We start from the raw sequence: 56,272 nt of genomic DNA, 5'->3' as shown, positions 1-56,272 counted from the left end.
AAATGCATGGGCTGGTAGACGAAGTGTTGCCTGATTCGCGCTTTCGCGTCACGCTCGACAACGGCCATAAGCTCGTGGCTTACACCTCGGGCAAGATGCGCAAGAACCACATCCGCATTCTTGCGGGTGACCAGGTGTCGCTGGAGCTCTCGCCTTACGACCTGAGCAAGGGCCGCATCACCTTCCGCCACATTGCAGGCCGCGGGCCAGGCCCGGCACCGCGCCAGGCCCGCTAAACCGGCGGCTCGCCGACCCTCAAAAGCACAAAGCCCTGCAGGCGGAGAATCCTCCGCCTGCAGGGCTTTGTCGTTTTTCCTCGAACCGTGAACAGGCTCTAGCGCCGGTCGGTCGCCATGTGCTCGGTCTTCTTGTTGATCAGCACTTCGGGTTCCTGGGCCTCGACCCAGGTTTCATTGTTGAGCCCGGCCTGGAGCCGCTCGGTGTCCAGCTCATTCGTCCATTTGGCGACCACTATCGTGGCCACGCCATTGCCAATCAGGTTGGTCAGCGCCCGCGCTTCCGACATGAAGCGATCTATGCCCAGGATCAGCGCCAGGCCGGCCACGGGCACGGTGCCTACGGCCGAGAGCGTGGCGGCCAGCACTATGAATCCGCTGCCGGTGATGCCTGCCGCGCCTTTCGAAGTCAGCAACAGCACCGCCAGCAGCGTGAGTTCCTGCGTGAGGGTCATTGGCGTGTTGGTGGCCTGCGCGATGAACACCGCCGCCATCGTGAGGTAGATCGAGGTGCCGTCCAGGTTGAAGGAGTAACCGGTCGGAATCACCAGGCCCACGGTGGTTTTCTTCGCGCCCAGGTTTTCCATCTTTTCCATCATGCGCGGCAGCACGGACTCGGACGACGAGGTGCCGAGTACGATCAGCAGCTCTTCCTTGATGTACTTGATGAACTTCCAGATGCTGAACCCGTGCAGGCGCGCGATGGTGCCCAACACCACGAAGATGAAGATCAGGCAGGTTGCATAGAAAGCGGCCATCAGCTTGCCGAGCGACACCAGGCTGTCCACGCCATAAGCGCCTATGGTGAAGGCCATTGCGCCGAAAGCGCCTATGGGCGCCACCTTCATGATGAAGCCGACAATGGTGAACAGCACATGCGAGGCTTTCTCGACGAAGTCGAACACCAGCGTGCCGCGCCCACCGAAACGGTGCAACGCGAAGCCGAACATCACCGCGATCAGCAGCACCTGCAGAATTTCACCCTTGGCGAAGGCATCCACCACGGTGGACGGGATGATGTTCATGATGAAGTCGGTCGTGCCGACCATCTTGCCGGGGCCGGTATAGGCCGCGATGGCCTTGGTGTCCAGCGTGGACACGTCGACATTCATGCCTTCGCCCGGCTTGAATACGTTGACCAGGACCAGCCCGATGATCAGCGCGAAGGTGCTGACGACTTCAAAGTACAGCAGCGCCAGGCCGCCGGTCTTCCCGACCTTCTTCATGTCCTCCATGCCGGCGATGCCGATCACGACGGTGCAGAAGATGATGGGTGCGATCATCATCTTGATGAGCTTGATGAAGCCGTCGCCCAGCGGCTTCATGAGCTTTCCGGCCTCAGGATAAAAATGCCCCAGCAGCACACCGGCGATCACGGCGCAGATCACCTGGAAGTAGAGCGATTTGTAAAGGGGTGGCTTGCGGCTTGTCTTCGTTGTCGTTGTGCTTGTCATGGCCGGGTCGCATCAGCGAATGCGCGGGTTGTGGGGGACGGGTTCAATATAGCCCCGCCACGTGATTTGTCCATGTGGGAAACCACAGATAACAAATCTTTACGCCGCTCCGGCGCAAGCTCAGCCGGCCGGGCTGCCGCTGCCAGTACCTGCGGCCGGCGGGCGGGCCATCCACGCAATCAGTGACGAGCGCATGGCTTCCTCCACCGACATGTCGATGGGCTGTACCCACTCCGTCGGCACAAACACCGTGTAGCCGCCGATCATGTAGCCCATGGGCAAATAAACTGCAACACGCTCTCCCGGAAGGAACCCGGAAGGCAGGTCGGCAAAGCTGCGGCGTGTGATCAGGCCCACGATTTCCATCGCGTGCCCAGGCATGCGCAATATCACCACGCTTTGCTCGCCCTGCTTGCCCGACGGTGAAAAGTAGTCGGCAAAACTCTTGAGAGACGAGTAGATGCTTTTGACCACCGGCAAATTGGTAAAAGGCAATTCCGCAAAAGACAGCACTTTGCGCACACTTTGCTGCGACACCAGAAAGCCAATCGCCAGGATAGTCAGGATGCCGAACGCCAGACCCATGCCAGGCAGGTAAAAGCTGCCGATAAGAGGGCGCAGGATCCAAAGGGCGGCAGTTTCCATCCACGCCAGGAAGATATAAAGAAGGTATACCGTCAGTGCCACAGGCAGGATGGTGATGAGGCCACGAAAGAAATATTTATAGAGGCTTTTCATGGGCTTTTCGTTGGCTTTTTCGTTAAGGCGCGTTGCGCATGGTGCATTTTTCTGGCTAGCCTGCAATATAACCATTTCGCATGACACCCCTTGCCAGGGAGGGTGTCGGTCTTCTCCTACATTTTCACGGTACTAATCACTGCCGGGTGTCACAGTCTCTTGCTTAAACTGTCGCAGTGCAGCCATTCCCAACGTTAGCCAAATTACCCATTGCTGCTTCGACGCAATAACAAATCAATCAACTCACAGCCCCCAAGCCCAGCGCTGACATGAACCCGGACCCAGGTCTTCTTCCCGCTCACATCGTGCTTGCACCTGAGCAGGCGCCGATGCTGAAAGTTACCTTTCATTCTCTTGATCTTTTTCAGCTGCGCTATCAACTGCGCAACAACGTCATGCCCGGCCATCACGGCCTTTTTAGAGGATATTTATGAGCCAATCCACGCTGGTCAATGCGCAACTCAATGCCCCCTTGCGTTCCCTTGCCCTGACAGTCGAAGAACCCGCGCCAGGCGAATTTTGCTGGCGCATCCTGGAGAGCCACGCGGATCCTCTGGTGTTTGAATCGGTGTCCTGCTCCGAGATCAGTTTTGCCGCATATGACACTGCGTTGGCAACCGGTTACGGCGAGTTGCAGCGCCTGATCGGCCCCGACCTGCAATACGGCCCGCGCAGCGACGAGCCGCAGCAGGTCGATCTTTTCGGTGCTGCCAGTTCTGCGAAGAAAAATATCGCGGCCGGCAGCCCGGAAATGCGCCCTGCAAGGGACGCCGGCATCAAGCCCGGTGCAGTGCCTGCGTGAAACCCGATCTGCAAGCTGAGTACGTGCGGCTCCGCACACAGCTCGAGGCCCTGGAAGCAGCGCCGGTAAAAGATTTTTCACGCATAGATCAGCTCATCGATGAGCTTGAAAAAATTCAGCTGGCCATCAAGGCCGAACACGGCCTCAAGGGCAACAACCCCAACGAATAGTCCGCCGGATAAATATGCAGAAACAGGGGGGCCGCGGCATGTGGCAAGTGCGGCCCCACTCAGCGCAGAACGCGCAGGAAACCTGGGCGACCTCGAGTCATTGAATCAGGGCCAGGCGTGTTTTATATTGGTTCGGTGCGTAGCATTTTGTGACCTCGCTTGTCCTACATGACAGGCCGTACCGGACCGACGCCGTGTCCCAGTCTCCCCTCGTAAATTGGAATTAGCTGGCAATACGGCCAGCCATTTACCAACCCTGATTGCCTGTGATGGGCATGACTTAAGGAGCAAGACATGAAGTTTTCCAAATCCCTGGCCTCTGCCGTAGCCGCCGCCGCTGTTGTGAGCACCATTGGCCTGGCATACGCCCAGACCGAAACCCCAACGGCACCAGCTGCGCCTGCAGAGTCGTCCGGCCAGACCATGCAAAACCAGGACACCACCACCCCTAGCAGTGCGGCGCCTGCCACCACGACTGAAAGCAACACGGCTGGCTTCCAGACTGAGCGCCCAGCACAAGCTGACCGCAACTAAACCCAGACTGTCATGCACCTTGGTGTGAGACCGCTCCGGCTTGCCGTGTCTCTTAAGGCGCGGCTTCCGGAGCGTTTTCACATGGGTGCCGGATCGTCCTTGTTGTTTTAGCGCAGCCCATGCGTCGTATTTTCATGAACATGTTTGCGTCGCCTGCGTCCCCGGCCGGCGATGGGCCCGGTACCAGCCGCACAGACGTTCTCGACGGCATCAAGCAAGGCATCTTGCTGGGCTCGGCATTGCTTGTCCTGACATTGCCGCTTTTTCATGCCCGTCCGGTTTCCCCTCCGGCCCTAACCCCTGTTCCTTCCAGCGCGTTGCAACTGGCACCGGCTTTGCGCTTTGCCGATTTTGGTGAAGAACCCGCGTCGGATGAGGCGCGGCAGGTCGCCAATTGGGTGGTTGCCTCCGGGGATAACCGCAGGCTTTTCTTTGTCATCCTCGACAAGATAAATACCAAGGTTTTTGTTTTCGGACCCTCCGGCAAGTTGCGTAGCGCCACGCCGGTGCTGATCGGCGCAGCGGTTGGCGATGATTCCGTGACCGGTATCGGCGGGCGGCCGATTGCGCAGGTGCGGCCCCACGAACGCACCACACCGGCGGGCCGGTTTATGGGAGAGCCCGGCCGCAACACCTTGGGCGAAGATGTTGTCTGGGTGGATTACGAGGCGGCTGTTTCCATGCACCGCGTGCGAACACTGGAACCCAAAGAGCGCCGGCTGGAAAGGCTTGCGTCTCCCGGTACCGAGGACAACCGTATTTCCTATGGGTGCATCAACATGCCGGTGGCATTTTTCGAGGATGTACTCAAGCCCGCGTTCAATGCGAGCTATGGCGTGATTTACGTTTTGCCGGAAATCAAACCACTGGCTGAGGTTTTTCCTGCCGCCCATGCGCTTGCCGCAAAACAGGGGCTTCGCCCCGCCGCCTGACACGCCTGTTCGCTCCTTCGATCACCTTCTGCGAAGAGTGAGTTGTAACAACCCTGACGTACTGTTGCACGGTCGCATCTTCAATGCGAAAAATGTCCGCATGTGGCCGCTGTTACTAAATTCCTGAATAGCCAGATCCGGCTGAAAAAATGCACATCTGACAATGCTGTAAACGATTTACTGCTATTAGAAACATAGCAATATTCCGGGGAGTTTCAGGGTTTTTCCGTTGTGAACATTTGCTTGCATCGCTAACATGGTGCAACCACAGCCGGGCTCCTACCCCAAAAGGTTCGAGACCGGCTTTTTCATGTGCTCCGCGCATGGCAATGGAATTCAACCCACGGGATCAGGATGTTATTCAAAGGAAAGGCACAGCGCACAAAAACCGTCTGTATGGCGGCCCTTGCCTTTCTCGCTGCGATTCCCGCATGGGTGTCCGCCACTCCCACAGACCTGCAACCGGTGCGCAGCCCCGATGCCGTGATGCCGGTGCCGGGTGCCGGCAATTCCGCTGACATGACACTGGTGGCGGTATCGACCGATGCACGTTACGCCCTGCGCTGGATCATGAACGCACGCGATAACCAGGGTCTGCCGTTTGTGGTGGTCGATAAAAAGGGCGGGCGTATTTTTGTGTTCGACGCCACAGGGCAATTGCGCGGCGCATCGCCGGCATTGACCGGCCTGACACCCGGCGACCACACGGTGCCGGGCATGGAGCAGCGCAACGTCGCCAGCCTGCGCGCAGACGAACGCACCACGCCGGCAGGCCGGTTTGTTTCCGAACCCGGCCACAACCTTCACGGCGAGGCTATTGTGTGGATCGACTACACGGCCAAGCTGGCAATCCACCGTCTTCGCCCTGCGGCTGCGGCAGAACGCCGCGCCGAGCGGCTGGCTTCTGAGACACCTGACGACAACCGCATTTCGCTGGGGTGTGTCGTAGTGCCCGTCAATTTCTACGAAACCGTCGTGAATCCCGTGCTGGGAAAAAGCCATGGCGTGGTGTATGTCCTGCCTGAAACCCAGCCCGTGCAGCGCATGCTGGGCGCGCTGCAGTTCAGCCAGCGCTAAATCCTCATAGGCAGCTTCGCTAACGCCTCTGCGCGCCTTGATGCTGCAGTCCCCCGACCTGCGGTATGTGGCACGGCCAGAACGGTGAACAGTATTTCGTGCCGGTTGAGGTGATGAATTAGCTATCATTTCAGGAGCTGCTCGCGTCCGTCCTGATTGGCCTGTAGGAAAAATTTCCTTGAATTCCGGGTGTTTCCCTGCTGGACTGCAAGCGGCCAGGGTCCACAACTACACGCGCGTCAGCAATTCCTTACTTGCAGCAAGCCTTCAGGCTGGCATGGCCGCCCCCGGCCGCGATCTACATTGAAGTTGTCTTCAATTTGACAACTTTCAGGAGAATCAAATGCCTCTCATTGCCTGGTTACTGGGTGTTCCCCTTAGTGTGGTTCTTATCCTCATGCTGCTGGGCGTGTTCTAGGCCCCGCATGGTGAGCGGCCTTCATGGCCGTGCAGGTAAAAGCCCGCGTCCGCGGGCTTTTGCTTTAGTGATTCAGTGCGCAGCCCTTACAGCGCCGCGGCCGGCTCCCGCCGCCTGGCGCGTAGCCGCGCCACCTTCCACCAGCCCGGCAGCAGGTTTTGTACTTCGGGCCGGGTGAAGCGGTCGTCCATGAGATAGACCACGCCGCGGTCCGAGGTGGTGCGTATCACCCGTCCGGCGGCCTGCACGACTTTCTGCAGGCCGGGATAGAGATAGGTGTAGTCGTAGCTCTGGGCCGCGCCGAAGTTGATGCCCATGCGTTCGCGGATCTGCTCGTTCACTGCATTGACCTGCGGCAAACCCAGTGTGGCGATGAACGCGCCTATCAGCCGGTCGCCCGGCAGGTCTATGCCTTCGGCGAACGAGCCGCCCAACACTGCAAAGCCGATGCCTTGCGAGGCTGGCGTGAAGCGCGCCAGGAAGGCGTCGCGCGCGGCTTCTTCCATGCCGCGCGTCTGTTCCCACACGGGAATCTGCGGGTAGCGCCGCCGGAACAGCGTGACCAGTTTTTGCAGGTAGTCGTAGCTGCTCAGGAACGCCAGGTAATTGCCTGGCCGGCCCTCATACTGCCGCGCCATCAGGTCGACGATGGGCGAAAGCGAGTCGTCACGGTGCTGAAAGCGCGTTGAGACATCGCTCACCACCGAAACCTGCAATTGCTCGGCCAGGAACGGCGACTCCACCTCTGTCCACACCGTGCCGGCCGGCAGGCCCAGCGTGTCGGCGTAGTAGTTTTGCGGGCTCAGCGTGGCGGAGAAGAGTGCCGTCGACTGCGCGGCGGCAAAACGCGGCGCCAGGAAGGGCGCAGGCACCACATTGCGGATGTTGAGCACCGCGAGCTGCTGCCCGAGTACCTGGCCCAGCGCGTCGCGGCCGGCTTCCTGCTGCAGCGTCACGTCAAACAGCGAGTGTTCGCCAAAGTCTTCAGCCATGCGCGAAAAGTGCAGTGCCTCGAAATAAAAATCCTGCAGTTCGCCGTCCATGCGGGTCGGGTTGGCCAGCAGGAAGTCGGTGATCTGGGTCAGCGCCTGCGCCAGGGTTTTCAGGAAAGGTACGGGCAGCTCGGGATGGACCTGGTAGGCCTCGCCCCGCGCCTGCTGCGCCTCCTGCAATTCCAGCAGGCTGCGGTTGAGCCGCTCCAGTGCGCCGCGAACGGCGCGGGGCGCGGTGGCGTGCACCTGTTGCAGCTGCGCCTGGCTCAGCGTGGCTGAGTACATCTTGCGCGCGCGCTCCACCAGGTTGTGCGCTTCGTCCACCAGCACGCCTACGCGCCACTGGTTGCCCACGGCATGGCCGTGCAGCAGCGCGCTGGTGTCGAAGTAATAGTTGTAGTCGCCCACCACCACGTCTGCCCAGGTGACCAGTTCCTGGCTCAGGTAGTAAGGGCACACATGATGGGCCAGCGCCAGTTCACGTAACGCCGCCTTATCGAGCGGGCCTTGCGCGGCGGCATGCTGCACCGCAGCGCTGCGCGCCTCGGGCAGCCGGTCATAAAAGCCTTTGGCCAGCGGGCAGGCGTCGCCGTGGCAGGCCTTGCCCGGGTGTTCACACGCCTTGTCACGCGCCACCAGCTCCAGCACGCGCAGCGGCAGGGCCGTCGTGCTGCCTTTGATGCGGTCCAGTGCGTCGAGCGCCAGCCTGCGGCCCGGTGTCTTGGCTGCCAGGAAAAACAGCTTGTCGAGTTGCTTCTTCGGTACAGCCTTGAGCAGCGGGAACACCGTGCCAATGGTTTTGCCGATGCCCGTGGGCGCCTGTGCCATCAGGCAGGCGCCGGCTTGGGCTGTCTTGTAAACCGCTTCGGCCAGTTCGCGCTGACCCGGCCTGAATGCGGGGTGCGGAAATGCCAGCGTGGCCAGCGCAGCATCACGCGCCTGGCGGTGCGCCAGCTCCTGGTTGGCCCAGGCCAAAAAGCGCTCGCACTGCGTTTCAAAGTACTCCTTGAGCGACGCGGCGGAAAAATGTTCGGTCAGCGGTGTTTCCTGCGTGCTGGCCACGTCAAAGTACACCAGTGTCAGGTTGATGTCCTGCAGCTTTTTGGCTTCGCAAAGCAGCCAGCCGTAAATCTTCAGCTGTGCCCAGTGCAGGTGGCGGCGGTTGTCGGCCATGGCGTGCAGGTCGCCCCGGAAAGTCTTGACCTCTTCAAGCTGGTTGCGTTCAGGGTCGTAGCCGTCGGCACGGCCGCGCACCTTCAGGGTCTTGTACTCGCCCTCCAGGCTGACTTCGGCCTGATAGGACTCTGAGGAGTCTGCACGGCGCGATGCCACCATGGCGTGCCCGGCCATGCCTTCCAGTGCGGAAGGTGACGGCGTAAAGCGCAGGTCCAGGTCGCCATGCTTGGCGGTGAACTCGCACAGGGCCCGGACAGCCACAAGGTATTTCAATCGGTAGTCGCTCTCTGAGTCACGTGAACAGGGGAAGGGTTCATGGTAGCGCAGGCGCCGCCCTGAAAATCAGCCCAAACAACCCGAATTGCCCGAATTGTTCTCCCCATGGAAAAAGAACATTCGCCGGGCCACCATTTACTGCTGCGCCGCGGCCGTCTACATTGCATGAACGGGCAACAAAAGCGGGGCCAAACGGCTTTGCAGCCGGCAACGACCCCCGCAGAAAGTAACGCGACTCCATGGAACAGATCATTGTGTGGCTCGAGCACTACGGGCTCGCCGCCGTTTTCCTGAATGTCGGGCTGGAACAGCTCGGCTTGCCGATCCCGGCCTATCCGGTGCTGATCCTCACCGGCGCGTTGAGCTTTAACGGCCAATACTCCGCGGCAGGCCTTATCTTCACCGCCGTACTGGCTTGCCTGGCCGCGGACAGCGTCTGGTACTGGGCCGGCCACCGCTACGGCAGCCGTGTGCTGAAAACGCTGTGCCGCATTTCGCTGTCACCCGACTCCTGCGTGCGGCAAACCGAATCCATCTTCACGCGTTGGGGCGTCAAGTCGCTCATCCTGGCAAAGTTCATTCCCGGGTTTGCTTCGCTCGCCACGGCGCTGGCCGGACGCACCGGCATTCCCTTCGGCCGCTTTCTGGTTTTTGATGCGCTGGGCGCAACGCTTTACGCCGGTGCAGGTGTGGGAATCGGCATGGTTTTTCACGACGCCGTGGCTGATGTACTGGCGATTTTCGAGCAGATGGGGCGCATCGGGCTGACGGTGCTGCTGGCTGCGTTTGCGCTCTTTCTGGCGCACAAATGGTGGCAGCGGCAGCGCTTTTACCGGCAGCTGCGCATGGCCCGCATTTCACCGCAGGAGCTGCTGCAGCTCACACAGCAGAACAAGCCCGCCGTTATCCTGGACGTGCGCACGGAGCTGGCACGTGCCGGCGGCGGCATCATCCCCGGCGCGCTGGTCTGGTCGGATCTGGACCGAACCCGGGCATCGCTTGATATCCCGCACGATGTCGCTGTGGTCGTTTATTGCGCCTGCCCCAACGATGCTTCTGCCGCCCTGGTGGCCAGGCGCCTGATGGCGGCCGGGTTCAGCAATGTCAGGCCGTTGCACGGCGGTATCGACGCCTGGCAGGCGGCCGGGCTGGCGCTGGAATACCCCCAGACTGCCTGAGTGGAGTGGTGGTAATAATTGCCAAATACCGAAACGGCAATTCGTGTAATTCCGAGGACTTATTAACTGCCGTCATGGGAGGTCTTAAGTATGCAAAAACCAAGCCAATCTAATGGAAGGCACGGTCAAAAGAAATCAGGGTGTTGTCCTATAGCGCAATTAAATGCAGCATTACACACTTGCAGTGCGGCTGCTACTTAAAGCGGGCCCCGATAGAGCCGCGCACCTTTGCAAAGAAAGTCACTACCGGCGGATGATCCCCAGTTTGCCAAGCGCATTCACCGCAGTCCACCGTGAGCCTGGCCTGATGGGGGCGCCCGTGCCCCTGCCGCGCCGGCCCGGCACGGTTACCGCCGAGGTGCCGCGATGAAACGCGACGAGACTGCCGAGCAGTCCCAGCAGCGCATGCAGGCCGAAGCGCTTGCGCTGGCGGCCGCCAATGATGCGCTGAAGCTTGAGATCGTTGAGCAGCAGCGACTGGTCGAATCGCTCAGGGACGACATCAGCAGCTTGCGCAGCCTTGCCACCGTCTCGGCGGACTGGTACTGGGAGCAGGACGCGCAATATCGTTTTACCGACTTCACGGCCGAGTACAGCAGCAAGTCACAAGATAAGGATCTCGACAGTTCCGTCGGCAAATGCCGCTGGGAACTGCCTGGCGCCCTGCCGGTCACCATGTCATGGGAAGACCACCGCGCCGTGCTGGCTGAACGAAAGCCCTTTCGCGATTTCGAATATATACGCGTGCTGGAGGATGGCGTCGCGCATTATTTCTCCATCAGCGGCGTGCCGGTGTTCAACAAACATCAGGAGTTCATGGGTTATCGGGGTATCACGCGCGACGTCACGGCCAGCAGGCGCGCGGAGGAAAAAGAACGCAAAGTCGCCCGCCTGCTCGACGACATCGTTGAGAACATTCCGATCGCCATGAACCTGAAAGCCGTCACGGACCACCGTTATGTCGCATGGAATCGCGCGGCGGAAGAGCTTTATGGTTTCACGCGGGCGGAAGCGATCGGCCATACCGTCCATGATCTGTGGCCCAAGGCCCATGCCCACAACATGCATGCCTCGGATCTCGCCCTGATTGCTGCCGGAAAGATGCAGGAATTCCCTGACCGCCTTGTCCAGACCAAGCACAAGGGCGTCATCCGTGTGCACATGCGCAAGGTTCCGCTGAAAGATTCCAGTGGTGTGGTGACACACGTCCTTGTTACGGCGGAGGACATCACCCAGCAGCTGGCGGATGAAGAGCGCTTGCGCAGCAGCGAACAGCAATTCCGCAGCCTGACCAGTCTTTCGTCCGACTGGTACTGGGAAACCGATGCCAATTTCCGCTTCACCAAACTCTCTGGCGGCAAGACGGAAGAGGCCAGGCGCGCCATCAGTGAGCACATCGGTAAAACACGCTGGGAGATCGACCACAGCCAGGCCAACCAGGAGATGTGGGCACATCACCGCGCCCTGTTGGAGCGCCACGAAGTCTTCCGCAACTTTGAATACGAACGCCTAGAAAAAGACGGCAAGCGCGTGACCTTGTCCATCAGCGGAGAGCCAATGGTGGATGCCAACGGCCGCTTCACCGGCTATCGGGGCGTGGGTAGCGACATCACCGCACGGCTTGAGGCCGAGGCCAACCTGCGCCGCAGCGAAGAGCGCTTTCGCAGCCTCACCGGTCTTTCGTCCGACTGGTACTGGGAACAGGATACAAACTTCCGCAACGTCTTTGTCTCCAACGATCCGCAACGCTTCGCCTTGGGAACCCAGGTCATTGGAGAGGGGCAATGCCGATGGGACCTCCCCAACGCTGCGCCGCTTGTCGGCACATGGGAAGAGCACAAGGCGGTGTTACAGGCGCATTTGCCGTTCCGCAATTTTGAATACCGGCTGACCAAGGAGGATGGCAGCGTCGTTTACCGAAGCGTCAGCGGGGAACCGGTGTTTGGCGACGATGGAACCTTTGTGGGTTATCGGGGTGTGGGTGCCGACATCTCGTCGCGCAAGGAAGTGGAAATGGCGCTGCGGGTCGGCGAGGCCCGCTTCCGGGCGGTTGTGGGTGCGCTGGCCGAAGGTGTGATCCTGCGGGACGCCCAGGGGCATATCGTTGACTGCAATGCCAGTGCGGAGCGCATCCTCGGCCTGGCCCTGGCCCAGCTGAAAGGCCAGACCTCGGTCGAGCCGGAATGGCAGCGGTTCCGCGAAGACGGCACGCCCATGCCCAGGGAAGAGTGGCCCAGTGTTGCGGCCGTGCGTACCGGCCAGCCACAGCTGAACCGCGTGGTGTGCCATCGCAGGCCCGACGGCAGTGAGTTCTGGGCACTGATCAACGTGCAGCCCCTGGTGGACGGGAACGGCGCCCCGTCTGGGTATGTCAGCACCATTACCGACATCAGCAAACGCCGGCAGGCAGAGCAGGAAATCGTCCGGCTCAACGTCAACCTGGAAAAACGCGTGCTGCGCAGGACCGCCCAGCTGGAAGTCGCCACCCGGGAGATCGAGGCCTTCTCATACTCCGTGGCGCACGACTTGCGGACTCCCCTGAGCACCATCGACGGATTTTGTGCGCTGCTTGAAAAGGCGGTCCCCCCTGAATCGGGGGAGCGCGCGCATCACTTCATGGGCCGTATACGCAGCAGTGTGCGCCGCATGGGTGAACTGACCGATGGCCTGCTATCCCTGGCCCAGTTGTCGCGGACCAGCCTGAACTGGGAGTCTGTCGACATCAGCACCGAGGCGGCCAAGATCATCAAGCAATGGACGGAAAACGATCCTGACCGCCGGGTGCGGATCACTGTCGAGCCCAACCTGTGGGGCCGGGCGGACGTTGCGTTGCTGCGTCAGGTGCTGGAGAACCTGATCGCCAATGCATGGAAGTTCACCTCGAAAAAACCGCACACCGAAATCCTGGTCGGAAAAGAAGCAGGGCCTGAGGACCAGGTGGTGTACTTTGTGCGGGATAACGGTGCCGGCTTCGACATGGCGTATGCCGACAAGCTCTTCGGCACTTTCGAGCGGCTGCATTCACCGGAAGAGTTCGCCGGCAGCGGCATCGGGCTGGCCACGGTCAAACGCATCATCACCCGTCACGGCGGAAAAATCTGGGCCAAGTCGGCGGTGGGTGAGGGCAGTACCTTTTATTTCACGCTCGGAGGCGAGCAGGCCGGAGCCATGCCGGCTGAGGGGGACGTGTTTGACGATTCAGGCGTCGCGTTGGCGGACGGCGGCGCAAGTGCGTTCGAGGACGCCGGAGAAGTAAGTCCCAAGGGGGCCGGCCCCATCAGCACGGACAACGATGTCTTCACGGTCAGTGACCAACAGTTCAGCAATGCGTTTGAACATGCGGCCATCGGGATGACGCTGATCGGCATCGACTCGCGACGGCTGAAGGTCAACACCGCTTTTTGCCAGATGCTGGGGTATTCAGAGGCGGAAATGCTGTCGCGCACCATCCATGACCTCACCCATCCCGACGATATTGCGTGGGACCTGGAGCAGCGCCGCAGGGCATTGGCCGGCGAAATCGAATCGTTCCACGTCGAAAAGCGCTACATCCACAAGTCCGGCCGTACTGTCTGGGGCTACATGAGTTGCTCTCTCGTGCGCGATGCAGACAGAAAGCCGCTTCAATTTATCGCGCAGATCCAGGACATCACCGAGCGCAAGCAGACCGAGCAGGTCCTGCGTGAAAGCGAGGAACGCTTTCGCGCGCTCACGGCGCTGGCTTCCGACTGGTTCTGGGAGCAGGACGAAAACTTCCGCTTCGTCGAGGTTCCCGGCGAAGCCCCAAGCACCTCGGGCATCCCGAAAGCGGCCCATGGCAAGACTGCCTGGGAGCTCGACTACATCAACATCGAAGCCGGTGCGTTGGCCGAGTACAAGGCCACGATAGCCCGGCACGAGGTTTTCCGCGACCTTGAAAGTACCCGGCGCGACTCCAAGGGTCGGCTGCACTACTTCAGCATCAGTGGCGTGCCCAAATTCGACGCCAACGGAAAATTCACCGGCTACCGCGGCACGGGACGCGAAACCACCGAAATCCGCCGTGTCACCGAGGCCCTGCGCACCAGCGAAGCGCAGCTGCGCGAAATCACCGACACCGTGCCGGCCTGGATCACTTACGCCGACGCCGACCAGCGCCTGTGCTTTCATAACCGGGCCTATGAGGAAGTCTTCGGCATGACGCAAGCGCAGCTCGAAGGCAAGACCATTCGGGACATCGTGGGCGATGAGATGTACGCCCTGATCAAGCCCCGGGTGGAAGAAGTGCTGCAGGGCTACCCGGTGGTCTACGAGCGATCGCAGAAAACTGCCCACGGTGGCATGCGCGATTACGTGGTCAATTATTTCCCGCGCTACGGCGACGGCGCCGATGAGGGCAAGGTGATCGGCTTCTACACGCTGGCCAACGACGTCACCGAACTCAAGCGCATTGACCGCATGAAGAGTGAATTCGTCTCGACGGTCAGCCACGAGCTGCGCACGCCGCTTACCTCGATCCGGGGCTCGCTGGGCCTGATCTCCGGCGGTGTTGCCGGCCAGCTGCCCGACGCCGTCAAGACGCTGGTGGGCATCGCGAAGACCAACTGTGAGCGCCTGATCCGGCTGATCAACGACATCCTGGACATCGAGAAGATCGAGTCCGGCAAGATGACCCTGGATTTCCAGGCCATCGAACTCAGGCCTTTGCTGGAGCAGGCGTTGGCCGCCAACGAAGGCTACGGCGCGGCGAAGAATGTGCACCTGCAGCTCGAGTTTCCCGACGAGGACCTGCAGGTCAGGGTCGACAGCGACCGGCTGACGCAGGTGGTGACCAACCTGCTGTCCAACGCGATGAAGTTCTCGCCCGAAGGCGGCACGGTGGATATTCACGTGGCACGCAGCGAGACGGGCATACGCGTTGAGGTGCGGGACCACGGGCCCGGCATCCCGGAGGAATTCCGCAACCGCATCTTCCAGAAATTCTCCCAGGCGGACTCCTCCGATACGCGGCAAAAGGGCGGCACCGGCCTGGGCCTCAATATTTCACGGGCCATCATCGAGCGCCTGGGCGGCAGCATCGGTTTTCATACCGACGCCGGGGTCGGCACCACCTTCTTCTTTGAACTGCCCGAATGGGTGGATTCACCGGAGCGCACTTCCGGTTTCTCGGCACTGGTCGAACAGCGGCCGCGTGTGCTGATATGTGAGGACGACCCGGACATCTCCCGCCTGATCAGCATGATGCTCGACAAGGGTGGTTTTGACACCGAAATGGTGTACACGGCCAGGCAGGCCGTCGCGGAGCTGGCAAGAAGGCGGTACGCCGCCGTCACCATAGACCTGAAGTTGCCCGACCAGGACGGCATTGCGCTGATCCGGGCGCTGCGCGCCCAGCTGCATACACGCGACGTGCCGATCGTTGTGGTGTCGGCCTCCGCGGCTGAAGGGCGGATCCAGTTCAACGAGCAGTCGCTGACCGTATCGGACTGGCTGGAAAAACCCATTGACGAGAACATGCTCGTGCTGGGCGTGCGGCGCGCCATTGCGGGTTCGGTCGAAGCCCGCGCCGTCATTCTGCATGTTGAAGACGATCCGGACATCCAGCGCATCGCAGCGACCATTGCCCAGGGGTTTGCGACCTTCGTCTTTGCCGACACGGTGCAGGAAGCACGCGACAGGCTGAAGGAACAGCGCTTTGACCTGGTCCTGCTGGACCTCAGCCTGCCAGGCGGTTCGGGCTGGGATTTGCTCAAGGACGTCGAGGCCATGGATGGCCCGCCGCCGGTGGTGATTTTCTCGGCGCTGGAGGTTGACAGGCTTCAAGCCACGCGGGCGGCCGCCGTGCTGGTCAAGGCCAAGACTTCCAACACCGAACTCCTCGAAACCTTGCGGCGCGTGCTCGGGCAAAGCAATTCTGCGGAATCGCCGACGGACGAAGCCTGAACCTGCACCGGGCCCGTGGCAGGCTACGGGGTTTCTACCGCGCTAGTGGATAAATCCGGGCTTTTAGCCTTTACTGGCGGGCGCAGGCGGCTATATTTTCATGGCAAATTCACGCAGAAGGCGTGGTCATCAGCGCGGTATAGCGGCGCTGCATTTCTTCTGGTGACACGGTTTCAATGCTGTGACCCACACTCCAGCGGTAGCCTGCCGGATCGCGAAAGCTGCCCGAGCGTTCACCATAAAACTGGTCTTGCGCCGCCATTTCCAGCGTGGCGCCGGCTTTCAGCGCACGCGCAATCACCTCATCGCAGTTGTCCACATGCAGATGCAGCGTGACGGTGGCCGGCGCGCCGGCATCGGGCGCCTGGGTACCGTACTCCGGGAATTCTTCCGACACCATCAGCGTGGCGCCGTCAAAGTCCAGTTCGGCATGGCCGATGCGGCCATCGGGTTCTGTGAGCCGGAATTTTTCCGTAGCGCCAAAAACCGAGGTGTAAAACGCCATGGCCTTTGCCGCATTTTTGACATGAAGGTAGGCAAACAACTCGTGGGTGGCCATATCGTCTCCGGCAGTGATGTGAAGGAACCAGCCGAGGCCTGAGCTACTGCCGGCCTGTCCTCAAATTATGAGGCGCATTGGAGCTCAGTGGCAACCCGGCGTGCTGCGGGCATGGACCGCCAAGCCAAGGCACCAGAAGAACGCGGTCACGCCACTGTCACCGAACCGTCATGCAAAGGCAACACACTGTATGACCGCCACTGCCCGGGGCAGGTCGCCGGATACCGGCTGCCGGTGCCTGTCGTGTCCGATTCACCCCATTTCTCGACTACTTCACGCCACTTCTGAATGGACATCACTTACGGCGCCGACAGAACCGGCCTGCTCTGCGGCTACAGGTTTGAAAACGGCGCGCCCGGCATACCGGTAGATCTCCTGGAGGCGGCCGCCTGGCTGCAGGACGAACGCCCCAAGGGAAAATCAGATTTCGTCTGGCTGCACTTCAACCTGAGTGACGCCGCGGCAGAGGCGAGCATCCGCAAACATCTGCACGCCGTACCCGAATTTTTCGAGGCCTTGCACGCCGGCTCAAGGTCCACCCGTATAGAAGATGCGCACGACACCCTGATTGCTGTCGTCAACGACGTGGCGTATGAATTCGCGTTTGACCCGGCTGAAATGTCCAGCCTGTGGCTGAACGTGGCGCCCCATATGGCGCTGAGCGCACGCTCCCATCCCCTGCGTTCCATCGACCGCATGCGTGACGCCATCAAGAACGGCAAACCGCTGGCGTCATCGGTGTCTTTTCTGAACCAGCTGCTGCGCGAGCAGGGCGATGTGCTGGTGCGCATCGTGCGTGACGCCACTGTCCAGGTGGATGTGGTGGAGGACAAATTCCTGATCGGCCGGCTGCACAACCGCAGGGCCGACCTGGGCAAGCTGCGGCGGGTGCTGGTGCGGCTGCAGAGGCTGCTCGCGCCGGAGCCCGGCGCGCTGTTCCGCCTGCTGCGGCTGCCGCCGCCATGGGTCAGCGAGCACGACCTGGAGGAGCTTCGCCAGGCGACGGAAGAATTTTCATTGACCATCCGGGACATGTCAGAGCTGAAGGAGCGCATCAAGCTCCTGCAAGAGGAAATTGCCGCACAGGTCAGCGAGGAGACCAACCGCAGCGTCTTCATCCTGACGATGGTCACCGTACTCGCGTTGCCCATCAACATTGTTGCCGGCCTGCTGGGAATGAATGTGGGCGGCATCCCCCTGGCCGGGTATCCTCACGGCTTCATGGTGATCGTGGGGATCATTGGCGTTTTTACTGCCTTCGCGGCCTGGTATGTCTACCGGAAGAAATAGCGTTCACGACAATCCCGTGCCGCTTTGTGGCCGCAGTGGTGTATGAGGTGATCCGGGAATCGGACTATCGCGCCTTGCTGCGGTTCATCGCGTTGTCGAATTCCTCTCGCGAGAGAAAACCGTCCTTGTTGACGTCGGCCTCGTCGAAATGCCTGGAGACGCCGCGAAAGTTCGACGCCTCGTCGCGGCTGACCTTCCCATCGCCGGTTTTGTCCATGAACTTGAAGGCGCGCTCCAGGTCTTTGGGCTCGTAATAGGTGACTGTTGTCGGTGCCGGCGTGGAAGCGGGCGCGGCGGCGGGAGTGGGCGCCGCCGCGGCCGGCTCCGCGGTCTGGGCGTGTGCCTGCGCGGCCAGCAAGGCTGCCGCGGTGGCCAGGGCCAGCAAGGAGACCGGCATCCAGATGCGGAGGTGGTTCAGACTGGAAGGCGTATTGGCGGACGTATTAGCGGAAGTGTTGGTTGTCGCGTGCATGGGCTTCCTGAGGAGTGGGGTCAGTCACCATTGGATGCTATCCCCGTACCCAATACCAGTGTTCTTGCAGGGTGTTGCGCCGGTTTACCTGCCAGCGGAGCGCGGATACATTTCTTTGCATGCGGAGCCCGGTGCACGCACACAAGGACACATTTTCCCGCTGGGCCAGGGTTGACATGTCCCGGCGCGGCCACAAACATGGCAACTGAAAGGAGCCATCATGCTTGCCAACCGAAACGCCATGGCCACCATCGCCGTCAGGGACCTTGCGGCGGCGAAGAAATTTTATGGAGGCACACTCGGCCTCACCCCGCTGGACACCGCCGAGGAGGGCGTGCTGACCTACCAGAGCGGCACTGCCACTGTGGTGGTGTATGTCTCGTCTTTCGCCGGAACCAACAAGGCCACATCCGCCACTTGGGGCGTGGGCGACGAGTTCGACGACATCCTGAAGGCGCTCAAGGCCAAAGGCGTGGTGTTTGAGCACTACGACATGCCCGGCATGACGCGGCAAGGCGATGCGCACGTCGCGGGCGACTTCAAGGGCGCCTGGTTCAAGGACCCGGACGGCAACATCCTGCATATTCTCAACCGCTGATCCAGTCGGCGCCTGCTTTCCGCCATGCCGGGGCTGGCGCGGCACGGGGAACTGCTAAAACCGCACTTTCAGAAAAGCCGAGGGACCCTTGAGCTTGACGCGAAAGCGGGCGTTGCTGTCGTCGCGGTGCAGGTCGATGTCGGTCAGGCCGTAGTCCAGCACCACGCCCACATTCTTCAGGGGAAACCATTCCACACCCACCGCGGCGTTGTAGATCTCGCCGCGTACGCTGCCGCCGGTTTTCTTCACGCCGGAGGCGTCGGCAAACAGCCGCAGGTCAGGGCTGATGGCATGGCGAAGGCCGACTTCCAGCAGCGGCGCCACGGCGTCGTCGCTGTAGGTTTCTGCGATGGCGCCGGTGGTTCCGCCGACGGCTGCCGTGGCGCGTAAATCCAGGCTGGCGCGGTAGTAGGCAGCGCCTGCGCCCAGGCCCAGCACGGTGTTGCCCGAACCCAGCCACCACTTGTAGGCCAGCTTGGCAAAGTCCAGCTTCACGTCCAGGTTGGCGGTGCCCGTGGTGGTCACGGTGCCGCTGCCCACATTGGTGTTGCTGACCAGTGAATCCGAGTAGCCGCGCTTGAACTGGTAGTAGTCCAGCGACAGCCCCTGGCTGTCAAACAGCAGCACGTCGGCCTTGATGCGCGGCATGGTCACACTGCTGCGGTTCACGTCGCCGGAATCCAGCCGGCCGAAGCGGGTGTTCACCGCCGCGTTGAAGGTCGGGTCTGCATGAAAGGCACCGATGGAAAGACTGGCGCGGTCCAGTGCGGGCGAAGGGTCTGCCAGTGCCGGCAAGGCCACGAGGCCGGCGGCGCCCAGCACGGCGAGGCCCGCAAGTCTGGCGGCGCGGGTTGCCCGGTCGGAGGGTGGGGTCAAAAGCATGAGAAGTCCCATGGGAAAAGTCTGCGGCCTGTGTGGGGTGCCAGGGTGCCGGGAGGGCCACGGTGCTCCCGTTTCCTGACCGCTAAATTAGCCAGCCGGATGCCCGGCTTCTATCCGCCAAATCCGGCTGCGCTTGTAGGACACAGGCACCTCGCACCGCTCCTGCTGCATGGCTCATCATAAAAATGATCTCCAGACCAATTTGAACAAGCGCAACCAGCTATTGATTTGATAGCATCCGGGTTTGCGAACCTGAAGAACCTGACGAGCCTCATGAATTGATTCCGCTGATGACGCCGATCGACCTTCATTGAACCGGGGAGAAACTGTAGATGACACACAACATGGAAACCCGAAAGCGCTGGTGGGCACTGATGGTGCTCTGCCTGGGCGTGCTGATGATCGTGCTCGACACCACCATCGTGAATGTGGCGCTGCCTTCCATCCGCACCGACCTCGGCTTTACCGAAACCTCGCTCGTCTGGGTGGTGAACGCCTACATGCTGACCTTCGGCGGCTTTTTGCTGCTGGGCGGCCGGCTGGGCGATCTGTACGGCCAGCGCAGGTTGTTCCTGGCGGGGCTCACGCTGTTTACCGTGGCCTCGCTGGCCTGCGGCCTGGCCAATTCGCAGGTGCTGCTGGTGGTGGCCCGCGCAGTGCAGGGCCTGGGCGGCGCGGTGGTGTCGGCGATTTCGCTGTCGCTCATCATGAACCTCTTCACCGAACCGGCCGAGCGCGCCAAGGCCATGGGTGTCTACGGCTTTGTCTGTGCCGGCGGCGGCAGCATCGGTGTGTTGCTGGGCGGCGTGCTGACCGATTCGCTCAACTGGCACTGGATCTTTCTGGTCAACCTGCCCATAGGAGGCGCCGTGTTTGCGCTGTGCCTGTTCCTGCTGCCCGGCGGCAAGGGGCAGGCCACCGGCGCGCGGCTTGACGTGTGGGGCGCCGTCACCGTCACCACCGCGCTGATGCTGGCCGTCTACGGCATCGTCAACGGCAACGAAGCAGGGTGGCTGTCGGGCCAGACGCTCGGTTTGCTGGGCGTTGCCATGGTGCTGATGGCGATCTTCCTCGCCATCGAGGCCAGGGTCACGACACCGCTGGTGCCGCTCGGCCTTTTCCGCTTGCGCAACGTCGCCACCGCCAACGTGGTCGGCGTACTGTGGGCCGCGGCCATGTTTGCCTGGTTCTTTATTTCGGCGCTGTATATGCAACTGGTGCTGGGCTACAGCGCCCTGCAGGTCGGCCTGGGCTTTTTGCCCGCCAACCTGATCATGGCCGCGTTCTCGCTGGGCCTGTCGGCCAAAATCGTCATGCGTTTCGGCATACGCGCACCGCTGTCTGCCGGCCTGCTGCTGGCCGCCCTGGGCCTGGTCTTGTTCGCGCGTGCGCCGGTGGGCGGCAGCTTTGTGCTCGACGTGTTGCCCGGCATGCTGCTGCTGGGGCTGGGGGCCGGCATGGCCTTCAACCCGGTGTTGCTGGCCGCCATGAGCGACGTGGACCCGGCCGAGTCGGGCATTGCCTCCGGTGTGGTCAATACGTCTTTCATGATGGGCGGCGCGCTGGGGCTGGCGGTGCTGGCCAGCCTGGCTGCGGCGCGTACCGGTTCGCTGGCCGGTGCGGGCGCTGATGCCGTGGTGGCGCTCAACGGCGGCTACCAGCTGGCGTTTGTCATCGGTGCGGTGTTTGCGGCCTGCGCCGCCTTGCTGGCTGCCGTGCTGCTTCGCACGGGCGCTGCAGTGCCCGGTGCGCACCCGGCGGCGGAGACGGGCGGCTAGCCACGACTGGTTTATGCATCAAACTGGCCTTCAGCCCAATAGGGAAAAGCGCAAGCAGCTATTAATTTGGTAGCAAATTGACGACGGGGCTGGCAGCGCGGCCCGTCGCAGCTGGCCAGGGCAGGCACCCGCAGGGTGGTCAGTAAACCCCGAACAGGGCGCGAATCTCGTCGCCGGCGGTGCGACCGTGTTTCTGGCTTTTGTACTTGTCGCCGATGTCTGCGCACTTTTCCATGATCAGCAGGGTGAACTCCTGCAGCTCCGGCGTCAGCGCGTCGCCTTCCGTCATGGCACCGGCCAGCTTGGCCAGGTTCACGAGCTGGCGGTCGCTGATGGAGCCGATGGAAAAGTCTGAAGGCTTGAAATCCGGTGGAAGTGACATGGCATGCGCCTGGAGATGTCAGCCGGCAGCGGAAGACGGACTGCCTGCGTGACGGGTTTTGTCCTACAGGTTACCCCAGACATTTCGTCCTAGCATTCGTTTTTTCCCTAGGAGATGCGTCATGGCTGACGATACAACTGAAACTGCTGTGGACCGCAGGTTCATCGCCCTGGGGCAGGACTATGAGGTCCGCGACTGGACCAAAACCCTGGGCTGCACCGAGCAGCAACTGCGCGACGCCGTCAAGGCTGTCGGCAATTCAGCCTCCGCCGTGCGCCAATACCTGGGTAAACAATAGCAATAGCGCAATAGCGCCAGCTTGCGGAAAGCCGCCGTGGGCGGCGTCATGGGGGCGCAGTCCCCAGTCAGCCGGCAATGACGCGTTCTTTGACCGGTGACGTATCGTTCGACGACTCCTTCAGGACGCTGATTTTCCCGTCCGCCTCCAGGAAGGCAAACCGCATGTCCGACTTGTCGCAGTCGGCCTCGCGCAACGCCTGCTCCACATCGCACAAGGGCACGCGCTGTGCCTTGAGCACCTCCAGAAACACCTCGCCGTTGCGGCCCACCAGCAAGGGGCGGCCTTCCAGCACGTTTTGCACGCGGCGGCTGCGCGAGGTAATGAACGCGACGAGCACATTCAGTGCCACCAGCGTGATGGCCGCCAGCAGGCCGCCTGTAACAGATTCGTCCCCTCCGTTCAGTGCGCTGGAGACCGACTCGCTCAGCAGCATCACCACCAGCAAGTCAAACGGTGTGAATTGGCCCACGGTGCGCCGCCCCGAAACGCGCACCATGGCCAGCAGCGCAAGGTAAATGATGACCGCCCGCAGGGGCAGCTCCCACCAGGAGACGTTGAGTTCAAACATGGCATTCATCAGCAAAATCAGCAAGGCACGCCGAGCCATCATTTAAGGAAACGCCGGTGGCGCAAGGTGTCGGTTGCCTTGCCCGGCCCTTGTAGGACATCTGGCCAGCGGGTTCGCGCCTGGGCGCTTGCCCTTGTCACGGCAGATGCGCGGGGGAATGCGCCTGCTGACAACCAGGAAGCGGTTTTGTCCCACAACTGCGCCCCCTGCGGCTTTGCAGAATAAAACCGATGGCGGGTTGCCCGCCATCATTGCGCGTGGTTCGCGCCGGTACAAGCAGAAAGAAGGCACAGCATGGCAAAAAGCAGCATTGCGGGTGGCAGCATTCCGCCCGAACAGTGGATGCGCGGAAAAGACACACAGTCGCTCGGCCCGGGCGACAGTTCAGACACCGGCAGCGACACGCTAGGTGCCTACAGCGAAGAGGAGCTGGCCAGCGACAGCGACGCTGCCGGTACCGGCGAGCGTGCCGGTGTCATCGGCGACGAGCGCCCTGATGCCGACATCCTGCCCGACCGGACAATGGACGAGGCCGACTTCCTTGAAGAAGGCGCCCGTGATGAAGACCCGGAAGCAAGGGGCGAGGAGGGCGAAGTTAGCTGCGCCCCAGGCGGTACAGAGGAAATTGCCGGCGTCGTGGCCGATGAAGATGAAGATGATGAAGATGAAGAAGATGAAACGGATGAAGAAGATGAATACGGGGAAGGTGAAGACGGCGATGCAACAGTTCGAGGAGGTGGTGCATGACGATCACAGGAAGCTGCCATTGCGGCAAAAACGCCTTTCGCATTGACGGCGAAATCCCCGCGCAGCTCACGCGCTGCACCTGCTCGTTTTGCGCCAGGCGCGGTGCGCTGCTGGCGTACTACACACCCGGGCAGTTCCACGTCACCACGCCCACGGACGGTGACGCCATCTACCGCTGGCAGACCAAGCTGGTAGACCACCACTTCTGCGCCGAATGCGGTGTGTCCACTTATTCAGACAGCCCGGCATTCGAGATGGACGGCAGCTGGGACGGCACCACCCGCCGCATCGGCGTCAACGCCCGCCTCTTTGACGGGTTTGACGCGGCCGAAGCACCTGTGACGGTGATCGACGGCAAGAACCTCTGGTAGTTGAGCCCAAGCCGCAAGCCGTTGACATCCTGTTTTGATCGCCATAATATAGCCAAATAGCTATATAAACGATTGGCCATGTAATGACCCCAGACACCCTCAACAAGGCGTTCGCCGCCCTCGCGGACCCGACCCGCCGCGCCATCGTCGCCCGGCTTGCTTCCGGCGAAGCCACGGTCAATGAACTCGCGGCGCCCTTCGACATGACGCAGCCCTCCATCTCGAAACACCTGAAGGTGCTGGAACGGGCGGGCTTGATCTCTCGCGGACGTGCGGCGCAAACCAGGCCGTGCCGCCTGGAGGCCGCGCCCCTGAAAGAAGTCGCCAGCTGGATGGCGCTGTACCGCAATGTCTGGGAAGACAGCTTCGACAGGCTCGACGCGTTTTTGCAGCCGGACACATCCACGTCATCAGCCCAGTCAACTCAATCAACCTCTGCAAAAGGAAAGAAACATGCCCGCAAATGACAGCAAGGCAGCCATGGCTTCCCCGTTCCTGATCGACCGCGTGTTCAAGGCCCCGCGTGACCGCGTCTGGAAAGCGTGGAGCGAAGCCGGCAACATCCAGCAATGGTGGGGGCCCAAGGGCTGCACCGTCGACCTGCTGCGTTTCGAGTTCAGGCCCGGCGGGTTTTTTCACTACGCCATGAAGTTTCCGGGCGCACCCACGATGTGGGGCCGGTTCAATTACCGTGAAATAGCCGCGGGTGAACGCATCGTGTGGCTCAACTCGTTTGCCAACGAACACTGCGGCATTGCGCGCGCACCGTTCAGCGAAGCCTGCCCCCTGGAAATAGAAAACACCGTGACCTTCACCGAGAAAAACGGAAGCACCATCGTGGCACTGCGCGCACAACCCTTTGGTGAGCTTGCGGCTGAGCGCCAGTACTTTGAAGAGCTCAAGCCGTCGCTCACGCAAGGCTACGGCGGCACCCTCGACCAGCTCGCCGACCATCTCGGCGCCTGAGCGGCGCGGGCCTAGAAGTGCGGCGGCAGCTCGTCGCGCAGGCTGCGGCCCACCGTCACATCGCCGTCGCGCAACGGGCCGGCTTTCAGTTCGGCCACCTCGCGCACCAGCGCATCGATTTGCTGCTGCTGCCGCACGATGACCTTGTCGAGCTGGTCCAGCAGGTCTTCGGTGAAGCTGGCCTTGATCTCCAGCGCCGTCAGGCGCTGGTCGGTTTGAGGTGTGTCGTTCGTCGGTTCCATGCCTGTATTGGACATGAAGCTGCGCCGGGAGGGCGTAAATGTGCCCCAGCGGCCTCCAAAACGCCAAATTATGAATGTTTTTAGCCTGTAGCCCTTATAGAACTTGCGCCCCCAGCTATGTTATTGATAGCAGTCGAGGGTGATGAAACCGTCAGGTGAAACCGGTTTCATCCCGATCCCGGCTGCCGGATGGCGCCAGCACCTGTGCGCGGCTTCGATACGATTTGTGGGAATAAGGGCCTTGTCTTTCCCGCACCGCCTGCCTAAGCTGGCCTGAGTCTTTGCAGGGCGTCGCGTTTCATGGCAACGCCGGAGCCGTCTTCAAAGCCCATTCGGTAGCTGCGTTGTTTGCCCAAGGAGGCGAGATATGACCGAGCCAGGCACTGGAAACCCCGTCACACCGGAACAGGCACAGGAACAAGCGCAAGAGCAGGCGCAGGAGGGGGCGCAAGAAGAAGAGCGCAAGGCCATTGATTTCCGGCGAGGTTTTGTTTACGCCAGCGGCACGGCCCCCCAGGAGTTGTGGGGCCTGGCCTTGTCGGGCGGCGGCATTCGCAGCGCCACCTTTTGCCTTGGCGTGTTGCAGGCGCTGGCAAAAGCCGGGTTCAACCTGCCGGGGGAAAGTGGCCCGGGAAGCGGCCCGGGAAGAGGCGCTAACGACAGGCAAAAGCCCTGGCCGCTGCTCGCCCGCTTTGATTTCCTTTCCACCGTCAGCGGAGGCGGGTACACCGGCAGTTTTTTCTCGGCCCTGTTTCGCCCCCGCGATCCCCTCACGCCTGCGGCGCCCCATACACCCCCTGCGCCACCCGCGCCCGATGTGCTGGCCACCGAAGCCTACGAAGCACTCGCGACCGACCCGCCCGGCAGGCTGAGCAAGGTCCAGACAGCACTCACCCAGATGCCTGACCGTCCCTTGCGCTGGCTGCGCGAAAACGGGCGTTACCTGGCACCGAACAACACCGGTGACTTTCTCTACGACATCGCCATCGCCATACGCAACCTCTGTGCGGTGCATTACGTGATCGGCGTGACCTTGCTGACCATCTTTCTTTTGATGTTTGCCCTGCGTTACGGCAGCCTGCAGATTCCATGGGAGGGGTTTCATGCGCTGGGGCTTACGCTGGAATCCATGATGCAGCCCAGGCCTCCGCTGAAGGGCGGAGACATCTGGTTCAGCCCGTGGTTCGGTGTGCTGGGCATCTGGCTTGTGCTTGCGGTCATACCGTGCGGCGCGGCCTACTGGCTCGACCAGGACACCTCGCCTTCCGGCGCCGGTACAGCCGGCGCAAAGAAAGCGCCGCTGCCGGCCATTCCCGCACCGGCGCTGGCGGCTGCCGGCTTGCTGGCCGCGGGTGTGCTGGCTGCCTGTGTCTTCTGGAGCCGGGTAGCGCCGCCGGCCGCCGGCGCCGGGTCACTGTTTGAGGCTGTTCCGGTGCCTGTTTTGCTGCTGGTGCTGATCGATGTCATCCTGGCTTTTTCCCTGGGCGTGTTTTTTGTGGCGAAGTACCTTCCACAGCAATCACCCGGGCTGTTTCGCAACCGCATCACACGGTGGCTCTCCAGGGTATTGACGTACGCATTCATCATTGCCGTGCTGGCGCTGATTGAAACCGCGGGGCAGACGCTGTATCTCTGGCTGGCGACAAGGCAGTCAATGCCGTTGACCGTCTTCAGCGTGGCTGGCGTGGTCGCGGCCCTGGTGGCGGCGGTGAAGCAGTTTGCGCCGGTGCTGGCACAGCCCGGAAAAAACGGCCTGCTCAGCAGGCTTCCGCTCAACACCCTGCTTGGCGCGGTCGGGCTGGCGCTGGCCCTGCTGCTGGCCGTGGCCTGGAACTGCGCGGCCGCGGCCCTGCTGTTTGGCATGCAGCCGCCGCTGCCGGGGCTTGGGCAGCTGATGATCGAATCCATGTTCACCACGGTCCGTTTTGGCCAGGACTCGTCATGGGTCTGGCAATACTTCTACCCCGTCATCTCCATTGTGTTTTGCCTGACGGCTGTGGCGGTGGCGGGCTACTTTCTGGGGTTCATCAATTTGTCGAGCCTGCAGGTGATGTACGGCGCGCGCCTCACGCGTGCCTACCTGGGTGCGTCCAACAAGGCACGGTTTGAATCGGAACGGCCCAAGATGGACGTGACCGAGGCCGATGCAAGCGACGACTTCACGCGCGAGGCCTACTACCGGAACGACCACCTGGGTCCGGCCCACCTCATCAACGTGACCATCAATGCCACCACGGGCACCGGCGACCAGCTGACGCAGCGGGACAGGCAGGGCTTGCCGCTGGCGGTCACGCCTGCGGGCATTACCGTGGACGGCAGGCTCTGGAATGCAAAGACCGGCAATTTTGCAGGCACGCAGGCCAAAGCCGCCAGGCGGGCGCCGCCCGAGCTGTCCATCGGCCAATGGGTGGGCGTGTCGGGCGCGGCATTTTCGACGGGGCTGGGCCGCGGCACCTCGCTGGGGCAGGCCATGCTTTTCACCATCACCAACATACGCCTGGGCTGGTGGTGGGACTCCGGCAAAAAGGACACCAAAACACCTTTTTTTCTATGGCGCAACCAGAGCTATCTGCAGTGCGAATTGCGGGCCCGCTTCCTGGGCACGGACGGCTCGCACTGGTACCTGAGCGACGGCGGGCACTTTGAGAACACCGGTGTCTTCGAGCTGTTGCGCAGGCGGGTGGAATTCATCGTCTGCTGCGACTGCGGCGCAGACCCGAACTACAGCTTTGAAGACCTTGCCAATCTGATGCGCCTGGCACGCATTGATTTCGGTGCCGAGTTTGAATGCGTCGGGCCGAGCGCGGTGCCACGGCTTGCACCCAATGCCGCCACACTCGCGCCCTATTTCGCCCGCGACGAATCTGAACTGCGCCCGGCAACCGACCCGCTGGCGCCACTCGACGAAAAATGCGCACTGCTCTACCGCGTGCGCTATGCCAGCAGCCAGCCGGGCAAGCCCTCTGAAAGTATTTTGCTGGTGCTCAAGCCGCGTTTGATCAAGGGCGCGCCCCTTGACCTGTTTGAATACCAGACCAAAAAACCATCGTTCCCGCAGCAAACCACGTTTGACCAGTTCTTTGACGAAGCGCAGTGGGAAAGCTACCGAAAGCTGGGCGTGCTGATTGGCTCGCGCATATTCAGGTAGTGCGTGTGGTGCCTGGCCGGGTCTGCCGCACGGTGGCCTCGCCGGGTTGATTTGGCATAAATTTTGCCTCCAGCCCTTTCTGGTATTGCGCGAGCAGCTACGTTATTGATAGCAACTCATGGCGAATGGGCATCCGCATGGGTTGACGCATACCGCTCCAGCAGCGCATACAGCACCAGCCCGCCCGCCAGCGGCAACAGGTAGTAAAGCGCGCGGTAGGCCAGCACCGCGCCCATCAGCGCCCCCTGGCGCACGCTGCCCGACAGCAGCGCCAGGTAGACCGCCTCCAGCACACCCAGCCCGCCGGGGATCGGCATGATCACCCCCACGATGGACGCCGCCATCAGCACGCCCAGCACAGTGGTGTAGGGCACTTGCTGGCCCAGCAGCAAATACATGGCCGCTCCCATCAGTGCCCAGTTGCTGGCTGAAATACCCAGCTGCACCAGGGCCAGCTGCGCAGAAGGCAGCTTCAGCCGCCGCCCGCGCACCCGCCACACGTGCCCGCGCGCCAACGCGCACGCCACCACGTAGCCCAGTGCAATCAGCACCATCACCACGCCCAGCAGGCGCAGCGCCGCGGCGCCAATGTGTGCCTGGCTGGGCGGCGCAATGGCGCCGGCGGCAAAGAGGCTGCCCGCCACCAGCCCATAGCCCAGCCAGTTGGTCGCAAGGCTCAAGCCCACGATCTGCGCAATGGTGGCTTCGTCCAGCCCGGCCCGCGCATACAGCCGCGCCCGCAGCGCCACCCCGCCGACCAGCGAGCCCAGGTTCAGGTTAAAGGCATAGCTGGTGACCGCAATGGCCCAGGTCTGCAGGCGCGGCAGCTTGTGGCGCGTGTGCTGCCGGCCTATCAGGTCAAAGCAGCCATACAGCGCATGGCTGGCCGTGGCCAGGCCCAGCACGGCAAGCAGCAAAAGAGGTGAGTAGCGCCGCAGCGTCTGCCAGGCGCCTTCCCAGTCCACCTTGTGGGCATGGGAAACCAGCAAACCCAGGACGACGATGCCCAGCGCAGGAAACACCCAGCGGCGGATGCGCGGCCACAGCGACGTTGCGGCTGCCGGGGACGTGCTGTCGGAAAGGTGAGCCGCAGTGCTGGGCATGATCAGTGCATTTTCAGCAAGGCGCAAAGCGAACTCCAGCGAGGCTGGCGCTGATTTTTGTAGGCGAAAACCGACGGCGGCCCACCAGGCGGCAGCGCCGCCCCTTTCAGCGCTCTAGCTCAAGGCCTGCGGGATACAAGCGGTTCCACGGCGTTGCCTTCTCAAACGCAAACGCTGCGCGCAATATCGTGGGCTCGGCGAAGGGCCGCCCGATCACTTGAATCGAAACCGGAAGTCCGCCGTCAGACAGCCCTGCCGGTATGGCGACCGAGCACAGATCCAGCAGGTTCACAAAGCGGCCGAACCTTGACAGCGGCGTGGCCAGTTCATCGACCTCGCTGACGGGAATGGCGGTAATGGCGTTGGTCGGAAATACACAAACATCCACGCCGTCCATGGCGTCCAGCATCGCGGCTTTCGCAGACTCGCGGTCGCGCAGCAGGGTGATGTACTGGGCGGCCCCGATGTCCCGGCCCAGCATGATCCGCCGCTTGATGTTCGGGTCAAACTCCAGCTCATTGCGCTCAAAAAGCGTGCCGAGATTGGCATAGCCTTCAGCGCTCATCAGGCTGCCTGCAATGCGCATGGATTGCGCCAGGCTTTGCGGAAGCGGCTTGTCCACCAGCGTCATGCCAAGCCCGGTGAACACGGAAAGAGACCTGTCGTAAGCCTTAAGCACTTCCGGGTCCACGTCTTCGCGTTCAGCTTTTGGCAGGGTCCAGACCCGCATTCCCCTGACATCTTTTTCAATCTCTTTTGAAACCGAACGCGAGGGCGAAAAGCGGGATGCCGCGTCCTGCGGGTCAGGCCCCGCCAGCACGTCCAGCAGCGTCGCGCAATCCTTCACCGTCCGCGTGATGGGCCCCACTGTGTCATGCGTGGGGCACAGGTCAATCAGGCCGTAGCGGCTGATCAGGCCATGTGTCGTTTTCAGCCCCACCAGCCCGCAGAGCCCGGCCGGAATGCGAACAGAGCCGCCGGTGTCCGTACCCAGCGCTGCGCTGGCCATGCCCGCCGAAACCGCCACGGCCGAGCCGCTGCTGGAGCCGCCGGGCACACGGTGGGTTTCAAGGTCCCAGGGGTTCCAGGGTGTGCCCATGGAGGTATTGGTTCCCCAGCCGCCAAAGGCAAATTCCACCGTGTGTGTTTTCCCCAGCACGATGGCGCCGGCTGCCCTCAATCGGTCGACCACCGTCGCCGTGATGGTGGAGGTGCGCGGCGGAAGCGATCTGGAGCCCGCGGTGATGGCATGGCCTTTAATTTCAAACAGGTCTTTGACGGCAATGGTCACACCATGCAGCGGGCCGACCGTGAAGCCGGCCTGCCTGAGCTTGTCCAGGCCGCGGGCGGCCTGCAAGGCTTCATCTGCATAGAGGTCTACATAGGCGTGCAGCTTGGCGTCAAAGGCGTCTATGCGTGAGAGCTGGTTTTCGACCAGTGTTTCGCTGTTGGTCTCTCCGCTGGCCAGAGCCTCGAGCGTCTGCTCCATGGAAGCGTAGGCAAGCGGGGTGTTGGAGATATGGGAGGTATGGGCGGTGTCGGTCATGCAGCACCCATGACCCGCCGGCCGCGCGAGAGGCGCTTTTCAAGCGCGCGCGAAAGCATTGACAAGGGGAAAGCAATGGCAAAGTAGAAGGCGCCCACCAGCAGGAAGATGTGCAGGGGCAGGAAGAACTCGCTGGACATGGCCCGCGCCGTCAGCATCAGCTCGTCCGTGGCGATCAATGCGCACAGCGAGCTGTCTTTTAACAGCGCCACATAGGTGTTCAGCAGCGGTGGCAGCATAACGCGCAGCGCCTGGGGAAACACCACATGCATGAACACCTGGTGCGGCGCCAGGCCGACGGCCAGGGCTGCTTCGCGCTGCCCGCGATGAATTGACTGCAGGCCTCCGCGCAAAATCTCGGCAACATAGGCCGCGCCGTGCAGGCCCAGCCCGACCACCCCGGCCCAGAAGCCCGGCAGCGTGAGGCCCAGCGGCGGCAGCGCAAAGTAGAGCGCCAGCAGCAGCGCGAGCAAGGGCACGGTGCGCACGAACTGGATGAAGAAGTTCGCGGCAAAACGCAGGGCCGGCCGGCCGCTGCGGATCATGGTCACCAGGGCTGCTCCCAGAACCAGAGCCATCACAAAGCCCGCAGACGACAGCTTTGCCGTTACCTTGGCCGCCTCGGCAAGGCGGGGAGCCCACTCGGGCCAGTATTGCAGGAAGACTGCAAAAAAGCTGTTCATCGCTTGTTCTCCATGCGGCTTTCGGCCTTGGCAAATCCCCAACTGACCGGCAGCACCATGGCCGCATACAACAGCATGGCGGCAAGATAGATCAGGGTGGTTTCAAAGGTAGAGGTCACCAGGTTCCTGGCAAAAAACATGATTTCCGGCGCGGCAATTGCCGACGCAATGGACGTATCTTTGAGCAGCTGGCTGGTGTAGTTGCCGAGGGATGGCCACGTCACCCGCAGCATTTGTGGAAGAAGAATGTGAATCAGCGCCTGCCGCGGTGTCATTCCGACGGAAAGGGCGGCCTCGCGCTGCCCGGCATGAAGGCACTTGAGCCCGGCGACAAATACATCGCACAACACCGCTGCGCCAACCAGCCCCAGGCCCAAAATCGCCGCCACCAGCGGCGAGAGCCGTATGCCGACGGCCGCCAGCCCGAAATAGATCACGAAGAGGTGGGCCAATGCCGGAACGTTGCGCATCCATTCGATGTAGGCGGCAATGGCCAGCTTCAGCAAACGAAAGCGTGCGAAAGTGACTGTCACCGCCAGCAGCATTCCGCCCGCCAGCGCAATGACGAAAGCACCCAGGGCTACCACCGCGGCGGTGACCGCGCCACCCATCAGCACGGCGAGGATGCCCCCGAAAATTCCCAGCTGTTCCATCACCTGGCCAGCCCCGGGTTGTCAGCCACCTGGCCGAGAAAGCTGCGGGTGCGTTCCAGCTGCGGGTTGTTGATGACATCGACAGCGGGGCCCTGCTCAACAATGTGGCCGCCGTCCATGAAGATCACGCGGTCTGCCACGTCCCTGGCAAAGCGGATTTCGTGTGTGACCAGAATCATCGAGCGGCCCTCTTCGGCCAACTCACGAATCACGGTGAGCACCTCGCCGACCAGCTCCGGGTCAAGCGCAGAGGTTGGCTCGTCAAAAAGAATGAGCTTGGGTTGCTGGGTCAAGGCCCTGGCAATGGCCACGCGCTGCTGTTGCCCCCCGGACAAACGCTCCGGGTATTCATCGGCCTTGCTGGAAAGGTGAACCTTCTCCAGCATGGCGTCAGCGAGCTCATAGGCTTCGGGTTTCGACATGCCGCCGGCCTTGATGGAGCCCAGGGCCACGTTGTCGCGAACGTTCAGGTGCGGCCACAAATAAAACAACTGGAACACCATGCCGATCTCGCGGCGCTGCGGCGCAAGTTCGCGGTCATTCATGAAGCGGAACCCGCCGTGCCGGGTTGGCACCTGGCCGATTCGTTCGCCGTCAAGCACGATGGCGCCTTCGCCCGGCTGTTCCAGAAAATTCAGGCAGCGCAGGCAGGTCGACTTTCCGGAGCCGCTGGGCCCGATCAACGAAAGGGTTTCGCCTTTACTCAGGTCAAAGGAAATCCCCTTGAGCACTTCAAGCGGGCCGTAGCTTTTCTTCAGCCCGTCGACTTTTAACAGGGTGTTGTTCATGGGGTTCAGTTTTTTGACGCAGACGAACGCATGAGAAAAACACGCATTCGCCTGTATCCATGCTTCGAAGGGCTTACTTGCAGGACGGCAGTTTCCAGTCGGCAGGGCGGTCTACGCCGGCGCGGTAGTTCTGGCCCACAGGCACATACCAGACGTCTTGCACCAGGCCGTATTTGCCGCCGATCTTCTTGAGCTCACAGCTCTGCCAGAGCTTGGCGATTTCCGCGTTCACGGCCTTGGCGAGTTCCGGGTTGTCCTTGTTCAGGCCAAACACCACCTGGCCCAGCCCGGTGAGCAGGGGGTAGTCCGGGTTGTTGTCAACAAAGGCGTTGAACTTGAGCTTCCATTGCGGGTTGCGCGAAATGGCGTACTGCATCACGGGCGGGTCGCCGATGACGGCGTCAATACGGCCGGCCAGCAGGTCGCGCACTGCCGCGTCGGATGTGTCATACATCGTCAGTTGCAGGCCGGTGATTTTGCGAAGCTCGGGAATGAACGAAAAACCGGTGATCGTGCCGACCTTTTTGCCTTCCAGGTCCTTGAGGTGCGACCAGTTGGTCTTGCTTGACTGGGTGATGCCGTTCTTGAAGTAATGGATCGGGTCGCTCAAGGTCATGATCTTCGAGCGCTGCTCGGTCCAGCCCATGGTGCCGGCCATCACGTCGACACGTTTGGCCTGCACCGAAGCAATGGTGCCCGACCATTCCATGAGGGCCGGTTTCACCTTGAGCTTGACGGCCTCGGCCACGCGCTGGAGGATCTCGCCGTCGTAGCCGATCATGGCGCCGTCCTGGTAGCCCGTGCCCGGCATGTCGCCGGTGAAGGCGATCGTCAACGCGTCTTTTTCAACGGTTTGCAAGGCCTGGGCGTTGGCAGCCGGCAGTACCGCCCCCGCGGCGAGAAGCATGCACAAGAGGCGTGCGGCGAATGTTTTTTTCATGAAAACTCCTGATGGTGGTTTAACGAAACTCTCACTGACGGGGTGGATGGTATGAAGCACCGTCAACTTGTCATAGGAAGCTTTGGCGTGTAAATTGAACGTATGCGACATTCAGGAAAATTACCGACAAAGGGCGCTTCTGCGCCCAAAGCTGCGGCGGCAAAGCGCGCAAAGCGTGCACCCGCGAAGGCCAACAGGGCTGCCGGCGTACAGGATGAGGGCAACCAGCTGGTGGACCGGCTTGACGCGGCCAAGGCCAAAACGCCTCCCAAAGCCGGTGTGGAACTGCGGGTCGGTATTTTTCTGTGCCCGCGTTTTCCCCTGTTGTCGCTGGCGGGGCTGTGCGATGCGCTGCGCCACGCCGCAGACCTGGGCGACCAGAGCCGACAGCTTCGCTGCACGTGGGCGGTGCTCAGCGCCGCCGGCGAGACCGTGGCCTCCAGCTGTGGCGTCGAAGTGGCCACGCTGCCCGCGGCTTCGTCGGACTGCAACTTTGATTACGTGGCGGTGATCGGGGGCTTGCTGCCCTTCATGAAAACGGCCGACCCTCGAGGTGTGAAGTTTCTGAACCACGCCGCAAAAGCCGGTGTGCCGTTGATCGGCATTTGCACCGGCAGCTTTGCGCTTGCGCGGCATGGGTTCATGCAAGGCCGCATGGCCTGTGTTCATCCCTTCCATGTCAATGACTGGAAGGAAGCCTTTCCCGATCTACCCTTCACCACCAACTGCGACTACATCTTTGATGGTGACCGGATCACCTGCGCGGGCGGTATCTCCATCATCGAGCTGGCCACTGAGCTGATTCGCCTGCATTGCGGGCCGGACCGCGCCGCCAAGGTTGTGCACCAGATGACGGTAACCCGCAAATCCGCCATCTCCCACGTCGCGCGCCGGCGCGCGCTGGGCTATGCCTGTGCCGACAACGACAAGCTACGCCAGGCCATCGTGCTGATGGAAAAGAACATCACCACGCCGCTTGAAATTTCCGTCATCGCCAAAATTGTGGATTCCAGCAGCCGGCAACTTGAAAGGGTTTTTCTGGCAGAAACGGGCGCTTCCCCTTCGGGGTTTTACCGCAACTCGCGGCTCAAGTACGGCCGGTGGCTGCTGACCTCAACCGATTCACCGGTGAGCACCATCGCCTACGAATGCGGCTTTGCCGATGCCTCGCACTTCATCCGGCACTTTCAACAGCTGTATGGTGTTTCGCCCGGACGGTTGCGGAAGGCGTTGCCTGCGGTGGAGGTGTAGGCTCAATTACAGGCCCAGGTACAGGCCCGTGGGGGGTATTTGCGCTTTTCTCAACCTCTTCGTATCGGGGCAGCTCCACCCAGAAGACACTGCCACGTCCCCGGCGGTCCGTCATGCCCACGGGGTGCCGCAGCAGCTGGCTCAGGCGGTAGACGACCGCCAGCTCCAGCCCAAAGCCCTCGGCCATGCCCTGCTGCGGGATGCCTTCAGAGAAAGTCTGCTGGCGTTCACGCGCAACGCCCGTGCCCGTGTCCCACAGCTCTATGCGCCACTTGCCCCGGCGCGGTCGCGCGGCCAGCAACACACCGCCGCCATGCGTGTTGCGCAAGGCGTTCGACAGCAGGCAGCCCACCAGCCGCGTGAGCAGCACCGGGTCTGACACCGCCCGTCCCGCGGCGGTTCGGGTGCGCAGGCGCAAGCCTTTTTCGCGCGCCTGCGGCGTGTGCTCTTCGGCCAGCGTGTGGACCAGCGCGGCCAGGTCTACCGGCTGCAGGTGCACGCTCAGCGAAGCCGGTTCCAGCCCTGCCAGGCTGAACAGCGATTCAAACAGCTCGTCAATCTTGCGTGTCGAATCGCCAATCTTGCGCGCAATCTGCGCCGCAAACTCCGGCTCCGCCGTCAACCATTCGGCATACGGGCCCAGCGCATGCACGGGGTGGCGCAGCTCATGCGCGGCGCTGGCAATAAAGCTGCTCCGCACGGCCTCCGCCTCCGCCAGGGCCTGTTTGCGCTCCTCCAGGGCCTTGATCAGTTCCTGGCGGTCGAACTGCCGCTCCAGGCTTATGCGCTGGGCCCGGTACATGCGCCGGCCCGTCACATGGGCCACCCACAGGAAGACCAGCACCACCCCCATCTCGGCGCCGGTGTCGAGCACCGAAGGAACACCCCCCGTCAGGTCTATTCGCCAGGCCAGGGCCGCCAGCACCGAGGCACTCAAGCCGTTGCAGTACGCTGAGACGGTACGCAAGCTCGGCGGGCCCGAAGCCACCGCGACCACCGCGATGCCCCCCAGGATCATGATGCACACCAGTTGATCTTCAATGGGGGCCTGGCGGTACACCACAAACATCAGCGAGCCCCAGACCACCGCGCTCAAGGGCCAGGCCCATCCAAGGAGCGACATGAACTCCCGCAGCGCCACCCCGTCGGCCTCCGCCAGGCGGTGGCGGTAAGCATGCAGGATGGCATAACGCAGCAGCGTCATGGAGCCGGTGGTCAGGGTCCATACCCACAAGTCCCATGGCGCCACACGCCCATGCAGCATTGCCACCACCACCAGAATGATCAGCACGGCCGCATGCAGCGTAGGCCGCGCATTTTGCATAAACGTGCGGGCCAGCTGCACGCTGATCCAGGCCTCGCGTGGGGTCATCGAACGGCGCCTTCGGGGGCTGCTGGCGTGGTGGGCGTCATTGAGAGCGGATTCTTCTGTGAGCGGGGCGGGGCGTGGGCAACAACAATATCAGTGATTTTCCCTTGGGTACCGGGTGGGAAGAAGGGTGCGGGAGTGGGGCTTCTACCTATTATTTGGCTTATGGACATCCACTCTGCCTTCGCTTGGGGAGATCTTCATGAAGACCTTCTTTGCGAGGTAACTGGGATTGCGGCGCGCCCGTTTGGCGTTGCGCTGTGTTCCATTGGCTTCACGGCAGCCGGGACATGAGAGTTTGGTTTTTGTTGCCCCGCCAGCCTTGTGCTGATCTTGCCAGTGTTGGCGGCGTTGGGCGAGCCGTCTTTGGTTGTCTTTGTGCGGTGGTTACACAGGCGGAACGTGTACCTTTTTATTCATGCTGCGTGCCACCTGTGTGGAACGGGGCAGGGCGCGCGTGAGCAGCTGTTTGACACGGTAGGCATGTGCGTGCAAAGCGCAGAGCGGGGTCTGAGCGTTGCCATCGCCGACGCTGCCTTGTTCACTGACTTGATTGCGTCGAAGAAGGTGGTGAAGCCCTTCGACATTGAGGTCGATAGCGGGAATGCTTATTTCCTCACTTATCCGCCTGAGCGGCGGGAGCAGCGGAACATTCGGGGCTTTGAGGAATGGCTGGTGTCTGGGTTGCGGGTGTGAGGTGGCCTTTAGTCCGTATTAAATCGGCTTATCAAGGACGTTATCTAGGACGTGCATTCAAGTTCGCTTCACATCTACAGAATTAATCCTAGGTCGGTCGGTGCGATTGCCCTCAATAGCAGACTGAGTAGCGCCTCGTTCGGTTACCGCGAGTGCTGCACGCGTTCTCGCTTCGCGTCCTCGTCTTCCGCTTCAGCATGGCGACGCCAATAATCCGCAATATCGAGGCACAATGCGCGTGATCGAGGCCACCTAGGGGCAACAGCCGCCGCGTACGCCCGCCAGCATTTTTCCAGGTCGCGCTCCTGTCCACCGCCGTCGAACACGCCTCGCGAGGTGAATCCTCGATCGTTGAAACACTCGATGGATATTCCAGTCTCGATATCCTTTGAGCGCCATTGCTCCAAGAGCTTGCTTAAAGGCGTAGGTGGAAAGTTAACTGGATCAATTTTGATGCAATGGAAGAGTAGCTTGCCTATCTCTTGCTCCCCAATTGCCTGTCTGTCTGACTTGATTAGAAGGCTCCTTGCGGTGCTCACCCACTCCTCCAGTACGGACCAATTGATATGACCGTCTTCCAAACCGGGAAGCGTCCGAAAGGACTGCAGTAATTCAAATGCAGCATTGGCACGAGCACGCACCTCTTCAAGGCTTTTCCCGGACAAATCCCGCTCCGCCTGTGAAGAGGGCTTATAGAGATCACACACCGCATCTACGAATAAATTGGGGTTTGAGGAAAGTAACTCGTGCAGGGCTAGCTTTCGCCGCTCCAACCCATGTGATGTCAATAGAGGGAGCAACGGATATTCCCGTTTTGCAATCTCCTCAAAATCAGGATTCTTCTGCTTCAACAGCCAATCGAAGAGATATTGGATGTCGTGCTCGAAGCTGCCCAACCTCTGCGCTTGTTCGGTGGATGGCGGTGACTGTATGAACCCGTCCAATACTTCCAGGAGGAAAGTGACGCCCAACTTCGGGAGAGCTTGCCAGTTGTTATCGATGAGTTCTGCTGCGCGGCTGTACTTCAACATAGCCCGAGATGCGCGCTCGAACATCGTAAGATCTTGATCTTGGATGCGGAAGTATGCGTAGCGATTCGACCAATAGAAGGAGCGTTCCTCCTCAGTCAGTTCGCGATCAATTAGATCAAACGTTTTTGTCGTATCGGGAAAGTCCAGCACGAGAAGAACAATTTTTTCAGGTGCCCAGTTCTCCTTGCGGGCAAGTTGAAGTGCATGGACTATCCACTGATCATCCTGTTCGGAACGCGCATTAGAAAGTGATCTAAGCGGCAAGCGGACATCGTTTTCTTTGTCGTGAGCCCATCGGCTTGCGATGCTAAGAATGGCCTCTCTTTCCAGGTTCATGCCTCCTAACTCGAGACCAACGATATATTGATAACGAGCCTTTATTGCTAGCTGGTTGATGCCATCCCAACCTCGCGATGTGATGATCTCTTGCAACGCGTTCCTGCGCAACCGGACGAGTTCCCTTCCTCTCAACTCGTAGTCTTCCCACCGCTTTCCTAGTTCCGGCATCTGGTCATCGAACAGCCACTTGGATTTCAGCAGTACGTCTTCCAAAGGAACCGATTCCGCGATTGCTCGGAGGCGCGAGATTGTGTCTTCTGGCATAGCCCAAGATGTCTCCTGGAAAGCGCTGTGGTGGTTGCAAAGTTTGACTAGGGCTAGCCAAAGTTTCTGCATAGTCTCTTCACTCTGTCCCATGGCAATAAACTCTTGCCAACCTGCTTCGAGCCGAAGTCGATGTTCGGGAGGGAATCCGGGGTAGTGCCGTACCAATATAGCGAGACGGTCGCCATTTCGGCTCGCTAAGTCCAGTGCAAGCCCGATATAGAGGTCGTAGGCGTCAATCACGTCCATCCGCTTCATTGACTGCCTGTTGACTTGGCCCAGTTGTCGCCACTTTGGCTTATGTGTCTGAGTCGATACGCTCCGAGTGTCTGGGAGCAACTTAAGTAGTAACTGCCACGTCGTTTCCGGTGTCATCTCGGCGAGGGAACTAAGGACTTCTGCACGCTGTACAGGTGTCGCCGATGTCCCGGGATGCCAAGCGAGATAAATCTCTCGAAGCGAGTTGAGTGGTCGATTGGATAGTGTCCCCGGCGTATCCAGATTGTGCAATTCCGCCAGAACTCGGGAAACTCTAGGCAACCACTCTGGGGACCAGGCCATCGCTTCAAGACCCCAAAGTACCCCGGTATGAAAGGCACGGCCGAAGATCCCCGCTTCATCGGCAAACAACAGACGAACTTGTTCGGGCGCGCCCTGGATTAGGGATTCCAGGGCGCTAAGAAGAGGGTCGGGTGCCGCCTCTATTAGATAAGGAAGTTGACGATTGAGCGAGGCCATTACACGGCCGTCATTTTGGAGACCGGGTAAATTTGCGACGACAGAATCGACAAAAGCTTGCCCCGAGGAGAATCCCCCCAATGAGCCGCTCTTAACGAGTTGGTTTCCAAAAACTGAGAACCGCAACAATGTTTCAGCCAAGCCATTACGCAAATCTGAGGATAGCTCCTGGGATTTGTTTGTGATCCGTCCTTCTGGTTCCTTACCGTCCCAGCGCTCCTGGACGCTGGGCTCCACAACCTGAAAAACCTCTTTGCAAACTTCCATGAAGCGCTGTACTTGCTGCCACGAGATATGACCGAGAATGAACTCAAATGCTGCTGTAGGTGCAATTACAAGACGGCTTGTCCCGATCAATTCCAAAAGTGGGGCATGTCCAGTCGAATGCCGCCGGAGAGCATTACTGAATGGCCCAACTCCCATGCCAGACAGTGATTCCATGACGTGTACATCTGAGGTTGACCGTTCATCCCAGGTACCTGCGAAAACAGCAGCCACGATGGCATCCATGTTGCCGCCATCCACCCATTCAGGAAGCGGGAGTTGAGCGTGACTAAGGTGAAGATTTCTGATGTGCCAAATGGTCACACTGCACCCCACGGCGCGCGCTTGGGCTTCTGCTTCTGATTGCGACAACCCCATTTTTTGCAGCACGTCTCCGAATTCCTGAACATTCGCTCTTTCGAACGTTAAAACGCCGCTTACATCGCTTGTTCTGGCGAGGGCTTTAATGACTCGATAGCCTTTTCGGGTTAGCGGAACCGCATGAGCTGTCGCTGGCGGACACAGAATCACCGTTCCTAGCTGGCTGGGCGGAGCAATTTGCTCTGCAAGGGAGATTGCACGGTTTTCATCCTCCACAACGAGTGCGCCGGCGAGAATCATCTCCGCTTCTGCTTCGGATAGGCTCTTGACGACGCAGTAAGCAAGTGCGATCGCCTCCTGCAAAGAATCTGCCTGCAAATGAACAACCGCGTCGCCGTCTACCCTGAATGCTTGCGTAAGTTCCGGCAGATTCTTTCCACACAGGAGCAGAGCTGCGATGACGGCAGGATCCGTTTGCTCAGCCCAACTACGAAACCAGTGATCCAGCGCTTTGCCGAATTGTTTCGTTCCGACCTTAAATTCCTCGCTCGCCCAATCAGCAACTGATGGGGTCTTTTCTAGCCATTGGGCCAGATCATCTGCGGCCATGAAAACAAGCCCGCCCCAGTCGCGCGTCCCGCTGTTGTCAGATGCCCATTTTTTAATTTTCCCTAAGGCATTGTGCGTAACGTTACGCATCGTTAGTCCAACGTAGATCACCTCTGAACTGTTCCATCCGTCGGGAAGCTCCTTGGTTTCGGCTTCGCGAAAATCTTCTTCAAACTTCTTTTTGAAATTTTTCTCGGTACTTAGCTCCCAGACCGAACGATGTATCTTCGTGATCCCATCGTCCACATAGCTAACCTCTACCCATCCATCCCATCCGGAGTTGTTGTTAGTTTGTCCAGAGTTGAACTGAAGGGTAGGCCGATCCTTGGCAATTGTTGCGTAGACAAGCCGCCGTACAAGGAGGCCAAGATAAGCTTTGCCGTCAGGGCGCTGCGCCACCGAATCCAGGTCAAGGACTTCAATAGATTGCATCTCAACTCCTCCCGTTTTACCCGGCCTCTTATCGTCGTTTCTACCCAGATTGGGATCTGGTGACCTGCTGCTTCATCCTACTCCTGCGGTATCTGCGCGTACGCGAAATCAGCAGGATGTGAGTGAAACTGAATCATCAAAGCACCATCTACTACCGACCCGTAAACCCAACCGGCAACAACGGCGGCCCCGTCCGGTACATATCCACGTAAATCGTGATGGTCTTGCTGCCTCCGTCGACCTGAATGTCGTACACATCCAGCAGCCCGCCACCCGTCGGGATCGACTTGTCTCCGTACTCGCAGCAGGCGCCCCGGCGTTCGTATGTGATGGGTTCGCCTTTGGGTCCGCGCAATGAGTTGAGGTACAGAAGATGAAGCCGGGTGTCGTAGGGGCCTGTTCTGATGGCGTTTGTGGCGGAGTAACCGTAGCCAGGGTCGGTGGCGGTTTGCAACTTGATGACGCGCAGATAGGGCGCCGTTGAATCTGATCGGCCGTTGGGGATGCCTTTTCCTCCTACGCGGGTGACGGAAAGAATCCTGGGCTCGGGGTTGCTTGCGCCTGGGCTGGGTTGGGTGGTCTGGCACCCTGCGAGGATTGTGGCGGTCAAGGCAAGAATGACCAGGTGTGAAGAGCGGGAAACCAGCGCGTTCATAGAAGAGAGTCCTCTTTTTTAGTTTGATATAGAAGAGAGGTCAGCGGGCGCAGCGGCCTCCCTGTAATGCCGGCCCTCACCGGCACCCCACAGCATAAAGGCCACGCCGCATACGCCACCCGGCGTATTCCCCAATCCCCCTCCGGTCCCCAGAATCGGTTCATCGCTGTGTAAAAGCCCTGGTTTCCCCGGGTTTTGGCGCAGCGAAACGCGATTCAAACACCTATCTACCGGAGCGAGGATTCACATGCAACAACGTCGATTTACCCTCAAGGCGATGACCGCCGCCGTCGCACTGGCTGGCCTTGGCGCCATGCCTGCCGCTTTTGCCCAGGCGGGCGGCACCATCAAGGTTGGCATCTTGCACAGCCTGTCGGGCACCATGGCAATTTCTGAAACGACCCTGAAAGACACCGTGCTGATGGCGATCGAAGAGATCAATGCCAAGGGCGGCGTGATGGGCAAGAAGCTCGAGCCCGTGGTGGTTGACCCGGCTTCCAACTGGCCCCTGTTTGCTGAAAAGACCAAGCAGCTGCTCGGCCAGGACAAAGTCTCGGTCATCTTCGGTTGCTGGACGTCTGTGTCCCGCAAGTCGGTGCTGCCAGTGGTTGAAGAAATGAACGGCCTGCTGTTCTACCCTGTGCAGTACGAAGGTGAAGAACTCTCCAAGAACGTGTTCTACACGGGTGCGGCACCTAACCAGCAGGCTATTCCTGCGGTCGATTATTTGATGAGCAAGGCCGGCGGCGGCGCCAAGCGCTGGGTTCTGCTGGGCACCGACTATGTGTACCCACGCACCACCAACAAGATTCTGCGCGCCTACCTCAAGAGCAAGGGTGTCAAAGACACCGACATCGACGAGAAATACACCCCCTTCGGCCATAGCGATTACCAAACCATCGTGGCTGACGTGAAGAAGTTCTCGCAAGGCGGCAAGACGGCTGTGGTGTCCACCATCAACGGTGACTCCAACGTGCCTTTCTACAAAGAGCTGGGCAATGCCGGCCTGAAGGCCAAAGACGTGCCAGTGGTTGCCTTCTCCGTGGGTGAAGAAGAACTGCGCGGTGTGGACACGAAACCCCTGGTTGGCCACCTGGCTGCCTGGAACTACTTCCAGTCAATCAAGAGCCCGGCCAACACCGAGTTCATCAAGAAGTGGTCTGCCTATGCCAAAGCCAAGAAGCTCCCTGGCTCTGACAAGCCTTTGACGAACGACCCGATGGAAGCCACCTACATCGGCATCAACATGTGGAAGCAGGCTGTTGAAAAGGCCAAGTCCACCGACACCGACAAGGTCATCGCCGCCATGGCCGGCCAGACCTTCAACGCGCCTTCCGGCATCGTCAGCAAGATGGATGAGAAGAACCATCACCTGCACAAGTCGGTCTTCATCGGCGAAATCAAGGCCGACGGCCAGTTCAATGTGGTGTGGAAGACGCCTGGCCCTGTGAAGGCCAAGCCATGGAGCCCATACATTGAAGGCAATGACAAAAAGCCAGACGAACCCGTCAAGAAGTAAGCCATAGAGCTACTGCGCAACCCGATCTGGGCCTTGCAGTGCTCGCCGTACCTCTGTACGGCTCCGCGCTGCAAAACCCACCTCGGGCTGCTCGCTACGCTCTCTGGACCACTTCTTCAATGGAGTGGTTCTGGTTCTTCCAGTCTTGACGCCGTTTTGGTGTCTACGGCCTGGTTCTTGCTCTTAGGAGCGGGGCCGGTGCCCCTCAGGAAGTTGCAGTCTGGGCGCAACACGGTTGCGTGCTGTGCCCAACCTACAGGTTCTTTCCCTTATGCTCCGTTACCCACTTCTCCGCTTACTCCTTCTTGCTACGCTTTTGATAGCTGCTCGCGCTTATGCCTTAAGCCCTGAGGAGGTAAAAGGCATGTCAATTGGCGAAACGGAGGCGCGTGTGGAGGCCCTGGGCAAGGCCGCTGCCAAGGCCGACGAGAAGACGGCCGCATTCATACAGGCGCTGTCTGACGATGCGGTGAAAACCAAGGGTGACAAGGTGTTTGTCGTGAAAGACGACAAAGCCTTTGACCCGATCACCGGCGCCGAGGTGCCGCTGCCGGCAGATGCGGAAGACGTGATCAACCCCAACCTGATGCGCAGCGAGATCGACAACGCTCTGGCCGCGTTGAAGTTGTTTTCCAAAGACGAGAAGCAGCGGCGCGATGCGATCAAGACGCTGGGCGGTGACAACGACGAAGCGCGGCTTCCGTTGATTGAAAAAGCCTACGCGGCTGAAACCGTGCCCGAGCTGAAGAACCAGCTTGAGCTGATGCGCGCCGCCATCATGCTGGGCAGCACCGACAAGGCCAAGCGCCTGGAGGCCGCCGCGCAGCTGGCCGGCAGCAAGAACCCCAATACCAAGACGGTGCTGATAGAGCGACTGGGCACCGAGGCCGATGCCGACGTGAAGGTGGCCCTGCAGGCTGCGCTGGCCAAGGTAGAGGCCTCGCTGGAGTGGGGCAACAAGCTGGGCGCGATTTTTAGCGGCATCAGCCTGGGCAGCATTTTGCTGCTGGTGGCGCTGGGGTTGGCCATCACTTACGGGCTGATGGGCGTCATCAATATGGCGCACGGCGAGCTGATGATGATTGGCGCCTATGCCACCTATGTGGTGCAGGGCCTGTTTCAAAAATACTTCCCCGGCGCGTTTGACTGGTATTTGCTGGCCGCGGTGCCGGTGGCCTTTATGGCTTCGGCGCTGATGGGCGCGGCGCTGGAGCGCAGCGTGATTCGCTTCCTCTATGGCCGCCCGCTGGAAACACTGCTGGCCACGTGGGGTATCAGCCTGATGCTGCAGCAGCTGGTGCGTTCGATCTTCGGTGCGCAAAACGTGGGTGTTGAAAACCCGGTGTGGATGAGCGGTGGCGTGCAGGTGCTGGGCAATCTTTCGCTGCCTTACAACCGGCTGGTCATCATTGTGTTTGCCGTGGCGGTGCTGCTGGGCGTGGCCTGGCTGATCAGCCGCACACGGCTGGGCCTGTTTGTGCGCGGCGTCACGCAGAACCGGCCGATTGCCTCTTGCATGGGTGTGAACACGGCCCGCGTTGATACTTACGCCTTCGCGCTGGGCTCGGGCATTGCCGGCCTGGCGGGCTGCGCGCTGAGCCAGGTGGGCAACGTGGGGCCTGACCTGGGCCAGGGCTACATCGTGGATTCGTTCATGGTGGTGGTGCTGGGCGGCGTGGGCCAGCTGGCGGGCACGGTGTATGCCGCGATGGGCCTGGGCATCCTCAATAAATTCCTGGAAGGCTGGACGGGCGCCGTGCTGGCCAAGATTGCCGTGCTGGTGTTCATCATCATCTTCATCCAGAAGCGGCCGCAGGGCATCTTCGCGATGAAGGGCCGCAGTGCGGAAGTATGAGTACGCCCCCGAAGCGCCTGCGGCACCTCCCCCTCAAGGGGGCGCAGCTAGTGGCCCGGCAAAGCCGGTTCCACGGCTACCCTCGAATTGGCAAAACGTCATGAATACCGAGTCTGTGTTTAAACCTATGCCTGTCGTCCTACCGGCCAAAGGCCCGCTGCTCACACGCGGCGGCTGGAGCGCCTTCATGATGGCGCTGATCGCCGTCTGCGCCATTGCGCCCATCCTCAACCTGTGGGTGCCCGAGGGCAGCGTGTTCCACATGAGCACCTACGCCGTGGCGCTGCTCGGCAAGATCATGTGCTACGCCATCTGCGCGTTGGCCATGGACTTGATCTGGGGCTACACCGGCATCCTCTCGCTGGGGCATGGCGTGTTCTTTGCACTGGGCGGCTACGCCATGGGCATGTACCTCATGCGCCAGATTGGCCGCGACGGCAATTACAAAAGCGACCTGCCCGACTTCATGGTGTTCCTTGACTGGAAGACCTTGCCCTGGCACTGGACTTTCAGCGACAGCTTTGCCGCCACCCTGTTTTTGATTGTGGCGGTGCCGGGCATCATTGCCTTTGTGTTTGGCTTCTTCGCGTTCCGCTCGCGCATCAAGGGCGTTTACTTTTCCATCATCACCCAGGCCATGACGTTTGCGGCCATGCTGCTGTTCTTTCGCAATGAAACCGGTTTTGGCGGCAACAACGGCTTTACCGACTTCAAGCGCATTCTCAACATCCCGATTGCCACGCCGTCGATGCGCATGACGCTATTCATCATGACCGGCCTGACGCTGCTGGGTTTCTTTTTGTTTGCCAAATGGCTGGTGGGCAGCAAGTTTGGCCGTGTGCTGCAGGCCATTCGTGACGCTGAAACGCGCGTGATGTTCTCGGGCTACAGCCCGCTGGGCTACAAGCTCACGATCTGGGTGATTTCGGCCATCATGTGCGGTGTGGCCGGTGCGCTGTATGTACCGCAGGTCGGCATCATCAACCCGAGCGAAATGAGCCCGGCCAATTCGATTGAAATTGCCATCTGGGCCGCAGTGGGCGGGCGCGCCAGCCTGATCGGGCCGATTGTGGGGGCCTTCATCGTCAACGGCGCCAAGAGCTGGCTGACGGTGGCGTATCCCGAATTCTGGCTGTACTTTCTGGGGGCACTTTTCATCAGCGTCACGCTGTTCCTGCCCGATGGGGTGGTGGGCCTGGTCAAGAAGCTTCGTAAAGGGGGTGGCAAATGACCCCCGACCTTCTTGAGCAGGGCGCACGCCGCATTGAAGAGCGCCTGGCCGCGCTGGAAGCCGGCAAGGCCAATACGGCATCGGGTGGCCGTAGCGCCAGTGGCCGCCGTATTGCTCATGCCACCGGCGAGGTAGACGTTACCCACGGCCGTATCCTGTACCTGGAAGATGTGAGCGTCAGCTTCGACGGCTTCAAGGCCATCAACAAGCTGAGCCTGGACATTGCGCCCGGAGAGCTGCGCTGCATCATCGGCCCCAATGGCGCCGGCAAGACGACCATGATGGACATCATCACCGGCAAGACCCGGCCCGATGAAGGCACGGTGTTTTTCGGCAGCACGATTGACCTGCTGCGCCACAAGGAAGCCGAAATCGCCCAGCTGGGCATTGGCCGCAAATTCCAGAAGCCCACGGTGTTTGAGCAGCTCACCGTGTTTGAAAACCTGGAACTCGCGCTCAAGACCAACAAGGGCGTGAAGCATTCGATGTTCTTCAAGCTCGATTCAACACAAAGCGACAGGCTGGCCGAGATCCTGGTGACGATTCACCTGGCAGACAGTGTGGGCCGCATGGCGGGAAACCTGAGCCATGGGCAAAAGCAGTGGCTGGAGATCGGCATGCTGCTGATGCAAGACCCGAAGCTGCTGCTGCTTGATGAGCCGGTGGCTGGCATGACTGATGAAGAGACCGCGCGTACGGCGGAGCTGTTCTTGACGCTCAAGGGCAAGCATTCGCTGATGGTGGTGGAGCATGACATGAGTTTCATCAAGACGATCTCGGAGATCGTCACCGTGCTCTGTGATGGGTCTGTGTTGGCGCAGGGGACGCTGGACCAAGTGCAGGCGGATGAGCGGGTTATTGAGGTGTATCTTGGCAGATAAAGACGCCCCCCGATGCGGCTTTGCCGCCTCCCCCCACTGGGGGGCGACCTCTGTGGCCCGGCGAAGCCGGTTCCACGCGGTCACTGGCTTGGGAGTACCGTGCGCATGCTAACCGTAAAAAACATCAACCAATACTACGGCGGCTCCCACATCCTGCGGGACGTGAGCCTGGACGCTCACCTGGGCAAGGTTACGGTGCTGCTGGGCCGCAACGGCGTGGGCAAGACCACGCTGCTCAAATCACTGATGGGCCTGATCCCCATCAAGACCGGTACGATTGAATTCGACGGCAAACCCATCCAGGGCAACACGCCGTATGAGCGCGCCCGCGCAGGCATGGGCTTTGTGCCGCAAGGCCGAGAGATTTTTGCGCGCCTCACAGTGGAAGAAAACCTGCGCATGGGCCTGGCTTACAAAAGCGCCGGCACGCCGATTCCTGCCGAGCTGTATGAGTTGTTTCCAGTGCTCAAGCAGATGCTGAACCGACGCGGTGGTGACTTGTCGGGTGGGCAGCAACAACAGCTGGCCATTGCGCGTGCACTGGCGGCCAAGCCCAAGCTGTTGATTCTTGACGAGCCGACCGAAGGCATTCAGCCCAGCATCATCAAGGACATCGGCCGCGTGATCCGCATGCTGGCCGACCGCGGTGACATGGCCATCCTGCTGGTGGAACAGTACTACGACTTCGCGCAGGAACTGGCCGACGACTACCTGGTGATGGAGCGCGGCGAGGTCATTGCGCGCGGCCAGGGCAAGGACATGGAAACCAACGGCGTGCGGCAGCTGGTGGCGATTTAACCGGGCCGCCTGCCGCCGTTTTGCGTCAAAGCCCGGTTTGTCCGGGCTTTTTTGTGCCTGCAGGCATGCCGATATTCGTATCAGTTCCGCGAACGTAGAATCGCAGCGGTCGCCGAAACAAACCGGCTAAAAACAATCAAAAAAAGGTAGATGCCGATGGCGTTGCTTGCGTTGGACAACTGGCTGATCCGGGCGAAATCTCATGCGGGCCTGTCGGGCTTTCACCGCTTTCTGGTGGAGTTTGGCTGTTTCGGCCTCAAGGAGGCCAGGGCCTGCCTCTTTGCGGGCTTGTTCTTTGCCGCGGTGTTTTTGGTGCCGCGGGCCGGCGTGGCCGGTGTTCCGCGCTACGACCTGCTGCTTCTGATTGCGCTGCTGATTCAAGGCTGGATGGTGCTGGCCAAGCTGGAAACCCTGGACGAGCTGAAAGCCATCTGCCTCTTTCACGTGGTGGGGTTTGCACTGGAGGTCTTCAAGACTTCCGGGTCCATCCAGTCCTGGAGCTACCCGGACTTTGCCTATACGAAAGTGTTTGGCGTACCGCTGTTTTCCGGCTTCATGTATGCGGCGGTGGGCAGCTACATCATCCAGGCGTGGCGATTGTTTGATCTGCGTATCCGGCATCACCCGCCTTACTGGATGGGCGTGGTGATTGCATTGCTGATCTACGGCAATTTTTTTACGCACCATTACTGGGGCGACTACCGCTGGTACATCGCCGCCTGCCTGGCCGGCTTGTACGCCAGGTCCACAGTGATCTTCCGGCCCTATGACCGGGATCGGAGCATGCCCTTGCTGCTGAGCTTTTTGCTGATCGGCTTTTTTATCTGGGTGGCGGAAAACATCAGCACGTTCTTCAGCCTGTGGCATTACCCCAACCAGCTGGGTGCCTGGTCCCTTGTCCATGTGGGCAAATGGAGTTCCTGGTCACTGCTGGTGGTCATGACCTTCACCATCGTGGCCAACCTGAAGCATGTGAAGGCGCGCATCCATGTCCCCGACTGAGACGGGCGCTTCCCGCGTGAAGCTGCGCTTTGACCGCGAGGCGGCGCTCTGGGCAATCCTTGTCTTCATCATTGAAGTGCTGATCGCGACCGTGTGGTCGCATCATCTCTGGGTGCGCGGTTTTGTCGGCGACGTGCTGGCTGTGGTGTGGGTGTACCTTTTGCTCAAGACCGTGATCAAGGCCAACACTCGCGGCCTGGCGCTGGTGGCGTTTGCGGTGGGTTGCCTTGTGGAGCTGGCCCAGTATGTGGCCAGCGTCAATGGCTGGAACGTGCAGAACCGGGTGCTGAAGATTCTGCTGGGTTCGGTAGCCGACTGGATGGACGTGCTGGCGTATTTCGCTGGATTTTTACTGGTACTGGCGTTTGAATTCCTTCGCGCCCGGTTACAGACCAAGCGGCAGTGAGGCGGTGAGGGCGGTTGGCAAGTCGCCATGTCATCGGTTAGGATGCTTTCGGGCTGGCCCCATTGCCAGCCACGTCGCTCGGACGGTTCCGGGCGCTTACGTGAAAGTTTCTTATGTCCGCCTCTTCTTCAGGCAAGCGCCGCTTTGCGCGCATTGACCGGCTTCCCCCCTACGTCTTCAACATCACGGCCGAGCTGAGAATCGCGGCGCGCCGGCGCGGCGAAGACATCATCGACATGAGCATGGGCAACCCCGATGGGGCCACGCCCGCGCACATCGTGGCCAAGCTCACCGAGGTCGCGCAGCGGCCCGACACGCACGGCTATTCGGCCAGCAAGGGCATTCCGCGGCTGCGGCGCGCCATTGCGCACTGGTACCAGAGCCGCTACCAGGTGGCGATTGACCCCGACACCGAGGCCATCGTCACCATTGGCTCCAAGGAAGGCCTGGCTCACCTGATGCTGGCCACGCTGGACCGCGGCGACACCGTGCTGGTGCCGGACCCAAGTTACCCCATCCATATTTACGGCGCGGTGATCGCGGGGGCCGACATTCGCTCGGTGCCGCTAACACCCGACACGGATTTTTTTGCCGAGCTGGAAAAGGCCATTCGCGGCAGCTACCCCAAGCCCAAGATGATGGTGCTGGGATTTCCGTCCAACCCCACCGCGCAGTGCGTGGAGCTGGAGTTTTTCGAGAAGGTGATTGCACTGGCGCGCAAGCACGACATTTTTGTGGTGCACGACCTGGCCTATGCAGACATCGTGTTCGACGGCTGGAAGGCGCCGTCCATCATGCAGGTGCCGGGTGCCAAAGACATCGCGGTGGAGTTTTTTACGCTGTCCAAAAGCTACAACATGGCGGGCTGGCGCGTCGGCTTCATGGTGGGCAACCCCGACCTGGTGGCCGCGCTGGCGCGCATCAAGAGCTATCACGACTACGGCACCTTCACCCCGCTGCAGGTGGCAGCGATTGCCGCGCTGGAAGGCGACCAGCAATGTGTGAAGGACATTACCGCGCAATACCAGGCGCGACGCGACGTGCTCTACAAGGGCCTGACCGAAGCGGGCTGGCCGGTGGACTGCCCCAAGGCGTCTATGTACATCTGGGCGCGCATTCCCGAGGCTTACCGCAAGCTGGGCTCGCTGGAGTTTGCCAAACAGCTGCTGGAAAAAGCCAAGGTGTGCGTGTCACCGGGCATCGGCTTTGGCGACCACGGGGACGACCATGTGCGCTTTGCGCTGATCGAAAACGAGGCCCGCATCCGGCAGGCGGTGCGCGGCATCAAGGCCATGTTCAAGGCCGACGGCGTGCTGAAATCTGTACAGACCGATAAGCAGGAAGGCTAAAAAAAAGTGGGCCGCAAGCGGTCCACTTTGACACGACTCAAGACTGGCACCAAAGGTGTCGGCTCTGTTTTTTTTCAACTGCCGGTGGCGTTGGGCGTGTCTTTTTCTGCGATACCGGCTGTGGCTGCCAGCAGTTTTTTCTCCAGTTCGGCACGCTCCGCAATCTCCCGTTCCAGCAGGTCGTTGACGTGTGCCAGCTCTTCCGCGGAGCTCTGGATTTGGTCTTCCAGTTCCGCGGTTTTTACCAGTGCCATCGCAACGTCACCTGTTTTGACAGCGGGTGGAATTTCTTTTTCGAGGACCTTGTTGATCAGCAGCAGTTCTTGTGCCGATCTTTCCACCGTGTCCTGCACGGCATCGTTTTTTTCGAGCGCGCGCGCCAGTTGTGGCTTCTCGGGCGAGGTGTTCGAGGGTTTTTGCATGGATGCTTTCGTGGCGGGTGATGTGGCGGATGATGGCCGGGGGGACAAGGGGTCGGCGTCCCGCAGTGAACGCGCGACGGTACACCCCATCATGCACCCGAAATGCATTGCCGGGATGGACTTTACGGGGGGATTACCTGCGTTGGCGGCGCATGAAAGATTCGTCGCCTGGAGGACCCGGTGATATGGAAAACCTGTCCATAAAACGGGCACAAAAAAGAAGTGGGCCGCAAGCGGCCCACCTTTGCTTCTGCTCCATCCGGTGAATTCATCAAACCCCGGCGGAGCGAGTGGCAACTGTTATTGCGGTGCTGCGGCGGGTGCCGGGATCACCACAATGTTGTCGGTCGATGTCTGTGGCTGGATGCGCACGTTGGTGGCATCAGCCGGCACGACAACGGTTTCTACCTGGCGCACCACGCCGCCACCGGCGACGCTGCCATCAGCCTTGCCGTAACCCACGATACGGGCCTGGCAGGCGACCTGGTCTTCGCCCTTGAAGACGTCGCAGCGTTTGAGCGCATTGGCTGCAAACTGGCCATTGGCGTTGTCAATTTTGCCGGCACGTTTGGCGGCATTGGCGTTCTTGACTTCAGTGATACAGGTTGCCCGGTCTTGTTGGGTTTTGCCGTTGTTACACGCGGCCATTTCGCTCCTGGCGTCACCCGTGGCGTCGATCCCGGTGGTGCCGGAAGCAATCTGGGCAGCAGCGCCCAGGGAAAGCAGGGCGGCTGCGCCGAAACAGGCAGCAGTGCGCGCAAGGCGGAAATTCAGGGATGAGGTCATGGTCAAACTCCTTGTTCGAAACTCGATGGATATCGATGAAGGGAGTCTGGGCCGCTACCTGAAACGGCCATGAAAGGAAAAGGTCCGGGTAAGCCGTGCCCTAAGCCCATTCGCCTGTAGGACAGGTCTTTCAGCGGCTGTGTGGGGCCGGGGCTCGCGCAGGTAACGGCTAACTAAAGGCTACAAAACCCGTAGAGCTGCGGGGCAGGCGTAAAGAATTTTCTGAAGATGTTTTTTTGTACAGCCTGCAGGGGCAGCTACTGGACTACATCGACCAGATGCGCGGCGTGGACGGTGCCAGTTGCCAGAGCTGTGTGCGCCAGGCTTGCCACACCTGCTTGAGCAGCGCCATGGCAGGTTCAACCACCGGCGACAGCACACGGATGACGACGACCTGCCCGTCGGGGCTGGTTGCGCCAGCGCTGGCGCTCAGTGCGTCGGCCTGCATCACCTCACGTGCGCAGTCCAGCGCCAGCTGGCGGCGATGGCGCTCGAGCTTGCTGCCGGCGACAAAAAAGAGTGATGCGAGGCAGCGATTGCCGGCCATGCCGAGCGGGCTGTTCATCAGTAAGGTGTCCGTGGCGTCCATGCGTGCGCGCTCGAGCCAGACGCCGGGCACTTCGATGTGCTGGCGAAAGCTGCCGCTCTCGAACGGCAGGCTGGCGGCGGGCAGGCCCAGGGCGGTGACGTCCCAGCCGATCAGCTCCGCGCCGGGCGCCAATGTCATGGTCAGGCGGTTCTCGGCAAGGCAGCCGTTGTAGCAAATGGCTTCCAGCGGCAGCCATTCCATGCGGGCGCCGACTTGCAGGTCAAGGCGGGTGCGCTGCAGGGCGGGCTCGCCGGCGGATCGGTAAAAGCGCGTGGCGCCGGGCGTGGTGATGAGGCCGTGTGTGCCGGGTGCTGCGCTGAAGGCCAGGTCCAGCGTGTCGCCGCCGACCAGGCCGCCGGGCGGGTGCACGATGACGTTGTGGCAAATCGCGTCGCCTTCGGGGTAAAGACTTTGCAGGATGCGCAGGGGGCCGCTATGGCGAAAGTGGGCAAGGGTCTTGCCGGCCTGGTGGGTGTAGTCGAGAGCGAGGGTCGCGTTCCAGGTCATGGGGCAAGTTTAACGCGGGCAGGCAGCCTGATTTTGCTATCAATTCAGGAGCGGATCGGGCAGATTCTGTATGCGCCGCAGCCTCTTTTTGCTTAAATTTTGGGCTCGGGAGGCGATTTTTTGCGTTGATCAGGCTTCTCGGAGGTTTGGAAGGCTTTGGAGTCGGCGAAAGGCAGCAGGGTGATGCTCCTGGCGCCTTTCGCTCCTCTTTTGCCGGCTGCAGGCCTGGGGAATCAGCTCGTGACTTTCTCTTTGGCTTCCTTCACCCGCGCAGCCAGGTGGTCCAGCGCTTCCTGCACCTGGTCGACCAGGATCAGGCAGAGGTCACCGGGTGACAGGCGCGAGAGCGCGGTGTCGATGGCCAGGAATTCGCCTCGGATCTCGTCTATCTGCTTGGTGCGCCGGGCTTTGTCGAGGCCTTCGCGCAGCAGCGACATGACTTCACCGTCGGCGCGGCCGCGCTGGGCGGCGTCCTGATAGAGGATGACGTCGTCGAACGCGCTGCCCAGGATGATGGTCTGGTCGCGGATGTCGCTGTCGCGGCGGTCGCCGGCGCCGCTGATCACCACGCTGCGGCGCTGGCCTGGCGTGGCCGGCATGGCGTCAACAGCGGCCACCAGCGCGCGCATGGCGTCGGGGTTGTGGCCGTAGTCGGCGATCACGGTGGCGCCCTTGTAGTCCATCACGTTGAAGCGTCCGGGCGCGTTGTGAGCATCGGTCACAAAGCTGGAGAGGCCGCGCTTGATGGTGTCCCAGTTCAGGCCGGCACCCCAGGCGGCGGCGACTGCGGCCATGACGTTTTCAACCTGGAAGCTGATGGTGCCGCCGCGCGTGACGGGTACGCCCTGCAGCGGGATGCGCTCGACCCAGGCGCCTTCAGCTGCGACCAGATTGGCGCCGTCGACATACACCGTGCGCTTGCCTTGTGCGCGGTGCGTGGCCATGAGCGGGTGGTGCCGGTCGGCGGCGAAAAAAATCACCTTGCCGGGGCAGGTGGCGGCCATGTCGGCGACGATGGGGTCGGCGGCATTAAGCACTGCGTAGCCGGTGGTCGAGACGTTCTGCACGATCACGCGCTTGAGCACGGCCAGGTCTTCCACCGTGGTGATGTAGTTCAGGCCCAGATGGTCGCCGCTGCCGATGTTGGTGACAACGGCGACTTCGCAGCGGTCAAAGCCCAGGCCTTCGCGCAGCACGCCGCCACGGGCGATTTCGAACACGGCCGCGTCGACGTCAGGGTGCATCAGCACATTGCGCGCACTCTTGGGGCCGCTGCAGTCGCCGCTGTCGGTTTGCCGGCCGTTGATGTAGACGCCGTCGGTATTCGTCATGCCGGTGCGCAGGCCGTCGGCGGCCAGCAGGTGGGCAATCAGGCGTGTGGTGGTGGTTTTGCCGTTGGTGCCGGTGACGGCAATCACCGGCACGCGGCCGTTGTCGCCGGGGGCAAACAGCTCGTCGATCATGGCCACGCCCACGGCGCGGCCCTTGCCGTAGGAAGGCGAGAGGTGCATGCGCAGGCCGGGCGCGGCATTGACTTCAACGACGCCGCCGTTTTGTGTTTCCAGCGGGCGCAGCATGCTTTCGCACACCACATCGACCCCGCAGATGTGCAGGCCGACCATTTGCGCGGCCGCCACGGCGCGCGCGGCTACTGCGGGGTGTACGTCATCGGTCACATCGGTGGCGGTGCCGCCAGTGCTGAGGTTGGCGTTGTTGCGCAGGATGACGCGCCGGCCCTTGGCGGGAATGGATTCGGGCGTGAGCTCCTGGGCTTCCAGGCGGGCCACCGCGATATCGTCGAAGCGGATTTTGGTGAGCGAGGTGGCGTGCCCTTCGCCGCGTTTGGGGTCCTGGTTGACGATGTCGACCAGCTCACGCACGGTGTGCAGGCCGTCGCCCACCACTTGCGGCGGCTCACGCCGCGAGGCGGCCACCAGCTTGTTGCCCACGACCAGCAGGCGGAAGTCGCTGCCGGGAAGGAATTTTTCGACCATGACTTCGCCGTATTCGGCGGCTGCCTTCCAGGCGGTGTCCAGGTGTTCGCGCGTGCTGATGTTGACGGTGACGCCCTTGCCCTGGTTGCCGTCCAGCGGTTTCACGACTACCGGCAAACCCACTTCCAGGGCCGCGGCCCAGGCATCGTCCGTATCGGTGACCGGGCGGCCCAGCGGCACGGGCACGCCGGCCGCGCGCAGCAGTTTTTTGGTGAGGTCTTTGTCCTGCGCGATGGACTCGGCCACGGCGCTGGTGGCGTCGATTTCCGCGGCCTGGATGCGCCGCTGTTTGGAGCCCCAGCCGAACTGCACCATGCTGCCTTTGGTCAGGCGCCGGTAGGGAATGCCGCGTGCCACGGCCGCATCGACGATGGCGCCGGTGCTGGGACCGAGGCGTTCGTCTTCGTCGAGTTCGCGCAGTTGGGCAATCGCGGCGTCGAGGTCAAACGCGGTGTCGCGCAGGGCGGCGTGGATCAATGCTTGCGCCAGCTCGAAGGCCAGCCGGCCGACGGTTTCTTCGCTGTACTCGACCACGACCTGGTAGGTGCCCGCTTCCACAGTAGAGGCGGTGTGGCTGAAGGTGAGGGGGCAACCGGCAGCCGTCTGCAGCGCCAGCGCGGCGGCTTCAAGCACATGGGCCAGTGAGACGGGGCCTGCGTGGCCGGTCTGCCGGAAGGCGCCCATCTCGGGGAACAGCGAGCGCACACGCGGCTCAAAGCCTGGCAGGCCCGTGATATTGCACTCCACCGCAGTGCAGGCAACGATGGCTTCGAGCGCCGTGTGGCGGCTCCAGAGGTTGGGCCCGCGCAGGGCCCGGATACGGGACACTTCCATTACTCGGCACTCCCGGCGGTTTTAGGGGTGGTTTCAAAGGCTTCCATGCCGGCGCCTATCAAATTGAGGGGGATGCCCAGCGCCCAGGCGGCGCCCACGGCGGCCAGCAGTCCACCCTCGGACAACCCGCGGCGTTCGCGCCAGGCGGCAAGCTTGCCGAGGCCCGGCAAAAAAGCCTCACTGGCACCGGTGGCCAGCACGACCTGGT

Annotated in this window: 51 protein-coding genes (2 of these 51 cut by a window edge); 28 read left to right on the top strand and 23 right to left on the bottom strand. The window is 61.1% G+C overall.

Annotated features, from left to right (window positions below):
- Positions 1-236, top strand: partial view of a translation initiation factor IF-1 gene (gene infA / locus AC1DYR_RS08870; RefSeq protein WP_092132708.1) — the 3' portion only. 22 nt of this gene lie to the left of the window's left edge; 236 of the gene's 258 nt are visible here — the last part of the coding sequence; its start codon lies off the left edge, out of view; it ends in the stop codon at positions 234-236.
- 98 nt (positions 237-334) lie between these two features.
- Here the strand turns inward: infA and AC1DYR_RS08865 are convergent, their stop codons facing one another.
- Together AC1DYR_RS08865 and AC1DYR_RS08860 are read right to left on the bottom strand one after the other, a co-directional pair.
- Complete coding sequence (locus tag AC1DYR_RS08865; protein WP_477704761.1) at positions 335-1,690, bottom strand: dicarboxylate/amino acid:cation symporter; 1,356 nt, start codon at positions 1,688-1,690, stop codon at positions 335-337.
- A 120-nt stretch (positions 1,691-1,810) separates the two neighbouring features.
- Positions 1,811-2,428, bottom strand: coding sequence for a DUF502 domain-containing protein (locus tag AC1DYR_RS08860; RefSeq protein ID WP_477704760.1), 618 nt, complete (start codon positions 2,426-2,428; stop codon positions 1,811-1,813).
- 269 nt (positions 2,429-2,697) lie between these two features.
- Between AC1DYR_RS08860 and AC1DYR_RS08855 the strand changes: the two genes are divergently transcribed.
- The 6 genes from AC1DYR_RS08855 (at position 2,698) to AC1DYR_RS08830 (ending at position 5,943) form a co-directional block, all read left to right on the top strand.
- Positions 2,698-2,862: a hypothetical protein gene (locus AC1DYR_RS08855; protein ID WP_477704759.1), complete on the top strand. Its 165-nt coding sequence runs from the start codon at positions 2,698-2,700 to the stop codon at positions 2,860-2,862.
- Positions 2,859-3,230, top strand: coding sequence for a hypothetical protein (locus AC1DYR_RS08850; protein ID WP_477704758.1), 372 nt, complete (start codon positions 2,859-2,861; stop codon positions 3,228-3,230). Before AC1DYR_RS08855 ends, AC1DYR_RS08850 begins: the two co-directional genes overlap by 4 nt.
- Positions 3,227-3,400 (top strand): hypothetical protein, encoded by a 174-nt coding sequence (locus AC1DYR_RS08845; RefSeq protein ID WP_477704757.1) that lies wholly within the window; start codon positions 3,227-3,229, stop codon positions 3,398-3,400. The genes AC1DYR_RS08850 and AC1DYR_RS08845 overlap by 4 nt, the downstream gene beginning before the upstream one ends.
- Before the next feature lie 294 nt (positions 3,401-3,694).
- Positions 3,695-3,934: a hypothetical protein gene (locus tag AC1DYR_RS08840; RefSeq protein ID WP_457282139.1), complete on the top strand. Its 240-nt coding sequence runs from the start codon at positions 3,695-3,697 to the stop codon at positions 3,932-3,934.
- A 119-nt stretch (positions 3,935-4,053) separates the two neighbouring features.
- Positions 4,054-4,866, top strand: coding sequence for a hypothetical protein (locus AC1DYR_RS08835; RefSeq protein ID WP_477704756.1), 813 nt, complete (start codon positions 4,054-4,056; stop codon positions 4,864-4,866).
- Between the two features lie 396 nt (positions 4,867-5,262).
- Entirely contained in the window at positions 5,263-5,943 is a 681-nt protein-coding gene (locus AC1DYR_RS08830; protein WP_477704755.1) for a hypothetical protein, read from the top strand.
- Between the two features lie 504 nt (positions 5,944-6,447).
- On the opposite strand, the gene AC1DYR_RS08825 is transcribed toward AC1DYR_RS08830, so the two are convergent.
- Positions 6,448-8,802 carry an ATP-dependent DNA helicase gene (locus AC1DYR_RS08825; protein WP_477704754.1) on the bottom strand — a complete coding sequence of 785 codons (2,355 nt, stop codon included), beginning with the start codon at positions 8,800-8,802 and terminating at the stop codon, positions 6,448-6,450.
- Between the two features lie 242 nt (positions 8,803-9,044).
- Between AC1DYR_RS08825 and AC1DYR_RS08820 the strand changes: the two genes are divergently transcribed.
- Both AC1DYR_RS08820 and AC1DYR_RS08815 read left to right on the top strand, forming a co-directional pair.
- Positions 9,045-9,983, top strand: coding sequence for a rhodanese-like domain-containing protein (locus tag AC1DYR_RS08820; RefSeq protein ID WP_477704753.1), 939 nt, complete (start codon positions 9,045-9,047; stop codon positions 9,981-9,983).
- A gap of 366 nt (positions 9,984-10,349) precedes the next feature.
- Positions 10,350-15,905 (top strand): PAS domain S-box protein, encoded by a 5,556-nt coding sequence (locus AC1DYR_RS08815; RefSeq protein WP_477704752.1) that lies wholly within the window; start codon positions 10,350-10,352, stop codon positions 15,903-15,905.
- Positions 15,906-16,014: 109 nt separating this feature from the next.
- On the opposite strand, the gene AC1DYR_RS08810 is transcribed toward AC1DYR_RS08815, so the two are convergent.
- On the bottom strand, positions 16,015-16,464 hold the full coding sequence (locus tag AC1DYR_RS08810) for a VOC family protein (RefSeq protein WP_477704751.1): 450 nt from the start codon (positions 16,462-16,464) through the stop codon (positions 16,015-16,017).
- Between the two features lie 288 nt (positions 16,465-16,752).
- Here AC1DYR_RS08810 and AC1DYR_RS08805 point away from each other — a divergent pair, with 288 nt between their 5' ends.
- The gene (locus AC1DYR_RS08805; RefSeq protein ID WP_477704750.1) at positions 16,753-17,754 is read left to right on the top strand and encodes a transporter; all 1,002 of its coding nucleotides are present in this window, start codon (positions 16,753-16,755) and stop codon (positions 17,752-17,754) included.
- Positions 17,755-17,818: 64 nt separating this feature from the next.
- On the opposite strand, the gene AC1DYR_RS08800 is transcribed toward AC1DYR_RS08805, so the two are convergent.
- Positions 17,819-18,226, bottom strand: a complete 408-nt coding sequence (locus AC1DYR_RS08800; RefSeq protein ID WP_477704749.1) for an EF-hand domain-containing protein — start codon at positions 18,224-18,226, stop codon at positions 17,819-17,821.
- A gap of 220 nt (positions 18,227-18,446) precedes the next feature.
- On the opposite strand from AC1DYR_RS08800, the gene AC1DYR_RS08795 reads away from it, so the two are divergent.
- Positions 18,447-18,824, top strand: coding sequence for a VOC family protein (locus AC1DYR_RS08795; protein ID WP_477704748.1), 378 nt, complete (start codon positions 18,447-18,449; stop codon positions 18,822-18,824).
- A gap of 54 nt (positions 18,825-18,878) precedes the next feature.
- Here AC1DYR_RS08795 and AC1DYR_RS08790 read toward each other — a convergent pair whose 3' ends face one another.
- Positions 18,879-19,706: a hypothetical protein gene (locus tag AC1DYR_RS08790; protein WP_477704747.1), complete on the bottom strand. Its 828-nt coding sequence runs from the start codon at positions 19,704-19,706 to the stop codon at positions 18,879-18,881.
- A gap of 332 nt (positions 19,707-20,038) precedes the next feature.
- On the opposite strand from AC1DYR_RS08790, the gene AC1DYR_RS08785 reads away from it, so the two are divergent.
- Positions 20,039-21,484, top strand: coding sequence for a DHA2 family efflux MFS transporter permease subunit (locus AC1DYR_RS08785; protein ID WP_477704746.1), 1,446 nt, complete (start codon positions 20,039-20,041; stop codon positions 21,482-21,484).
- 139 nt (positions 21,485-21,623) lie between these two features.
- Here AC1DYR_RS08785 and AC1DYR_RS08780 read toward each other — a convergent pair whose 3' ends face one another.
- Positions 21,624-21,866 carry a hypothetical protein gene (locus AC1DYR_RS08780; RefSeq protein WP_477648985.1) on the bottom strand — a complete coding sequence of 81 codons (243 nt, stop codon included), beginning with the start codon at positions 21,864-21,866 and terminating at the stop codon, positions 21,624-21,626.
- A gap of 121 nt (positions 21,867-21,987) precedes the next feature.
- Here AC1DYR_RS08780 and AC1DYR_RS08775 point away from each other — a divergent pair, with 121 nt between their 5' ends.
- Positions 21,988-22,164, top strand: coding sequence for a DUF3606 domain-containing protein (locus AC1DYR_RS08775; RefSeq protein WP_477704745.1), 177 nt, complete (start codon positions 21,988-21,990; stop codon positions 22,162-22,164).
- A gap of 67 nt (positions 22,165-22,231) precedes the next feature.
- On the opposite strand, the gene AC1DYR_RS08770 is transcribed toward AC1DYR_RS08775, so the two are convergent.
- Positions 22,232-22,735, bottom strand: a complete 504-nt coding sequence (locus AC1DYR_RS08770) for a DUF421 domain-containing protein (RefSeq protein ID WP_477704803.1) — start codon at positions 22,733-22,735, stop codon at positions 22,232-22,234.
- Positions 22,736-23,029: 294 nt separating this feature from the next.
- Between AC1DYR_RS08770 and AC1DYR_RS08765 the strand changes: the two genes are divergently transcribed.
- The 4 genes from AC1DYR_RS08765 to AC1DYR_RS08750 all read left to right on the top strand — a co-directional run bounded on the left by AC1DYR_RS08765 (position 23,030) and on the right by AC1DYR_RS08750 (position 24,819).
- Positions 23,030-23,482 (top strand): hypothetical protein, encoded by a 453-nt coding sequence (locus tag AC1DYR_RS08765; protein ID WP_477704744.1) that lies wholly within the window; start codon positions 23,030-23,032, stop codon positions 23,480-23,482.
- Positions 23,479-23,853 carry a GFA family protein gene (locus tag AC1DYR_RS08760; protein WP_477668189.1) on the top strand — a complete coding sequence of 125 codons (375 nt, stop codon included), beginning with the start codon at positions 23,479-23,481 and terminating at the stop codon, positions 23,851-23,853. The genes AC1DYR_RS08765 and AC1DYR_RS08760 overlap by 4 nt, the downstream gene beginning before the upstream one ends.
- An 83-nt stretch (positions 23,854-23,936) precedes the next feature.
- Positions 23,937-24,320, top strand: coding sequence for an ArsR/SmtB family transcription factor (locus AC1DYR_RS08755; RefSeq protein WP_457282120.1), 384 nt, complete (start codon positions 23,937-23,939; stop codon positions 24,318-24,320).
- Complete coding sequence (locus AC1DYR_RS08750; protein WP_477704743.1) at positions 24,307-24,819, top strand: SRPBCC family protein; 513 nt, start codon at positions 24,307-24,309, stop codon at positions 24,817-24,819. The genes AC1DYR_RS08755 and AC1DYR_RS08750 overlap by 14 nt, the downstream gene beginning before the upstream one ends.
- A gap of 11 nt (positions 24,820-24,830) precedes the next feature.
- Here the strand turns inward: AC1DYR_RS08750 and AC1DYR_RS08745 are convergent, their stop codons facing one another.
- Positions 24,831-25,061, bottom strand: coding sequence for a SlyX family protein (locus AC1DYR_RS08745; RefSeq protein WP_477704802.1), 231 nt, complete (start codon positions 25,059-25,061; stop codon positions 24,831-24,833).
- 367 nt (positions 25,062-25,428) lie between these two features.
- On the opposite strand from AC1DYR_RS08745, the gene AC1DYR_RS08740 reads away from it, so the two are divergent.
- Positions 25,429-28,209 carry a hypothetical protein gene (locus AC1DYR_RS08740; RefSeq protein WP_477704742.1) on the top strand — a complete coding sequence of 927 codons (2,781 nt, stop codon included), beginning with the start codon at positions 25,429-25,431 and terminating at the stop codon, positions 28,207-28,209.
- Positions 28,210-28,325: 116 nt separating this feature from the next.
- Here AC1DYR_RS08740 and AC1DYR_RS08735 read toward each other — a convergent pair whose 3' ends face one another.
- The 6 genes from AC1DYR_RS08735 to AC1DYR_RS08710 all read right to left on the bottom strand — a co-directional run bounded on the left by AC1DYR_RS08735 (position 28,326) and on the right by AC1DYR_RS08710 (position 33,922).
- Positions 28,326-29,312: a lysylphosphatidylglycerol synthase domain-containing protein gene (locus tag AC1DYR_RS08735; RefSeq protein ID WP_477704741.1), complete on the bottom strand. Its 987-nt coding sequence runs from the start codon at positions 29,310-29,312 to the stop codon at positions 28,326-28,328.
- Positions 29,313-29,418: 106 nt separating this feature from the next.
- Positions 29,419-30,858, bottom strand: a complete 1,440-nt coding sequence (locus AC1DYR_RS08730) for an amidase (RefSeq protein ID WP_477704740.1) — start codon at positions 30,856-30,858, stop codon at positions 29,419-29,421.
- Positions 30,855-31,541 carry an amino acid ABC transporter permease gene (locus tag AC1DYR_RS08725; RefSeq protein ID WP_477704739.1) on the bottom strand — a complete coding sequence of 229 codons (687 nt, stop codon included), beginning with the start codon at positions 31,539-31,541 and terminating at the stop codon, positions 30,855-30,857. The genes AC1DYR_RS08730 and AC1DYR_RS08725 overlap by 4 nt, the downstream gene beginning before the upstream one ends.
- Positions 31,538-32,194, bottom strand: a complete 657-nt coding sequence (locus AC1DYR_RS08720) for an amino acid ABC transporter permease (RefSeq protein ID WP_457282114.1) — start codon at positions 32,192-32,194, stop codon at positions 31,538-31,540. The genes AC1DYR_RS08725 and AC1DYR_RS08720 overlap by 4 nt, the downstream gene beginning before the upstream one ends.
- A complete protein-coding gene (locus AC1DYR_RS08715; RefSeq protein ID WP_477704738.1) occupies positions 32,194-32,982 on the bottom strand; it encodes an amino acid ABC transporter ATP-binding protein in 789 nt (262 codons plus the stop codon). The genes AC1DYR_RS08720 and AC1DYR_RS08715 overlap by 1 nt, the downstream gene beginning before the upstream one ends.
- A gap of 73 nt (positions 32,983-33,055) precedes the next feature.
- Positions 33,056-33,922 carry a substrate-binding periplasmic protein gene (locus AC1DYR_RS08710; RefSeq protein WP_477704737.1) on the bottom strand — a complete coding sequence of 289 codons (867 nt, stop codon included), beginning with the start codon at positions 33,920-33,922 and terminating at the stop codon, positions 33,056-33,058.
- A gap of 102 nt (positions 33,923-34,024) precedes the next feature.
- Here AC1DYR_RS08710 and AC1DYR_RS08705 point away from each other — a divergent pair, with 102 nt between their 5' ends.
- Positions 34,025-35,173: a GlxA family transcriptional regulator gene (locus AC1DYR_RS08705; RefSeq protein WP_477704736.1), complete on the top strand. Its 1,149-nt coding sequence runs from the start codon at positions 34,025-34,027 to the stop codon at positions 35,171-35,173.
- Here AC1DYR_RS08705 and AC1DYR_RS08700 read toward each other — a convergent pair.
- Entirely contained in the window at positions 35,097-36,545 is a 1,449-nt protein-coding gene (locus tag AC1DYR_RS08700; RefSeq protein WP_477704735.1) for a sensor histidine kinase, read from the bottom strand. The genes AC1DYR_RS08705 and AC1DYR_RS08700 overlap by 77 nt on opposite strands.
- Before the next feature lie 399 nt (positions 36,546-36,944).
- Between AC1DYR_RS08700 and AC1DYR_RS08695 the strand changes: the two genes are divergently transcribed.
- Positions 36,945-37,238 (top strand): type 2 periplasmic-binding domain-containing protein, encoded by a 294-nt coding sequence (locus tag AC1DYR_RS08695; RefSeq protein WP_477704734.1) that lies wholly within the window; start codon positions 36,945-36,947, stop codon positions 37,236-37,238.
- Between the two features lie 143 nt (positions 37,239-37,381).
- On the opposite strand, the gene AC1DYR_RS08690 is transcribed toward AC1DYR_RS08695, so the two are convergent.
- Entirely contained in the window at positions 37,382-41,236 is a 3,855-nt protein-coding gene (locus AC1DYR_RS08690; protein ID WP_477704733.1) for a hypothetical protein, read from the bottom strand.
- Positions 41,237-41,387: 151 nt separating this feature from the next.
- The gene (locus tag AC1DYR_RS08685) at positions 41,388-41,891 is read right to left on the bottom strand and encodes a hypothetical protein (RefSeq protein ID WP_477704732.1); all 504 of its coding nucleotides are present in this window, start codon (positions 41,889-41,891) and stop codon (positions 41,388-41,390) included.
- A gap of 247 nt (positions 41,892-42,138) precedes the next feature.
- Between AC1DYR_RS08685 and urtA the strand changes: the two genes are divergently transcribed.
- The 8 genes from urtA (at position 42,139) to alaC (ending at position 50,932) form a co-directional block, all read left to right on the top strand.
- A complete protein-coding gene (gene urtA, locus AC1DYR_RS08680) occupies positions 42,139-43,410 on the top strand; it encodes an urea ABC transporter substrate-binding protein (RefSeq protein ID WP_457282107.1) in 1,272 nt (423 codons plus the stop codon).
- A 271-nt stretch (positions 43,411-43,681) separates the two neighbouring features.
- The gene (gene urtB, locus AC1DYR_RS08675; RefSeq protein WP_477704731.1) at positions 43,682-45,265 is read left to right on the top strand and encodes an urea ABC transporter permease subunit UrtB; all 1,584 of its coding nucleotides are present in this window, start codon (positions 43,682-43,684) and stop codon (positions 45,263-45,265) included.
- Positions 45,266-45,365: 100 nt separating this feature from the next.
- Positions 45,366-46,496 carry an urea ABC transporter permease subunit UrtC gene (urtC, locus tag AC1DYR_RS08670; protein WP_477704730.1) on the top strand — a complete coding sequence of 377 codons (1,131 nt, stop codon included), beginning with the start codon at positions 45,366-45,368 and terminating at the stop codon, positions 46,494-46,496.
- Complete coding sequence (gene urtD / locus AC1DYR_RS08665; RefSeq protein ID WP_477688406.1) at positions 46,493-47,377, top strand: urea ABC transporter ATP-binding protein UrtD; 885 nt, start codon at positions 46,493-46,495, stop codon at positions 47,375-47,377. Before urtC ends, urtD begins: the two co-directional genes overlap by 4 nt.
- A 105-nt stretch (positions 47,378-47,482) precedes the next feature.
- Complete coding sequence (gene urtE / locus AC1DYR_RS08660; RefSeq protein WP_477704729.1) at positions 47,483-48,175, top strand: urea ABC transporter ATP-binding subunit UrtE; 693 nt, start codon at positions 47,483-47,485, stop codon at positions 48,173-48,175.
- A gap of 156 nt (positions 48,176-48,331) precedes the next feature.
- Positions 48,332-49,177 (top strand): DUF817 domain-containing protein, encoded by an 846-nt coding sequence (locus AC1DYR_RS08655; protein WP_477704801.1) that lies wholly within the window; start codon positions 48,332-48,334, stop codon positions 49,175-49,177.
- The gene (locus tag AC1DYR_RS08650) at positions 49,164-49,583 is read left to right on the top strand and encodes a ribosomal maturation YjgA family protein (protein ID WP_477704728.1); all 420 of its coding nucleotides are present in this window, start codon (positions 49,164-49,166) and stop codon (positions 49,581-49,583) included. The genes AC1DYR_RS08655 and AC1DYR_RS08650 overlap by 14 nt, the downstream gene beginning before the upstream one ends.
- A gap of 113 nt (positions 49,584-49,696) precedes the next feature.
- The gene (gene alaC / locus AC1DYR_RS08645) at positions 49,697-50,932 is read left to right on the top strand and encodes an alanine transaminase (protein WP_477704727.1); all 1,236 of its coding nucleotides are present in this window, start codon (positions 49,697-49,699) and stop codon (positions 50,930-50,932) included.
- A gap of 74 nt (positions 50,933-51,006) precedes the next feature.
- Here alaC and AC1DYR_RS08640 read toward each other — a convergent pair whose 3' ends face one another.
- The 5 genes from AC1DYR_RS08640 to AC1DYR_RS08620 form a co-directional block, all read right to left on the bottom strand.
- Positions 51,007-51,354 carry a hypothetical protein gene (locus tag AC1DYR_RS08640; protein ID WP_477704726.1) on the bottom strand — a complete coding sequence of 116 codons (348 nt, stop codon included), beginning with the start codon at positions 51,352-51,354 and terminating at the stop codon, positions 51,007-51,009.
- Between the two features lie 300 nt (positions 51,355-51,654).
- A complete protein-coding gene (locus AC1DYR_RS08635; protein WP_477704725.1) occupies positions 51,655-52,140 on the bottom strand; it encodes a hypothetical protein in 486 nt (161 codons plus the stop codon).
- 265 nt (positions 52,141-52,405) lie between these two features.
- Positions 52,406-53,236: an urease accessory protein UreD gene (locus tag AC1DYR_RS08630; protein WP_477704724.1), complete on the bottom strand. Its 831-nt coding sequence runs from the start codon at positions 53,234-53,236 to the stop codon at positions 52,406-52,408.
- 233 nt (positions 53,237-53,469) lie between these two features.
- Entirely contained in the window at positions 53,470-56,064 is a 2,595-nt protein-coding gene (gene cphA / locus AC1DYR_RS08625; protein WP_477704723.1) for a cyanophycin synthetase, read from the bottom strand.
- Positions 56,064-56,272 carry the 3' end of a cyanophycin synthetase gene (locus AC1DYR_RS08620; RefSeq protein WP_477704722.1) on the bottom strand. 1,999 nt of this gene lie beyond the right edge of the window, so only the last 209 of its 2,208 coding nucleotides appear in the window; its start codon lies beyond the right edge, outside the window — the gene reads right to left on this strand; the stop codon is at positions 56,064-56,066. Before AC1DYR_RS08620 ends, cphA begins: the two co-directional genes overlap by 1 nt.

The sequence above is a fragment of the Polaromonas sp. P1_F9 genome (assembly GCF_056405615.1).
Note: the sequence above shows the minus strand (reverse complement) of the source record. Positions and strands in the feature narration are given on the sequence as shown.

Excerpts from the sequence above, each read along its gene's own strand:
- AC1DYR_RS08865 (WP_477704761.1), bottom strand. The coding sequence starts at position 1,690 with ATGACAAGCACAACGACAACGAAGACAAGCCGCAAGCCACCCCTTTAC.
- AC1DYR_RS08860 (WP_477704760.1), bottom strand. The coding sequence starts at position 2,428 with ATGAAAAGCCTCTATAAATATTTCTTTCGTGGCCTCATCACCATCCTG.
- AC1DYR_RS08855 (WP_477704759.1), top strand. The coding sequence starts at position 2,698 with ATGAACCCGGACCCAGGTCTTCTTCCCGCTCACATCGTGCTTGCACCT.
- AC1DYR_RS08850 (WP_477704758.1), top strand. The coding sequence starts at position 2,859 with ATGAGCCAATCCACGCTGGTCAATGCGCAACTCAATGCCCCCTTGCGT.
- AC1DYR_RS08840 (WP_457282139.1), top strand. The coding sequence starts at position 3,695 with ATGAAGTTTTCCAAATCCCTGGCCTCTGCCGTAGCCGCCGCCGCTGTT.
- AC1DYR_RS08835 (WP_477704756.1), top strand. The coding sequence starts at position 4,054 with ATGCGTCGTATTTTCATGAACATGTTTGCGTCGCCTGCGTCCCCGGCC.
- AC1DYR_RS08830 (WP_477704755.1), top strand. The coding sequence starts at position 5,263 with ATGGCGGCCCTTGCCTTTCTCGCTGCGATTCCCGCATGGGTGTCCGCC.
- AC1DYR_RS08820 (WP_477704753.1), top strand. The coding sequence starts at position 9,045 with ATGGAACAGATCATTGTGTGGCTCGAGCACTACGGGCTCGCCGCCGTT.
- AC1DYR_RS08815 (WP_477704752.1), top strand. The coding sequence starts at position 10,350 with ATGAAACGCGACGAGACTGCCGAGCAGTCCCAGCAGCGCATGCAGGCC.
- AC1DYR_RS08810 (WP_477704751.1), bottom strand. The coding sequence starts at position 16,464 with ATGGCCACCCACGAGTTGTTTGCCTACCTTCATGTCAAAAATGCGGCA.
- AC1DYR_RS08805 (WP_477704750.1), top strand. The coding sequence starts at position 16,753 with ATGGACATCACTTACGGCGCCGACAGAACCGGCCTGCTCTGCGGCTAC.
- AC1DYR_RS08800 (WP_477704749.1), bottom strand. The coding sequence starts at position 18,226 with ATGCACGCGACAACCAACACTTCCGCTAATACGTCCGCCAATACGCCT.
- AC1DYR_RS08795 (WP_477704748.1), top strand. The coding sequence starts at position 18,447 with ATGCTTGCCAACCGAAACGCCATGGCCACCATCGCCGTCAGGGACCTT.
- AC1DYR_RS08790 (WP_477704747.1), bottom strand. The coding sequence starts at position 19,706 with ATGCTTTTGACCCCACCCTCCGACCGGGCAACCCGCGCCGCCAGACTT.
- AC1DYR_RS08785 (WP_477704746.1), top strand. The coding sequence starts at position 20,039 with ATGACACACAACATGGAAACCCGAAAGCGCTGGTGGGCACTGATGGTG.
- AC1DYR_RS08780 (WP_477648985.1), bottom strand. The coding sequence starts at position 21,866 with ATGTCACTTCCACCGGATTTCAAGCCTTCAGACTTTTCCATCGGCTCC.
- AC1DYR_RS08775 (WP_477704745.1), top strand. The coding sequence starts at position 21,988 with ATGGCTGACGATACAACTGAAACTGCTGTGGACCGCAGGTTCATCGCC.
- AC1DYR_RS08770 (WP_477704803.1), bottom strand. The coding sequence starts at position 22,735 with ATGTTTGAACTCAACGTCTCCTGGTGGGAGCTGCCCCTGCGGGCGGTC.
- AC1DYR_RS08765 (WP_477704744.1), top strand. The coding sequence starts at position 23,030 with ATGGCAAAAAGCAGCATTGCGGGTGGCAGCATTCCGCCCGAACAGTGG.
- AC1DYR_RS08760 (WP_477668189.1), top strand. The coding sequence starts at position 23,479 with ATGACGATCACAGGAAGCTGCCATTGCGGCAAAAACGCCTTTCGCATT.
- AC1DYR_RS08755 (WP_457282120.1), top strand. The coding sequence starts at position 23,937 with ATGACCCCAGACACCCTCAACAAGGCGTTCGCCGCCCTCGCGGACCCG.
- AC1DYR_RS08750 (WP_477704743.1), top strand. The coding sequence starts at position 24,307 with ATGCCCGCAAATGACAGCAAGGCAGCCATGGCTTCCCCGTTCCTGATC.
- AC1DYR_RS08745 (WP_477704802.1), bottom strand. The coding sequence starts at position 25,061 with ATGGAACCGACGAACGACACACCTCAAACCGACCAGCGCCTGACGGCG.
- AC1DYR_RS08740 (WP_477704742.1), top strand. The coding sequence starts at position 25,429 with ATGACCGAGCCAGGCACTGGAAACCCCGTCACACCGGAACAGGCACAG.
- AC1DYR_RS08735 (WP_477704741.1), bottom strand. The coding sequence starts at position 29,312 with ATGCCCAGCACTGCGGCTCACCTTTCCGACAGCACGTCCCCGGCAGCC.
- AC1DYR_RS08730 (WP_477704740.1), bottom strand. The coding sequence starts at position 30,858 with ATGACCGACACCGCCCATACCTCCCATATCTCCAACACCCCGCTTGCC.
- AC1DYR_RS08725 (WP_477704739.1), bottom strand. The coding sequence starts at position 31,541 with ATGAACAGCTTTTTTGCAGTCTTCCTGCAATACTGGCCCGAGTGGGCT.
- AC1DYR_RS08720 (WP_457282114.1), bottom strand. The coding sequence starts at position 32,194 with ATGGAACAGCTGGGAATTTTCGGGGGCATCCTCGCCGTGCTGATGGGT.
- AC1DYR_RS08715 (WP_477704738.1), bottom strand. The coding sequence starts at position 32,982 with ATGAACAACACCCTGTTAAAAGTCGACGGGCTGAAGAAAAGCTACGGC.
- AC1DYR_RS08710 (WP_477704737.1), bottom strand. The coding sequence starts at position 33,922 with ATGAAAAAAACATTCGCCGCACGCCTCTTGTGCATGCTTCTCGCCGCG.
- AC1DYR_RS08705 (WP_477704736.1), top strand. The coding sequence starts at position 34,025 with ATGCGACATTCAGGAAAATTACCGACAAAGGGCGCTTCTGCGCCCAAA.
- AC1DYR_RS08700 (WP_477704735.1), bottom strand. The coding sequence starts at position 36,545 with ATGACCCCACGCGAGGCCTGGATCAGCGTGCAGCTGGCCCGCACGTTT.
- AC1DYR_RS08690 (WP_477704733.1), bottom strand. The coding sequence starts at position 41,236 with ATGCAATCTATTGAAGTCCTTGACCTGGATTCGGTGGCGCAGCGCCCT.
- AC1DYR_RS08685 (WP_477704732.1), bottom strand. The coding sequence starts at position 41,891 with ATGAACGCGCTGGTTTCCCGCTCTTCACACCTGGTCATTCTTGCCTTG.
- urtA (WP_457282107.1), top strand. The coding sequence starts at position 42,139 with ATGCAACAACGTCGATTTACCCTCAAGGCGATGACCGCCGCCGTCGCA.
- urtB (WP_477704731.1), top strand. The coding sequence starts at position 43,682 with ATGCTCCGTTACCCACTTCTCCGCTTACTCCTTCTTGCTACGCTTTTG.
- urtC (WP_477704730.1), top strand. The coding sequence starts at position 45,366 with ATGAATACCGAGTCTGTGTTTAAACCTATGCCTGTCGTCCTACCGGCC.
- urtD (WP_477688406.1), top strand. The coding sequence starts at position 46,493 with ATGACCCCCGACCTTCTTGAGCAGGGCGCACGCCGCATTGAAGAGCGC.
- urtE (WP_477704729.1), top strand. The coding sequence starts at position 47,483 with ATGCTAACCGTAAAAAACATCAACCAATACTACGGCGGCTCCCACATC.
- AC1DYR_RS08655 (WP_477704801.1), top strand. The coding sequence starts at position 48,332 with ATGGCGTTGCTTGCGTTGGACAACTGGCTGATCCGGGCGAAATCTCAT.
- AC1DYR_RS08650 (WP_477704728.1), top strand. The coding sequence starts at position 49,164 with ATGTCCCCGACTGAGACGGGCGCTTCCCGCGTGAAGCTGCGCTTTGAC.
- alaC (WP_477704727.1), top strand. The coding sequence starts at position 49,697 with ATGTCCGCCTCTTCTTCAGGCAAGCGCCGCTTTGCGCGCATTGACCGG.
- AC1DYR_RS08640 (WP_477704726.1), bottom strand. The coding sequence starts at position 51,354 with ATGCAAAAACCCTCGAACACCTCGCCCGAGAAGCCACAACTGGCGCGC.
- AC1DYR_RS08635 (WP_477704725.1), bottom strand. The coding sequence starts at position 52,140 with ATGACCTCATCCCTGAATTTCCGCCTTGCGCGCACTGCTGCCTGTTTC.
- AC1DYR_RS08630 (WP_477704724.1), bottom strand. The coding sequence starts at position 53,236 with ATGACCTGGAACGCGACCCTCGCTCTCGACTACACCCACCAGGCCGGC.
- cphA (WP_477704723.1), bottom strand. The coding sequence starts at position 56,064 with ATGGAAGTGTCCCGTATCCGGGCCCTGCGCGGGCCCAACCTCTGGAGC.